This window comes from Kingella denitrificans ATCC 33394, from assembly GCF_000190695.1.
Classification (GTDB): Bacteria; Pseudomonadota; Gammaproteobacteria; order Burkholderiales; family Neisseriaceae; genus Kingella_A; species Kingella_A denitrificans.
Genome location: NZ_GL870929.1, coordinates 76162 through 133142 on the forward strand (window position 1 = coordinate 76162; position 56981 = coordinate 133142).

Annotated in this window: 54 protein-coding genes and 2 tRNA genes (1 of these 56 running past the window's edge); 23 read left to right on the forward strand and 33 right to left on the reverse strand. The window is 54.2% G+C overall.

The window, feature by feature from the left end; all coding sequences use genetic code 11:
- Window positions 1–214: 214 nt before the first annotated feature.
- The 5 genes from HMPREF9098_RS00345 to dapE all read right to left on the reverse strand — a co-directional run bounded on the left by HMPREF9098_RS00345 (window position 215) and on the right by dapE (window position 5292).
- Window positions 215–637: a hypothetical protein gene (locus HMPREF9098_RS00345; RefSeq protein WP_003780857.1), complete on the reverse strand. Its 423-nt coding sequence runs from the start codon at window positions 635–637 to the stop codon at window positions 215–217.
- Window positions 638–1010: 373 nt separating this feature from the next.
- Window positions 1011–2279, reverse strand: a complete 1269-nt coding sequence (locus tag HMPREF9098_RS00350) for a glutamate-5-semialdehyde dehydrogenase (RefSeq protein WP_003780862.1) — start codon at window positions 2277–2279, stop codon at window positions 1011–1013.
- A gap of 97 nt (window positions 2280–2376) precedes the next feature.
- Entirely contained in the window at window positions 2377–3186 is an 810-nt protein-coding gene (proB, locus tag HMPREF9098_RS00355) for a glutamate 5-kinase (RefSeq protein ID WP_040564520.1), read from the reverse strand.
- Between the two features lie 426 nt (window positions 3187–3612).
- Entirely contained in the window at window positions 3613–4110 is a 498-nt protein-coding gene (gene tpx / locus HMPREF9098_RS00360; protein WP_040564117.1) for a thiol peroxidase, read from the reverse strand.
- Window positions 4111–4164: 54 nt separating this feature from the next.
- Window positions 4165–5292: a succinyl-diaminopimelate desuccinylase gene (dapE, locus tag HMPREF9098_RS00365; RefSeq protein ID WP_003780866.1), complete on the reverse strand. Its 1128-nt coding sequence runs from the start codon at window positions 5290–5292 to the stop codon at window positions 4165–4167.
- A gap of 220 nt (window positions 5293–5512) precedes the next feature.
- Between dapE and HMPREF9098_RS00370 the strand changes: the two genes are divergently transcribed.
- Both HMPREF9098_RS00370 and HMPREF9098_RS00375 read left to right on the forward strand, forming a co-directional pair.
- Window positions 5513–5989, forward strand: a complete 477-nt coding sequence (locus HMPREF9098_RS00370) for a four-helix bundle copper-binding protein (RefSeq protein ID WP_003780868.1) — start codon at window positions 5513–5515, stop codon at window positions 5987–5989.
- Between the two features lie 140 nt (window positions 5990–6129).
- A complete protein-coding gene (locus tag HMPREF9098_RS00375) occupies window positions 6130–6666 on the forward strand; it encodes a protein disulfide oxidoreductase (protein ID WP_232618027.1) in 537 nt (178 codons plus the stop codon).
- A gap of 203 nt (window positions 6667–6869) precedes the next feature.
- On the opposite strand, the gene HMPREF9098_RS00380 is transcribed toward HMPREF9098_RS00375, so the two are convergent.
- Together HMPREF9098_RS00380 and HMPREF9098_RS00385 are read right to left on the reverse strand one after the other, a co-directional pair.
- Window positions 6870–7385 carry a hypothetical protein gene (locus tag HMPREF9098_RS00380; RefSeq protein ID WP_003780870.1) on the reverse strand — a complete coding sequence of 172 codons (516 nt, stop codon included), beginning with the start codon at window positions 7383–7385 and terminating at the stop codon, window positions 6870–6872.
- 279 nt (window positions 7386–7664) lie between these two features.
- Window positions 7665–10055, reverse strand: a complete 2391-nt coding sequence (locus HMPREF9098_RS00385) for a penicillin-binding protein 1A (protein WP_003780871.1) — start codon at window positions 10053–10055, stop codon at window positions 7665–7667.
- 143 nt (window positions 10056–10198) lie between these two features.
- On the opposite strand from HMPREF9098_RS00385, the gene pilM reads away from it, so the two are divergent.
- The 14 genes from pilM to HMPREF9098_RS00455 all read left to right on the forward strand — a co-directional run bounded on the left by pilM (window position 10199) and on the right by HMPREF9098_RS00455 (window position 21395).
- On the forward strand, window positions 10199–11308 hold the full coding sequence (pilM, locus tag HMPREF9098_RS00390) for a type IV pilus assembly protein PilM (RefSeq protein ID WP_003780872.1): 1110 nt from the start codon (window positions 10199–10201) through the stop codon (window positions 11306–11308).
- A 1-nt stretch (window position 11309) separates the two neighbouring features.
- Window positions 11310–11945, forward strand: a complete 636-nt coding sequence (locus HMPREF9098_RS00395) for a PilN domain-containing protein (protein WP_003780873.1) — start codon at window positions 11310–11312, stop codon at window positions 11943–11945.
- Window positions 11945–12553 (forward strand): type IV pilus inner membrane component PilO, encoded by a 609-nt coding sequence (locus tag HMPREF9098_RS00400; RefSeq protein ID WP_003780875.1) that lies wholly within the window; start codon window positions 11945–11947, stop codon window positions 12551–12553. The genes HMPREF9098_RS00395 and HMPREF9098_RS00400 overlap by 1 nt, the downstream gene beginning before the upstream one ends.
- A 33-nt stretch (window positions 12554–12586) precedes the next feature.
- Window positions 12587–13135, forward strand: coding sequence for a pilus assembly protein PilP (locus HMPREF9098_RS00405; RefSeq protein ID WP_040564118.1), 549 nt, complete (start codon window positions 12587–12589; stop codon window positions 13133–13135).
- Between the two features lie 36 nt (window positions 13136–13171).
- On the forward strand, window positions 13172–15289 hold the full coding sequence (locus HMPREF9098_RS00410) for a type IV pilus secretin PilQ (RefSeq protein ID WP_003780878.1): 2118 nt from the start codon (window positions 13172–13174) through the stop codon (window positions 15287–15289).
- Window positions 15290–15344: 55 nt separating this feature from the next.
- Window positions 15345–15857 carry a shikimate kinase gene (locus tag HMPREF9098_RS00415; RefSeq protein WP_232618030.1) on the forward strand — a complete coding sequence of 171 codons (513 nt, stop codon included), beginning with the start codon at window positions 15345–15347 and terminating at the stop codon, window positions 15855–15857.
- A complete protein-coding gene (aroB, locus tag HMPREF9098_RS00420) occupies window positions 15854–16936 on the forward strand; it encodes a 3-dehydroquinate synthase (protein ID WP_003780884.1) in 1083 nt (360 codons plus the stop codon). The genes HMPREF9098_RS00415 and aroB overlap by 4 nt, the downstream gene beginning before the upstream one ends.
- A gap of 20 nt (window positions 16937–16956) precedes the next feature.
- A complete protein-coding gene (locus tag HMPREF9098_RS00425) occupies window positions 16957–17382 on the forward strand; it encodes a ProQ/FINO family protein (RefSeq protein ID WP_003780886.1) in 426 nt (141 codons plus the stop codon).
- A 93-nt stretch (window positions 17383–17475) separates the two neighbouring features.
- A complete protein-coding gene (kdsA, locus tag HMPREF9098_RS00430) occupies window positions 17476–18321 on the forward strand; it encodes a 3-deoxy-8-phosphooctulonate synthase (protein ID WP_040564527.1) in 846 nt (281 codons plus the stop codon).
- Window positions 18322–18498: 177 nt separating this feature from the next.
- Entirely contained in the window at window positions 18499–19491 is a 993-nt protein-coding gene (locus HMPREF9098_RS00435; RefSeq protein ID WP_003780890.1) for a tRNA dihydrouridine synthase, read from the forward strand.
- A gap of 12 nt (window positions 19492–19503) precedes the next feature.
- A complete protein-coding gene (deoD, locus tag HMPREF9098_RS00440) occupies window positions 19504–20217 on the forward strand; it encodes a purine-nucleoside phosphorylase (RefSeq protein ID WP_003780891.1) in 714 nt (237 codons plus the stop codon).
- A gap of 72 nt (window positions 20218–20289) precedes the next feature.
- Window positions 20290–21147 carry a 4-(cytidine 5'-diphospho)-2-C-methyl-D-erythritol kinase gene (ispE, locus tag HMPREF9098_RS00445; RefSeq protein ID WP_003780893.1) on the forward strand — a complete coding sequence of 286 codons (858 nt, stop codon included), beginning with the start codon at window positions 20290–20292 and terminating at the stop codon, window positions 21145–21147.
- An 82-nt stretch (window positions 21148–21229) separates the two neighbouring features.
- Window positions 21230–21306, forward strand: a tRNA-Gln gene (locus HMPREF9098_RS00450).
- A gap of 12 nt (window positions 21307–21318) precedes the next feature.
- Window positions 21319–21395: transfer RNA gene (locus HMPREF9098_RS00455), tRNA-Gln, on the forward strand.
- A gap of 169 nt (window positions 21396–21564) precedes the next feature.
- On the opposite strand, the gene ftsH is transcribed toward HMPREF9098_RS00455, so the two are convergent.
- The 4 genes from ftsH to tsaE all read right to left on the reverse strand — a co-directional run bounded on the left by ftsH (window position 21565) and on the right by tsaE (window position 25935).
- Window positions 21565–23523, reverse strand: coding sequence for an ATP-dependent zinc metalloprotease FtsH (ftsH, locus tag HMPREF9098_RS00460; protein ID WP_040564119.1), 1959 nt, complete (start codon window positions 23521–23523; stop codon window positions 21565–21567).
- A gap of 66 nt (window positions 23524–23589) precedes the next feature.
- Complete coding sequence (gene rlmE / locus HMPREF9098_RS00465; RefSeq protein ID WP_040564120.1) at window positions 23590–24210, reverse strand: 23S rRNA (uridine(2552)-2'-O)-methyltransferase RlmE; 621 nt, start codon at window positions 24208–24210, stop codon at window positions 23590–23592.
- A 49-nt stretch (window positions 24211–24259) separates the two neighbouring features.
- Window positions 24260–25489 carry an N-acetylmuramoyl-L-alanine amidase gene (locus HMPREF9098_RS00470; RefSeq protein ID WP_040564121.1) on the reverse strand — a complete coding sequence of 410 codons (1230 nt, stop codon included), beginning with the start codon at window positions 25487–25489 and terminating at the stop codon, window positions 24260–24262.
- Window positions 25486–25935, reverse strand: coding sequence for a tRNA (adenosine(37)-N6)-threonylcarbamoyltransferase complex ATPase subunit type 1 TsaE (tsaE, locus tag HMPREF9098_RS00475; protein ID WP_003780900.1), 450 nt, complete (start codon window positions 25933–25935; stop codon window positions 25486–25488). The genes HMPREF9098_RS00470 and tsaE overlap by 4 nt, the downstream gene beginning before the upstream one ends.
- Before the next feature lie 193 nt (window positions 25936–26128).
- Between tsaE and rsmG the strand changes: the two genes are divergently transcribed.
- From rsmG to HMPREF9098_RS12015, 3 genes are read left to right on the forward strand one after another with little or no spacing between them, the layout of a single operon-like run.
- On the forward strand, window positions 26129–26761 hold the full coding sequence (rsmG, locus tag HMPREF9098_RS00480) for a 16S rRNA (guanine(527)-N(7))-methyltransferase RsmG (RefSeq protein WP_003780902.1): 633 nt from the start codon (window positions 26129–26131) through the stop codon (window positions 26759–26761).
- Between the two features lies 1 nt (window position 26762).
- On the forward strand, window positions 26763–27545 hold the full coding sequence (locus HMPREF9098_RS00485) for a ParA family protein (RefSeq protein ID WP_003780903.1): 783 nt from the start codon (window positions 26763–26765) through the stop codon (window positions 27543–27545).
- Window positions 27546–27583: 38 nt separating this feature from the next.
- Window positions 27584–28033, forward strand: a complete 450-nt coding sequence (locus HMPREF9098_RS12015; protein ID WP_003780904.1) for a hypothetical protein — start codon at window positions 27584–27586, stop codon at window positions 28031–28033.
- A 76-nt stretch (window positions 28034–28109) separates the two neighbouring features.
- On the opposite strand, the gene mtnN is transcribed toward HMPREF9098_RS12015, so the two are convergent.
- Both mtnN and HMPREF9098_RS00500 read right to left on the reverse strand, forming a co-directional pair.
- On the reverse strand, window positions 28110–28829 hold the full coding sequence (gene mtnN, locus HMPREF9098_RS00495; RefSeq protein ID WP_003780905.1) for a 5'-methylthioadenosine/S-adenosylhomocysteine nucleosidase: 720 nt from the start codon (window positions 28827–28829) through the stop codon (window positions 28110–28112).
- Window positions 28826–29302 (reverse strand): S-ribosylhomocysteine lyase, encoded by a 477-nt coding sequence (locus tag HMPREF9098_RS00500; RefSeq protein ID WP_003780906.1) that lies wholly within the window; start codon window positions 29300–29302, stop codon window positions 28826–28828. The genes mtnN and HMPREF9098_RS00500 overlap by 4 nt, the downstream gene beginning before the upstream one ends.
- A 199-nt stretch (window positions 29303–29501) precedes the next feature.
- Between HMPREF9098_RS00500 and HMPREF9098_RS00505 the strand changes: the two genes are divergently transcribed.
- The 4 genes from HMPREF9098_RS00505 (at window position 29502) to HMPREF9098_RS00520 (ending at window position 34424) form a co-directional block, all read left to right on the forward strand.
- Window positions 29502–29918 carry a hypothetical protein gene (locus HMPREF9098_RS00505; protein ID WP_040564122.1) on the forward strand — a complete coding sequence of 139 codons (417 nt, stop codon included), beginning with the start codon at window positions 29502–29504 and terminating at the stop codon, window positions 29916–29918.
- A 105-nt stretch (window positions 29919–30023) separates the two neighbouring features.
- On the forward strand, window positions 30024–31841 hold the full coding sequence (typA, locus tag HMPREF9098_RS00510) for a translational GTPase TypA (protein ID WP_003780910.1): 1818 nt from the start codon (window positions 30024–30026) through the stop codon (window positions 31839–31841).
- Between the two features lie 93 nt (window positions 31842–31934).
- Window positions 31935–33863, forward strand: a complete 1929-nt coding sequence (locus HMPREF9098_RS00515) for an acyltransferase family protein (RefSeq protein WP_003780913.1) — start codon at window positions 31935–31937, stop codon at window positions 33861–33863.
- Window positions 33864–33917: 54 nt separating this feature from the next.
- A complete protein-coding gene (locus tag HMPREF9098_RS00520) occupies window positions 33918–34424 on the forward strand; it encodes a DUF2726 domain-containing protein (RefSeq protein WP_003780916.1) in 507 nt (168 codons plus the stop codon).
- 59 nt (window positions 34425–34483) lie between these two features.
- Here the strand turns inward: HMPREF9098_RS00520 and bioB are convergent, their stop codons facing one another.
- The 20 genes from bioB to plsY all read right to left on the reverse strand — a co-directional run.
- Window positions 34484–35479 (reverse strand): biotin synthase BioB, encoded by a 996-nt coding sequence (bioB, locus tag HMPREF9098_RS00525; RefSeq protein ID WP_003780919.1) that lies wholly within the window; start codon window positions 35477–35479, stop codon window positions 34484–34486.
- Window positions 35480–35497: 18 nt separating this feature from the next.
- On the reverse strand, window positions 35498–36349 hold the full coding sequence (locus HMPREF9098_RS00530) for an EamA family transporter (RefSeq protein WP_003780921.1): 852 nt from the start codon (window positions 36347–36349) through the stop codon (window positions 35498–35500).
- Between the two features lie 130 nt (window positions 36350–36479).
- Window positions 36480–37208 carry a ribonuclease III gene (rnc, locus tag HMPREF9098_RS00535; protein WP_003780922.1) on the reverse strand — a complete coding sequence of 243 codons (729 nt, stop codon included), beginning with the start codon at window positions 37206–37208 and terminating at the stop codon, window positions 36480–36482.
- A gap of 83 nt (window positions 37209–37291) precedes the next feature.
- Complete coding sequence (locus HMPREF9098_RS00540) at window positions 37292–37630, reverse strand: hypothetical protein (RefSeq protein WP_003780925.1); 339 nt, start codon at window positions 37628–37630, stop codon at window positions 37292–37294.
- 30 nt (window positions 37631–37660) lie between these two features.
- Window positions 37661–38764 carry a 23S rRNA pseudouridine(1911/1915/1917) synthase RluD gene (gene rluD / locus HMPREF9098_RS00545; protein WP_003780928.1) on the reverse strand — a complete coding sequence of 368 codons (1104 nt, stop codon included), beginning with the start codon at window positions 38762–38764 and terminating at the stop codon, window positions 37661–37663.
- A 172-nt stretch (window positions 38765–38936) separates the two neighbouring features.
- A complete protein-coding gene (locus tag HMPREF9098_RS00550) occupies window positions 38937–39422 on the reverse strand; it encodes a hypothetical protein (RefSeq protein WP_040564123.1) in 486 nt (161 codons plus the stop codon).
- Between the two features lie 17 nt (window positions 39423–39439).
- Window positions 39440–40405, reverse strand: a complete 966-nt coding sequence (locus HMPREF9098_RS00555) for a DUF58 domain-containing protein (RefSeq protein WP_003780935.1) — start codon at window positions 40403–40405, stop codon at window positions 39440–39442.
- Window positions 40392–41297, reverse strand: coding sequence for an AAA family ATPase (locus HMPREF9098_RS00560; protein ID WP_003780938.1), 906 nt, complete (start codon window positions 41295–41297; stop codon window positions 40392–40394). Before HMPREF9098_RS00560 ends, HMPREF9098_RS00555 begins: the two co-directional genes overlap by 14 nt.
- Window positions 41298–41559: 262 nt before the next feature.
- Window positions 41560–43200, reverse strand: coding sequence for a sigma-54-dependent transcriptional regulator (locus HMPREF9098_RS00565; protein WP_003780940.1), 1641 nt, complete (start codon window positions 43198–43200; stop codon window positions 41560–41562).
- Entirely contained in the window at window positions 43193–44797 is a 1605-nt protein-coding gene (locus HMPREF9098_RS00570) for a sensor histidine kinase (protein ID WP_003780942.1), read from the reverse strand. Before HMPREF9098_RS00570 ends, HMPREF9098_RS00565 begins: the two co-directional genes overlap by 8 nt.
- Before the next feature lie 9 nt (window positions 44798–44806).
- On the reverse strand, window positions 44807–47092 hold the full coding sequence (parC, locus tag HMPREF9098_RS00575) for a DNA topoisomerase IV subunit A (RefSeq protein ID WP_003780943.1): 2286 nt from the start codon (window positions 47090–47092) through the stop codon (window positions 44807–44809).
- 100 nt (window positions 47093–47192) lie between these two features.
- Window positions 47193–47831, reverse strand: a complete 639-nt coding sequence (locus tag HMPREF9098_RS00580; RefSeq protein WP_050781258.1) for a lytic transglycosylase domain-containing protein — start codon at window positions 47829–47831, stop codon at window positions 47193–47195.
- 80 nt (window positions 47832–47911) lie between these two features.
- On the reverse strand, window positions 47912–49018 hold the full coding sequence (gene serC / locus HMPREF9098_RS00585) for a phosphoserine transaminase (RefSeq protein WP_003780947.1): 1107 nt from the start codon (window positions 49016–49018) through the stop codon (window positions 47912–47914).
- A 101-nt stretch (window positions 49019–49119) separates the two neighbouring features.
- A complete protein-coding gene (locus tag HMPREF9098_RS00590; protein WP_003780949.1) occupies window positions 49120–49902 on the reverse strand; it encodes a TatD family hydrolase in 783 nt (260 codons plus the stop codon).
- A gap of 102 nt (window positions 49903–50004) precedes the next feature.
- Window positions 50005–51354 (reverse strand): DEAD/DEAH box helicase, encoded by a 1350-nt coding sequence (locus HMPREF9098_RS00595; protein ID WP_003780952.1) that lies wholly within the window; start codon window positions 51352–51354, stop codon window positions 50005–50007.
- A 319-nt stretch (window positions 51355–51673) separates the two neighbouring features.
- A complete protein-coding gene (gene purF, locus HMPREF9098_RS00600) occupies window positions 51674–53206 on the reverse strand; it encodes an amidophosphoribosyltransferase (RefSeq protein ID WP_003780957.1) in 1533 nt (510 codons plus the stop codon).
- 15 nt (window positions 53207–53221) lie between these two features.
- Complete coding sequence (locus tag HMPREF9098_RS00605) at window positions 53222–53800, reverse strand: CvpA family protein (protein WP_003780959.1); 579 nt, start codon at window positions 53798–53800, stop codon at window positions 53222–53224.
- 2 nt (window positions 53801–53802) lie between these two features.
- Entirely contained in the window at window positions 53803–54969 is a 1167-nt protein-coding gene (locus HMPREF9098_RS00610; RefSeq protein ID WP_003780960.1) for an SPOR domain-containing protein, read from the reverse strand.
- 30 nt (window positions 54970–54999) lie between these two features.
- Window positions 55000–56295 carry a bifunctional tetrahydrofolate synthase/dihydrofolate synthase gene (folC, locus tag HMPREF9098_RS00615; protein ID WP_040564536.1) on the reverse strand — a complete coding sequence of 432 codons (1296 nt, stop codon included), beginning with the start codon at window positions 56293–56295 and terminating at the stop codon, window positions 55000–55002.
- Between the two features lie 90 nt (window positions 56296–56385).
- Window positions 56386–56981 carry the 3' portion of a glycerol-3-phosphate 1-O-acyltransferase PlsY gene (gene plsY, locus HMPREF9098_RS00620; protein ID WP_003780962.1) on the reverse strand. It continues 10 nt past the right edge of the window, so 596 of the gene's 606 nt are visible here — the last part of the coding sequence; its start codon lies beyond the right edge, outside the window — the gene reads right to left on this strand; its stop codon occupies window positions 56386–56388.

Here is a 56981-nt window from a genome sequence, read left to right on the forward strand (position 1 = left end):
CTCAGATTGAATACACGAAAAAACAGCCCGATTGTACGGGCTGTTTATGTATCTGGGGGAAAGTTTGGCAAGAGTAGCTTGGGTTGCCAAACCCAGCAAAACTGTTGAGTTAACCGAAAATGTTGGGTATTGTCTAAGCTGTGTTTGCTACTGCGCCCAATAAAGGCTACCTGAAAAAGTTCAGACAGCTCTTTTCTTTCAAATGGCCGGAATATTATTTAACCGTCTCGCAGCGCAGTTTGTCGGCGGCGTCAAACACCACTTTGATGCTGGTCATGGTATTGGCGGTGAGCGCCACATCGCAGCTTTGAATATAGGGTTTTTCTTTATAGACAACATGCAGATTCAGGCGCACTTTGTCTGAAGACGAGTTTAGGGATAGGGTGTCATGCTGATTGAAGTTTCCGTCCCATTCGCTTTCCAAAGGGAAATTCCCATTGCCTTCAAAGGCTATGGAGGGCATAGGGATTCCATCGGTTGGATTAATTTCAGTAGGTATAAAAGAACCCCGCCGCATATCGGTGTCGGTGTGCGGCACAGACTGCAAAAGAACAACCCGAAACGGATAAACGGCCGGTTTTTCCGCGCAGGCGGATAGCGATAAGGCGGCGAGAGCGAGCAGGGAGATGTATTTCATGTTTTATTCCTTTGTTGAAATGCTGGCGGGAATTGCCCGTTTCAAATGAAAAATCAGACAACATGAACGTGTATTTTAGTTGAAAAAGTGTATCCGTTTATATAGTGGATTAAAATCGCAATGATACGGCGTTGACTCGCCTTGACGTGCTACCTGTACGCCTTGCGGCTCGCCTTGTCTCATTTTTATTTTAATCCACTATATTTCATTGCAGGTTAAAGGCTGCCTGAAAATTGATTGAAATATCCGGCTTTTCCTCTCGAATGGGCGAAACGCAGAAAAAGAAGCCTGCACCTTCATTTTCCGAAGTGCAGGCTGCTTTTGCATTTTCAGACAATCTGAGGCATATTGCGTTTCCTATCCGTTTTATTCGCTATTCGCGGATTTGCCCGTTGCCCGAAACGAAGTATTTCGTGCTGGTTAATGCTTCCAAACCCATGGGGCCGCGCGCGTGCATTTTCTGTGTGGAAATGCCGATTTCTGCACCCAATCCGAATACGAAACCGTCGGTAAAGCGGGTGGATGCGTTTACATAGACAACGGCGGCATCCACCTGCTCTTGAAAACGGCGGGCGCAAGAAATATCCTGAGTAATGACAGCTTCGGAATGGTGGCTGGTATGGGCATTAATCCAATCGATGGCTTCCTGTGCGCCATCTACGGTTTTAACCGACAAAATATAATCCAAAAATTCGGCCGAATAGTCTTCCGGTTTGGCGGGTACGGCATTCTTCAACAAGGGGAGGGCGCGTTCGTCGGCACGGAATTCCACTGTATGCACTTTATCTATGGCCTGTTCCAGCATAGGTAGGAAACGGGAGGCTATTTTGTCGTGCACGACCAAGCTTTCGGCCGCGTTGCATACGCTGGGGCGCTGTGTTTTGGCATTGACCACAATTCGCACAGCCATATCGAGATCGGCTGTTTCATCCACGTAAATATGCACGTTACCCACGCCTGTTTCGATAATCGGTACTTTGGCTTTCTCTTTGACCGTCTGAATCAGTTTTGCCCCGCCGCGCGGTATCAGCACGTCAATCAATCCGGCAGCCTGCATGAGTGCTTCGGCTATGTCGCGGCCGGTGTTTTCCACCAGTTGGACGGCGTTTTCGTCAATTCGGGCCTGTCTCAATACGGTGCGTATGGCTTGCACCAATGCCATGTTGGTATTTAGCGCATCGCGGCCTCCGCGCAGGATGATGGCATTTCCGGTTTTGAAGGCCAGGCTGAACGCGTCTGTCGAAACATTGGGACGACTTTCGAAAATCATCGCCACCACGCCCAGTGGCACGCGTTTTTGGATGATTTCCAAGCCGTCCGGATTGGTGTGGCCGTGTAGCACCTGACCGATGGGGTCGGCCAAATCCGCTACTTGCACCATGCCCTGCGCCATGGAACATATGCGTTTTTCGTCCAGCATCAATCTGTCCGTCATCACGCCGGAGATGCCGTTTTCCTGCGCGTTGGCCAAATCGCGCCGGTTGGCCGCCAAGATGGCGTCTGTTTGCGATACCAAGTGTTCCGCCACTGTTTTCAGGATGTGCCTTTTTTGTGCCGAACCCAGTTGCGGCAGGCTTTTTGCCGCGTGTCTTGCCTTTTCGCCCAATCGGGCGATGTATTGTTGTGGGGTCTGTTCGTTCATAAAAATCTCCTTCGTGGTTGAAACTGCGCCCTTTGAGGCGTAGGAATGCGGTTTATTCGGCTGCGCTTTATTCGTTAAAACCAACCTTATTTCCTTTTTATGTTGTTTTTTCTTTTGAAAACCAAGTGCCTATTTCTTCGCCGGCCAAAACGCGCAGGATATCGCGCGGGTTGCGGCTGTTCATCAGTACCATTTGGCCTGCATTATCGAAGACGATTTGCGCGCTTTTGATTTTGCTGGCCATGCCGCCCGTACCAAAACGGCTACCTGAACCGCCGGCAGCCCGTATGGTTGCGTCATCGATTTGTGTTACGCGGCTGCGGAGTTTCGCATCGGCATGCTCGGCTGGATTTTTATCGAACAGGCCGTCCACATCCGACAACATCAGCAATAAATCGGCATGGACGATACCCGCAACGATGGCCGACAGGCAGTCGTTGTCGCCGAATTTGGTGTTATGCGCCATTTCATCAACGCTGACGGCATCGTTTTCGTTGACGATGGGAATAATTTTCATGGCTAAAAGATTTTCAAAGGCGTTGCTGACGTTGTGCAGGCTTTCCGGAAATTCCACTACGTCCCGTGTCAGTAAAATTTGCGATACTTTGTCTTGGTAATGACCGAATATTTGGGCATACAGGCTCATCATGGCAACCTGCCCCACGCTGGATACGGCTTGTTGGCGGGCAATTTCGGCAGGCCGCTCGGGCAATCCTAATACGTTCAAGCCGAACCCCATGGCACCCGACGAGACTAAAATGACATCCAGACCTCTGTTTGATAAAGATGAAATGACGAAAGCCAGTTGGTCTATCCTTTCCAGATTGATGGTTTTGTCGGGCTGTATCAGCGAACTTGTGCCGACTTTGATGACGATGCGTTTGACAGTTGAAAAGTCCCGTTTCATAAAAAATTCCTTGATCATCGAATTCCGGCAGGTTAGCGCGGCAGTGCGGGTTGTTTGGAATGCCAGCTTCTTGCGGCCGGCAATTTCACTATACATAAGACTGCATTTAATGTGTAGCCTTAGACATTAAAAATTTTTGGATAAGGGCGCGTTTGTCTGAATATGAGCTTTGCGTTTTAGCCAGCCTTGCTTTGTATATGATTGGATGATGTGCCATTTTGTGCCGCGTACATCCCAAAGGGGATGCCTTTACTTTACGCGGAATCGATCCGTTTGATGTGTTGCCTGTACACTTTCCTTGTCCTTTAATGAGACGGTTGCACATACTATTGATTATAAGAGTGTTTTACGGGTAAAGGGTTAAACGGAAAAAGCAGCCTGCACCTTCATTAACCGAAGTGCAGGCTGCTTTTTTATGCGGAAAATTTATGCCAATGCGGCCAATGCGGCATCGTAATCCGGTTCGTTTTTGATTTCGGGAACGAGTTGCGCATAAATCACGCGGTTGTTTTCGTCCAGCACCAGCACAGAGCGTGCGGTCAGGCCGCGCAAGGGGCTGTCGGCAATGGCAACGCCGTAATCTTGGGCAAAGCTGCTGCGGAACGACGACAGCGTGACCACGTTGTCAATGCCTTCCGCGCCGCAGAAGCGCGCCATGGCAAATGGCAAATCGGCGGCAATGCACAGCACCACGGCGTTGTCCAATGCGGCCGCGCGTTGGTTGAATTGGCGCACGGAAGTGGCGCAAACGCCGGTGTCGATGCTGGGGAAAATGTTCAGCACTTTGCGTTTGCCGGCAAAGTCGGTCAGTGTTTTATCGGACAAATCGTTGGCGGCCAGCACGAAATCGGGCGCGGTTTGGCCGACGGCGGGAAAGGTGCCGTCGATGCGGATGGGTTGGCCTTGCAGGGTTACTTGGCTCATGGGGGTCTCCTTCATGTGAGGGTGGGAAAACGGAAAGTGCAGGCTGCTTTTGGGTTATGCGAGCAGCTGCGTCATCATGTGTTCATAGATGGCGGACAATTTGTCGATGTCGGCCAGTTCGATGTGTTCGTCAATCTGGTGGATGGTGGCATTGACGAAGCCCAGCTCAATCAGTTCGCGGGCGACGGCTTTGATAAACCGCCCATCCGATGTGCCGCCGGTGGTGGAAAGTTCGGCGGAAATGCCGCAGATGTCGCGGACGGCGTTTTGCGCGGCTTGGGTCAGCACGCCGGCTTCAGTAAGGAACGGGTTGCCCGACAAATGCCATGCCAAATCGTATTTCACGCCGTGTTTGTCCAGAATTTCGTGCACGCGGGTTTGCAGGCTGCTTTGGGTTTGTTCGGTGGAAAAGCGGAAGTTGAACTGAACCTGCACGCTGCCGGGGATGACGTTGGTGGCACCTGTGCCGCCGCGGATATTGGAAATTTGGAAGCCGGTGGCGGGGAAATAGGCATTGCCTTTGTCCCATTGGACGGCGGTTAATTCGGCCAACACGGGCGCGGCGGCGTGAATGGGGTTCTCCGCCAGATGCGGATAGGCGATATGGCCTTGTTTGCCGTGGATGGTCAGCGTGCCGGACAGACTGCCGCGCCGCCCGTTTTTGAGCGTGTCGCCCAGTCGGGCAACGGCGGTGGGTTCGCCGACAATGCAGTAATCGATATGTTCGCCACGTGCTTTGAGCGCATCGACCACTTTGGTGGTGCCGTCGTGCGCGTCGCCTTCTTCATCGGAGGTGATGAGAAGGGCGAGACTGCCGTTAAATTGCGGATGGGCGGCGGTGAAGCGTTCGCAGGCGGTTACGAAACAGGCGATGGCGGTTTTCATGTCGGCTGCGCCGCGCGCGTACAGTTTGCCGTCGTGTTCGGTGGGGGTGAACGGGTCGAACGTCCATTGCCGCACATCGCCTGCGGGCACGACATCGGTATGGCCGGCAAAGCAGAGCAGAGGGGCGGCGCTGCCCAGCCGTGCATAGAAATTTTTGGTGTTGCCGAAGTGCATTTCTTCGATTTGGAAACCGATGGCGCGTAGGCGATCGGCCAGAATCTGCTGGCAGTTTTTGTCGTCCGGCGTGATGCTGGCTTCGGAGAGTAATTGTTTGGCAAGGGCGAGTGTGCTGTTCATGGTGCAGGCTGCTTTGGAAAGGAAAGCCGTATTCTATCGCCAAATGGCGGCGAAATGTAGGTTTGGGGGAAGATTTGCCGTTGTGCGGCAGCGGTATTTGGCGAAAGGCGGCGGGTAAAATAGTTTAAGGTTTGTGATAAATAGTGTTAAAATCGTGAGTTGTTTTGGCTTCATGCATTGCGCATGTTTTGATATTTTATTGTTTTTAAGGAGTAAAACTATGAACCGTCGTCATTTCATCCAATCTACCCTGGCCGCTTCTTTGGCCACTGCCGCCACTGCCGCCGTTGCACACGGCGACCATTCGCACAGCGGCCATGACCACGCGCACAACCATGCGGGTCACGGCGCGGCTGCTGAAAATGCACGTTTTGCTGCGGTGCACGCTGCGGCCTTGTCTTGCGTGGGCGCGGGCAAAAACTGCCTGGCACACTGCGTGCGTTTGCTGTCTGCCGGCGACCAAAGCATGGCGCAATGCGCGAAAAACGTAAACCAAATGTTGGCATTGTGCACTGCGGTGATGGATTTGGCCGCGCAAAACTCTGATTTGCTGCCGCAAGTGGCGCGTGCATGCGTGAAAGCGTGTGAAGCGTGTGCCGCTGCCTGCAAAGAGCACATCAACCACCACGCAGAATGCCGTGCCTGCTACGAATCTTGCGTGAAATGCGCGCAAGAGTGCGGCAAAATCGCGGCTTAATGTGATGCGATACAGCCCCTGCCCGTTGCCTTTGCCGGCGGCGGCAGGGGTTTTTTGTCGGCATGGCAGCGTGCAGGCTGCTTTTTCGGCCGATTCGCGGCGTGTTATCATGCCGCCGACACAATCAACGGGAAATGAAAATGGACGGAACACGCAAATGGGCGGCTTTTTGGCAGCGGCCAATGGTGAAACGGGGGCTGAAAATCGCCCAGTTGCTGCTGACGGTGGCGGTATTGAGCGTGCTGGTGGATTATTGGCGTGCGCCTGTTGCGTCGGTGCAGGCTGCATTCACGGCTTTCCAAACCGAAAAGCAGCCTGCACCCGTGAGTTTGGCGCAGTTGAGCCGGGAGCGCACGCTGGTATTGTATTTTTGGGGCAGCTGGTGTGGGATTTGCCGGCACACGTCGCCCATCATCCAACGCCTGCACGAAGACGGCGTGCCCGTGTTGGGCGTGGCGTTGCGTTCGGGCAGCCGGCAGGAAGTGCGCGATTACCTGCAACAGCACCATTGGACGTTCGATACGCTGAACGACGAACACGGCGACTGGTCGCAGGCATGGCAGGTGAAGGTAACGCCGACCATCGTGCTGGTGCGGCAGGGCAAAGTGATACACAGCACCACAGGGCTGGCGAGCTATTGGGGCTTAAAACTGCGCGTGGCGTTGGCCGATGCGTAGGCAGTCGGCAGATGGCCGCTATGCACGGAAAACAGAAAATTTTGCATGAGGCTAGCCGGGCGGTTGCGCATGGCGTATCGCCGCCATGCCCACTCTTTCAGGCCGCCGACCTCCGCGCGTGGCCATTAAAAATACCAAAAAGCAGCCTGCACTTTGAAAACGGAAGTGCAGGCTGCTTTTTTGCTTGGTTTACCATTTACCGTTTACGGTTTGGCCGTGCCGATCACGCGGCATTGGTCGGCGGAGTTGCCGTCGTCTTGGCAGCGTTGCAAAGCGGCTTCTTTGGCGGGCGTGCAGCGGGAGAGGAAGCCGCCGGCCGGTCTGTCGGCAACATACAGTTTTTCGGTCTGCTCGGATTTCGCCAAGGCAATGCAGCCGCTGTTCAGCCGCCAAGCCGCCAGTTCGCAGGTTTGCCCCCGGGGGCAGAGGTCGTCCACCACGTTGCGGATATTGCGCTCGCCGATGGTGGGCGATGACGATGCCAGCTCCCATTTGTTGAAAATGCGGTAATAAGGTGGCTTGCTGGTCCACAATATAGCGGCAAAGTTCGCTTTGTTCCTGCGTTCGCTGACTTGCCCGCCGCTGCCGTATCCATCGATATTGTAGCCGTAGGAAGCCAGCATGGGGTCGTGCTGCAACGGGCCGTTGGTGGGGTCGGCCAAAGCAGGCTGCACCGATAGTGCAAATAATACGGCCAGCAGGCTGTGGAAATGTTTCATGGGTTTCCCTTTCAATGAGGTTGGCGGACACGGATTATAGCGGAAGCGTGGATTTCTTCATACCATGCCGGACGATGGCCGCATTGCGGATTGGGCCGTTATAGTGAATTAAAATCGCAATGATACGGCGTTGGCTCGCCTTGACGTACTACTTGTACGCCTTGCGGCTCGCCGCCTTGTCTCATTTTTATTTTAATCCACTATAAAAAAGCAGCCTGCACTTTGATTTTGCAAAGTGCAGGCTGCTTTGGGCTGAGCCGTCAGCCGATGGTGCCGGTTTTATTCAAACAAGGCATCGGTTTCATCATCGGCCGGAGGCGGTGCCTGGCGACGGTTGCGCGGTTCAGGCGGGTTGTTCGGCAGCAGTTCGCGTTCCGGTTCCAGCGGCGTGCCGCCGTCGTTTTTCGGTGCAGGCTGCTCTGAACGGCTGACAGGGCGTTCCGCACTCACGGAATTATCGCCTTCCAGCACCGATTCCACCACAGGCTCGCCACCGCCGACAGAGTCGATGGTTACTGGCAGCGGGCTCATGCCTTTCGGTACTTCGAAGCCTTTTTGCGGCATGCCTTTGAGTGCGAATCTCATGTATTCCACCCAAATCGGCAAGGCCAATGTGCCGCCGAAGCCGCGTCGACCCATGCTGGCTGGTTTGTCGTAACCCACATAAATCGCGGTCACGATTTTCGGGGTGTAGCCCACAAACCAAGCGTCTTTAAAGTCGTTGGTCGTACCGGTTTTGCCCGCCAAATCGGAGCGTCCTAACGCATTGGCACGCGTGGCCGTACCGTTGCGCACCACGTTCATCAGCATGGAGTTCATGGCGTATGCGTTACGCGGGTCGATGATGCGCGGCGCATTTTGTTTGGCCACCAAAGGCTGCATTTGTGCCACCAAATTGCGCTTGCTGTCGTAAATTTTATCTACCACATATGCGGAAATTTTATAGCCGCCGTTGGCAAATGCGGCATAGCCCTCCGCCATTTGCAGCGGTGTGGCCGAACCTGCGCCCAAGGCCAGCGACAAAGTGGTGGGCAACTGGTTGGGTTTGAAGCCGAATTTTTGAATGTAGTCAATCGCGTAACGTACGCCGATGGTTTGCAGGATACGCACGGACACGGTGTTTTTGGAACGGGTCAGTGCGGAACGCAGCGTAATCATGCCGGCGTAATTGCCGTCGGAGTTTTTCGGTTGCCATCCGCCAATGTTCAGCGGCGCGTCTTCTACCATACTTTCGGTGGAGAAGCCTTTGGACAGGGCGGCCGAGTAAACAAACGGTTTGAATGTGGAACCGGGTTGGCGGATACCTTGTGTGGCACGGTTAAAGCTCTTGTAGTGGTAGTCATAGCCGCCCACGACTGCCTGCACGGCGCCGGTTTCAGTGTCCAACGAAATCAGCGCGCCTTGAATGGAAGGCTGCTGCACCACGGTATAGCGGCCGCCGCGCGCCTGTGCCACGCGGATGAGCGAGCCGACTTTGATGGCGTTGTCGCCCAGCGCTTTGCTGTTGATGGCGCGGCCGGCAAAGCCCATGTCTTGGATGGTCAAATCGGCTTTGCGCCCGCCCTGCATATATACGGTAATACCTTTATTGTCGGCGCGCAGCACGATGGCGGGAATCATGCCGGTAACGGTGTAGGTATTGGCAAGGTATTGTTCTACTTCGTATTCGATATCTTCGGGTGCTACCTTGCTCAAATCCAGCTGTTGCTCGGCACCGCGGTATGCACTGCCTTTGTCGAAGTTGCGCAGCGCTTTGCGCATGGCTTGCGTGGCAATCTGCTGATTGGCGATTTTGACTGTGGTGTACACATGCCAGCCTTTGGTATAGACCGCTTCACCGTATCGGTCAAACAGGTATTGGCGTGCCATTTCGGCCACGTAAAGCGCGTCTTGGTTGATTTCGGTGCGGTAGCGTTCGTAAACCAGCGGCGTATTGAGTGCAGCCTGCTTTTCTGCAGCCGTAATCATGCCCAGCTCAACCATGTTGTTCAGAATATATTCCTGACGCAGGCGGGCGCGTTCGGGGTTCACAATCGGATTAAAGGCAGACGGTGCTTTGGGCAGACCGGCCAAAATGGTTGCTTCGGCCAGGTTAAGGTCGCGCACGTTTTTATTGAAATAAATTTTGGCCGCCGCCGCAAAACCGTAAGCACGTTGCCCCAAATAGATTTGGTTAAAATAAAGCTCCAAAATCTGGTCTTTTGTTAACGTCTTTTCAATTTTGTAAGCCAGCAGCGCTTCGTTGAATTTACGGGTAAACGTGCGTTCGTTGGTCAGGTAGAAATTACGTGCCACCTGCTGCGTAATCGTACTCGCGCCCGACTGCACGCCACCGGTCAGGTTGCCCAATGCGGCGCGGGCCACACCGATGACGTCCACGCCCCAGTGTTCGCGGAAACGTTTGTCTTCCGCCGCAATCACCGCGTTTTTCAGCACGTCGGGAAATTGGTCAATGGGCGTGAATTCGCGCCGTTCGTCGCCATAAGTGCCGATGATGACGTTGTCGGCGGAATAAATGGTCAGCGGTTCTTTGGGTTCGTATTTTTTAACCTCGTCCAAGCTGGGGAGTTTCGGATAAGTTATCAAAATTGCAACAGTCAGAAGACCCACTGCAAACAAGAATAATCCGAATAAAAGCCCCAAAAGGGTGGTAAGCAAATTCTTAATCATGAAATTTCCATACAAATTAAATTTAAAGTTGCCATTTGTTTTTTAAAATAAAGTAAAATAACTTATCTTTTTTGTTATTGGAATAAAGCCAAACAGCAGGCTGCATTATAAATGTTTTATGCCTAGAGTAAGGATTTAAAATTATGCGTTCAAGAAAAAATGGAAAAAATACAAGCAATAAAGCGGATTCCAGCATTAGCAGGAATAGCGTTATTGGTGTAGATATCGGGCAGGGCGGTATCCGTATGGTACAGTTGTCCGGCCGCAAATTAAACCAGGTCCAACTGGAAAAGTATGCCGCCGTTACCCTGCCGGGCAATGTGGTTTCAGGCAATGACATCGTTGATTTTGACCAACTTGTCTCTCATTTGCAACAATGTTATACCAAGTTGAAAACAAGTTGCAAGCAAGTCAATATTGCATTGCCAAGCGGTATTGTGACCATTGAGGAAAATTTTTCTTACGATCCTGAAGGCAACGATATTTCTTTACAGGAAATGGTTGAGTCTGAAGTGGTGCGCGTCGGCGCATTGGACGGTGTGAACTATGACTGGAAGGAGTTGTCGGAAGACCCGAGGACAGGTGTTCTGTCTGTCGTTATCGCAGCAGCAAAGACAGATGACGTGAATAGTCGTGTCGATTTGTTGGAAGAAGTGGGTTTGCAGGCTGTGAATGTGGATGTGGATGTGTTTGCGCTGGCCAATGCTTTTATCTACGCGGATGAAATGATGGGCAACCAATTTACCCGCTCCAAGATTTTGGTGGTAAATGTCGGTGATGTGAATATGAACGCGATGGTGCTGCAAAACAACAAAATTCTGTTCCGTCATGAAGCTAACTTGGGTTTTGAGCAATTGGTACAGTTGATTCAACGGACTTACCAATGCACAGATTCCGAAGCGGTTGCGATGGCTTATGGCCGAGGCAGCAGGCCGGGCGATTACCGCGAATTGATTACCGAAAGTTTCAATATGCAGATTGCTCAGGAAGTCCAGCGTGCATTGCAATTCTTCTTGGCTACACAAAATATGGATGAAGGTGTCGATATCAGCCAGATATTCATTAGTGGCATAGGTTGTACAGATGCAGCCGGTTTGGATCATGTGGTATCAACGCATACCAATATCCCGACACAACAATGTGCCCCTGTTTCTTTAGCAGCCAGTAAGTCAAAAATCGATGGTACGCAACTTCAGAAAGATGCAGATTCTTTGACGATGGCATTCGGTTTAGCATTGAGAGGTTTGATTTAATATGAATTTAATTAAAATTAATTTGCTGCCATATCGCGAACTAGAAGAGCAAAGGCTGAAAAAGCAATTTCAGGTGATTATGATTGTTGGTGCTATTGCAGGCGTGCTTGCAGCAGCAGCTGTTTATGCTACGTTGTTGGGGATGGTTGAAAACCAGCTTGGTCGTAATGAGAGCTTGCAAACGGGTATCGCTGGCTTAGATAAAGAGTTGGCGGAAATTAAAACGTTGAATGAGCAAAAACGTAATTTCTTGGAGCGTCGCCAAAAAGTTGCGGAGTTGGATAATAAACGTTTTGAAGGTGCACGCATTATCGATACGTTGAACCAATTGGTTCCGGATGGTGCATATCTTCTGTCTTTGACAGGTGATGCATCGAAAAATATCATTAGTAATCAATATACGATTACCGGTAAAGCAATCAGTGATAATAAAGTTGCGATGTTTATGACTGCATTGCCGAGCACGGGCGTATTTGATCCGCCAGAGTTATTGAAAATCGAAAAAACGAATGATGGGCAGCAGTTCTCATTGAAAGCTTTGTTGTTGGAAAATAAAGTGGTTATTCCAGATTCAGAAGGACCTTCTGCTTCAGCACCTGCGTCTTCTGCAGCATCTAATCCAGAAGGAGGTAAATAATGAGTTTTGATGTAAATAAATTGCATCTGCAACCAAAGCCGGTTCAATTGTTATTAGCCATTGTATTGGCTGCGGCATTGGTTGGGGTGGGTTACGTTGCCTTGTTTCAGTCTCAACTGGAAGAGTTGACAGCAGCGCAGGAAAAAGAAGAGCAGCTTAAGCAAGAATTCACAGAAAAAAGTATTCGAGCAGCTAGCTTGGATAACCTGAAGTCGGAATTGGAGCAAATCCAAGAGTCAACGCGTGTTTTATTGAAACAATTGCCAACAAGCGCTGAAATTCCAACATTGATTCAAGAGTTGCACCAAGCGGCTGCTAAGAATGGATTGACTATGAGTTTGGTAACTCCGGAAGCTAAAGTCATTGAGGGTCCTATTGAGCGGTTGCCTTTCTCTATTTCAGTATCGGGGAACTATGAACAAATCGCTCAATTTACACGAGATGTTGGTCAAATGTCGCGTATTGTCACATTAGCGAACATAACATTAGCGGCTGGCGAGGGTGACAACAAAGGTAAGTTGGTCTTCACTGCAATGGCGAATACATACAAAGCATTGGATGCATCTGAAGTTGCTTCTGCAGCAAGTAGTGCATCAGCGGCTCAGTGAGTTCTCTAAAATATGATCAAACAGGAAACAATAATGAAAGTTAAATTAGTTTTAATGTCGGCGTTGGTGCTGGCAGGCTGTTCTGAAAAGTATGGGGATTTACATGAATGGATGAACCAGACAAGGGCAGATGCGAAGACTAAAGTGCGCCCTGCCGAACCGCCTGCACCACTTGAACCTGTAACGTATTTTGCACCACAGCAATCTGGCCCTAATGCATATAGTATGCAACGGATGAAGGCTGCTTTCCAAAATGGTAGTGCGCCTAACTTGAACCGTACAAAAGAGCTTTTGGAAAATTATAGTTTGGAAAACCTCCGTTATGTGGGTTCCATCGGCTCAAAAAATGCACTGTCTGCTTTGATTGAAGTGGATGTGAATGGTCAGCCACATGTATATACTGTCAGACCAGGTAATTACTTGGGGCAAAACTTTGGGCGTATTACCAAAATTACTGCAGACAGAATTGGAATTGTCGAGACTGTAGAGGATACTTTTGGTAACTGGGTAAATCGTGATGCGGAATTAACGCTGACGATAGATGGCACACCAACATCCACACCGACAGATGCTGGGAAATAATTTTGTATTAGATTAATAATTTAAGAGGTTTATCTTATGAAAACAAATTCACTGAAAAAGTTATCAGTATTTGGTTTGGGTTTGATGATGCAGGCTGCTTTTGCTGGAAATATTACCGATGTGAATGTATCGGTATTACCAGATCAACAGCGTGTGATCAAATTAAAATTTGACAGAGATCCAGTAGAACCAAGCGGTTTTATTACCAGCTCGCCTGCACGCATTGCTTTGGATTTTCGTAATACTGGTGTGAAACTGGCTCAATCAGCATTAACGTTTAATGATGCATTATTGAACCAAGTTGTGGCAGCACAAAATGATGCTAATACACGGGTTCTGTTGGGTTTGACAAAAGATGCACAATATAATGCCCAAGTTCGTGGCAATGAAGTATGGATTTATGTAAGTGAATCTGCATCAACCAATACAGCAGCAACCAATGCGGGTGTTGTGGCAGGGGCTCGTAACACCTATGTGCCCACTGCGAATGCGAGTGGTTTCAACATTGATTTCCGTAAAGCATCACAAAATGCAGGTGTTGTCGAGTTTAGTTCTGCTCATGGTGGCCAACCACAAATCAAGGCGCAGAATGACCGCATTGTAGTTACTTTGAAAAACTATGCTTTGCCTACGCAAGAGCAGCGCAATTTGGATGTAACAGATTTTTCAACGCCAGTAAAAGCGATTACAGTGAAACGCTTGGGTAACGATACGCAGATTGTTATCCGCAACCAAGGCACTTGGCAGCATAAAGTGACTGAAAATAATGGTCGTTATGCTATCCAAGTTTCGCCTAAACGTAATGTTGCGGAAGCTTCAGTACTTTCAGGTCGCCCGAAAGCACAAAATTTTACGGGTAAACGAATTTCTTTGGATTTCCAAAACGTTGATGTACGTACTGTATTGCAAGTATTGGCCAAAGAATCTGGCATGAATATTGTTGCCAGTGATTCTGTGCAAGGTAAAATGACCTTGTCATTGAAAGATGTGCCTTGGGATCAGGCGTTGGATTTAGTTTTGGATGCGCGTAATTTGGCTATGCGCAAACACGGCAATATTATTAACATTGCCCCACGTCAAGAATTGAGAGAAAAAGACCTTGAAGAGGCGAAGGGTCGTCAAGAAATGGAACAGTTGGGACCTCTTTTGTCTCAAAGCTTCCAGTTGAAATATAAAAACGTAGAAGAATTTAAAAATATTTTGCGGTTGTCCGATAATGGTTCAACAAATGGTGATAATAGTAAGACTATTTTGAGTCCTCGCGGTAGTGCATTAATTGACCCTGCAACCAATACATTAATTATTACTGACATACAAACTGTTATTCAAAAATTCCAGCGTTTAATTGAAGAGTTGGATGTGCCAGCCAAACAAGTGATGGTGGAAGCACGTATTGTTGAAGCGGCAGACGGTGTAGCTCGTGATTTGGGTGTGAAATTTGGCGCTAACCGTCAAGGTTCTACTTCATGGGGTAGTAACTGGGGTAATGGTGTTGAAGCAAATCGCCGTTATGTGGGCAATGGTACAGGGTCTGGCTCGAATGGTGGTGTGAACTTTGCACCTAACGTGAATCTGCCAGTAAGCAGCGCCACAAGCTCTATTGCAGTTATCCGTTCTTGGGCTTCAGGCGCGTTGGGCTTGGAATTGTCTGCAATGGAAACAGATAACTTGACGAAAACAATTTCTACGCCACGTGTATTGACACAAGACCGTAAAGAAGCCGAAATTCGCCAAGGTACTCAAATTCCTTATACCACGCGCGGTAGTAATGGTGAGGTAACAACATCATTTAAAGACGCTATTTTGAGCTTGAAAGTAACGCCACGTATTACGCCAGATTCCAAAATTATCTTGGATATTACGATTAACAAAGACGAGCCCGACTATACTCGTGTAAACGTTGAAGGCGAACCTGGTATTACAACGCGCGCCGTGAAAACTCAGGCGATGATTGAAGATGGTGGCACTTTGGTTGTGGGTGGTATCTATCAAGAACAAATGTCTAATAACATTAGTAAAGTACCGTTCTTGGGCGATATTCCTGTTTTGGGTAATTTGTTCAAATCACGCTCACGCAGCCACACGCGTAATGAACTGTTGTTCTTCATCACACCACGTATTATGGGTGGTGAGAGCACTGTGTTGCGCTACTAAAAAGCCTCTGCATATTTTGCAAATTTAGGTTAAAATGCCTGCCATGGAGAAAAACATGGCAGGCAATTTATTTTTAATCGGCTTGATGGGAGCGGGTAAAACAACGCTTGGCCGCCAGCTTGCCGGTCATCTGCAATATCCTTTTTATGATAGCGATAACGTTATCTGCCAGCGTACCGGCGTGAATATTCCCACTATTTTTGAGATAGAAGGGGAGCAGGGGTTTCGGCAACGGGAAAGTATGGTAATTCAAGAATTGACTGCGATGGATAATGTTGTGTTGGCAACGGGCGGTGGTGCAGTGTTGCGTGAAGAAAATCGGCATTGTCTGCGAAACCGTGGCACGGTTATTTATCTGCATGTTTTGCCTGAAATTTTGTTTGAACGCACGAAATATGATAAAAATCGTCCATTGCTTCAAGTAGCCGATCCACTAAGCAAATTCCGCGAATTATATGAAACGCGCCATGAGCTTTACTGCCAAACGGCGCACATGGTTTTGGAAGTGGGCAAATCGGGTTGCCAGACAACGTTAAATAGAATTTTTGAATTGGTTGGGCGCAAATGAAATCTTTGACAGTGCAGGCTGCTTCACATCGTTACCCTATCTATATCGGCGAAGGAATTCTGCAGGATTTTTCTTTGTTTCAGCAGAAGATAGGCAAAAAAGCCGCCATTATTACCAATGACGTGGTGGCGCAATGGTATTTGCAGCCGTTAGAAAGCAGCCTGCACGCCCATGGAATTGAATTTTTTTCCATTGTGCTGCCGGATGGCGAAATCCACAAAAATAATGATTCGTTGCAGAAAATTTATGATGGGCTCTTAACGCATCACGCAGACCGCCAAACCACCATTCTCGCTTTGGGCGGCGGCGTGATTGGCGACATGGCGGGTTTTGCCGCAGCCACATATCAGCGCGGAATCCCGTTTATTCAGATACCTACCACATTGTTGAGCCAGGTCGATTCGTCAGTGGGCGGCAAAACGGCAATTAACCACCCGCTGGGCAAAAATATGATTGGCGCGTTTTATCAGCCGCAGGTGGTACTGGCCGATTTATCCACGCTGAACACATTGCCCGACAAAGAATTTTCGTCCGGCATGGCGGAAGTTATCAAATATGCGTTGTTGGGCGACGCGGTTTTTTTGCAGTGGCTGGAACAGAATATGCCTGCATTGATGCAGCGCCAGCCGGACATATTGGCGGAGGCGGTGGCGCATTGCTGCCAAATGAAAGCCGATATTGTCGCGCAGGACGAAACTGAACAAAACGTCCGCGCATTGTTGAATTTGGGGCATACGTTCGGTCATGCGATTGAAACCGAAATGGGCTACGGCACATGGTTGCATGGCGAAGCGGTTGCCGCCGGCATGGTATTGGCCTGCCGATTGTCGGAGCGGCTGTATCAACTGCCCGCCGGCGATACCGAACGGGTGAAGGCTTTGCTGCGGCAGGCTGCTTTGCCCGATGTGCCGCCCGCATTTTCGTTTGACCGTTGGCTGACCCATATGCGCCACGATAAGAAAGTGCATAGCGGAAAAATGCGTTTCGTAACGCTGCCGCAACTGGGGCGGGCAAAGGTCGAAACGATTGACGACATGGATATGTTGCGCGAGGTATTGCGCGAATATACGGATTTTTGATTAGTTATTAGGAAAACAGAATGGGACGAGAAACCGCATTGGGCATGGCGCTGAAAAGTGCCGTGGAAACCATGAGCAAGAAAAAGCAAACCGAGATGATTGCGGAATATATTTACGGCAAATACGATGTGTTCAAGCGCTTCAAGCCGCTGTCGGTGGGCATTGAGAACGATTTGATTCAGGCGCTCGGCCAGTTCAGTCCGGAGCTGATTAAACGCGTGTTGGCCAACCACTGCCGCCGCCCGAAATACATCAAATCAGTGGCGCGCGGCGGCAAACGCTTCAATTTGGACAACCGTTTCCAAGGTGAAGTGAGCGAGGAAGAACGCCTGCACGCTTTGGAGCAGCCGGGTATCCGCGAAGCGATTGAGAAGCAGGATGCACGCCGTGCGGAGGCTCAAGCCAAAAAGCAGGCGCAGGCAGATGCCGAATCGGCCGAACAATAACCATGGAACAGTGCAGGCTGCTTTGTAGCGACATGACAAAGCAGCCTGCACTTTATAATGAGCAAATATTTGGGCAATGCAAAAGGAATCATGATGCAAACGGTTCAGATTAAAGATATTTTGGTGGCGAATAACCGCCCGTTCACCTTGTTTGGTGGCATTAACGTGCTGGAAGACTTGGACAGCACCCTGCGTGCGGCGCAGCATTATGTGCGCGTTACGGAAAAACTGGGTATCCCTTTGGTGTTCAAAGCCTCGTTCGATAAAGCCAACCGCTCTTCCATCCATTCGTACCGCGGCGTGGGCTTGGACGAAGGCATGAAGATTTTTGCCGCCGTGAAACGCGAATTCGGCTGCCCCGTGATTACCGATGTGCACGAGCCATACCAATGCGCACCTGTGGCCGAAGTGTGCGACGTGCTGCAACTGCCCGCGTTTCTGGCGCGGCAAACCGATTTGGTGGCGGCAATGGCGGCCACCGGTGCCGTCATCAACATTAAAAAACCGCAGTTTTTGAGCCCCGCGCAAATGAACAATATCGTGGAAAAATTCCACGAGGCGGGCAATCGGCAGATTATTTTGTGCGAACGCGGCACGCAGTTCGGCTACGACAATTTGGTGGTGGATATGCTGGGCTTCGGCGTGATGAAGAAAACCTGCGGCCAAGCGCCCATTATTTTCGACGTGACCCATTCGTTGCAGCAGCGCGAAAGCGGCGCGGCGGCATCGGGCGGACGGCGGGCGCAGGTGCTGGATTTGGCTTTGGCCGGCATGGCAACGGGGTTGGCCGGCCTGTTTTTGGAAAGCCACGAAAATCCAAATCAGGCACGCTGCGATGGTCCGAGCGCGTTGCCGCTGGCACAACTGGAAGCCTTTTTGCAGCGCGTGAAGGCGGTGGACGAAACCGTTAAATCATTTGCGCCACTGGTCATCGAATAAACGCGCATGCCGAGGGGCAGGGGCTGCGGCCGCATCAAAGCAGCCTGCACATTGCCGCAGAAGCGCCCGAAAGCAGCCTGCATTTCAGTTTTTGACGTGTGCAGGCTGCTTTTGCATTGCCGGTAATCTTGTTAAAATCCCGCCATTCAAACAGCCGTCTCCAAAGTGCTCCGTTTTATGAACCACGCTCCCGAAAAACCCCGTTCCGGCAGGCTCGTGCTGGCGCCCATGCAAGGCCTGTGCGATTTTGTCATGCGTGATTTGCTGACCCGAATCGGCGGTTATGACGAATGCGTCAGCGAATTTGTGCGGATTACCCACACGGTGCATTCGCGGGCAACGTGGTTGCGCCATGTGCCGGAAATTGCAACGGCCAACAAAACCCATGCCGGCATTCCCTGCGTGGTACAGATGTTGGGCAGCGATGCGGAAATGATGGTGAAAAACGCGCTGGTGGCGGTCGGATTGGGCGCGCATCAGATTGATTTGAATTTTGGCTGCCCCGCGCCCACGGTGAATAAACATCAGGGCGGCGCGGTGCTGCTGCAAACGCCCGAGCGCATTTACCATATCGTTTCCGCCATACGGCAAGGCGTGCCCGAACATATCCCGATTAGCGCAAAAATGCGTTTAGGTTTTGAAAACAAAGATTTGGCATTGGAAAATGCCGATGCCATCGCCCAAGCCGGCGCATCGGTGCTGACGGTGCACGCGCGCACCAAAATCGAAGGCTACCGTCCGCCGGCGCATTGGGGCTGGGTCGATAAAATCCGCCGGCATGTTGCCATTCCGGTGATTGCCAATGGCGATGTGTTCTGCCTGCAAGACTATATCGACATCCGCGCGCAAAGCGGCTGCGACGATGTGATGCTGGGGCGCGGCGCGGTGATGCGGCCCGATTTGGCGCGACAGATTCGGCAATATCTGCGCGGCGAAGAAGTGCAGGCTGCTTTGTTTGATGATGAAATTATCGTGTGGATAGCACAGTTTATCGAGCTTTGCCTGCAACACGAGCCGCAGGGGAAATACGCCGTGGCGCGCCTGAAGCAGTGGCTGGGCATGATGCGCGACGTGTATCCCGAAGCAGAATCGCTGTTCCAGGCCATCCGCACCCTGCGCGAAATCGAGCCGATTCGTGCGCATATCCGCACGCTGATTACCCGTTCCTAGAAAGGAAACATCATGGCGACACCCCATATTTCCGCCGAAAAAGACGCGTTTGCCGACACGGTGCTGATGCCCGGCGACCCTTTGCGCGCCCGTTATATTGCCGAACATTTTTTGCAGGACGCGCAGCAAATCACCGCCGTGCGCAATATGTACGGCTATACTGGATTTTATGAAAATCAACGGGTTTCCGTGATGGCACACGGCATGGGCATCCCCTCCTGTTCGATTTACGCCACAGAGCTGATTACCGAATACGGCGTGAAAAACCTGATTCGCGTCGGCTCGTGCGGCGCGGTGCGGGACGATGTGAAGGTGCGCGATGTGCTGATTGCCCTGGGTGCCAGCACCGACAGCCGCGTCAACCGCCTGCGCTTCAACGGCAGCGATTTTGCCGCCATTGCCGATTTCGGCATTGTGCAAACACTGGTGCAGGCTGCTTCTGCCAACGAAATTCCCGTGCGCGTGGGCGCATTTTATACCAGCGATTTGTTTTATCATCCGGACGGAGAACTGACCGAACGCCTGCGCCGATACGGCGTGCTGGGCGTGGAAATGGAAACGGCGGGGCTTTACGGCGTTGCCGCCGAATATGGCGCAAAAGCCGCAACCGTCTGCACCGTGTCCGACCACATGGTGAGCGGCGAATCGTTGGATTCGGACGAGCGGCAAACGTCGTTCAACCAAATGATCCGCATTGCACTCGATGCCGCCGTCCGCCTGAACTAAATCGACCAAAAGCAGCCTGCACCCTCTGCTGAACCAAGTGCAGGCTGCTTTTGAAACTTCCGGAAAACCATTATGCTGCCCGAACATCATCCCCGCTATCCATCGCCCGCCAAGCTCAATCTCGACCTGCGCATTATCGGCAGGCTGCCAAACGGCTATCACGCGCTGGAAAGCATTTTCACGCTGATTGACCTGCAAGACACGCTGTGCATCGTCCCCAGAAGCGACGGGCAAATCGTCCTGCACACGCCCACGCCCAACGTGCCCGACGAACAAAACCTGGTGGTGCGCGCCGCCCAATCACTGCGCGACAACGCCGCGACACCCGGACACGGCGCTGATATCTGGCTGGAAAAACGCATTCCGATGGGCGGCGGTTTGGGCGGCGGCAGCTCCAATGCGGCCACCGTGCTGATGGTGCTGAACGATTTGTGGCAATGCGGCCTCGACACGGCGCAATTATTGGAACTGGCCCTGCCGTTGGGGGCGGATGTGCCCTTTTTCATTTTCGGGCGGACGGCATTTGCGCGCGGCGTGGGGGAGCAGTTGCAACCCATTGATGTGCCGCAACAATATTATGTGCTGGTGCGGCCGGATGTTCATGTGTCCACGCCCGCCGTTTTCGCCCATCCCGATTTGCCGCGCAACAGCATCGGCCATCCGCATCCGACCTACCAAAACCTTCAACCGTTGCGCAACGATATGCAAGCCGTTGTTTTGCAAAACTATCCTGAAGTGCAGGCTGCTTTTGCCGAATTGCAGCAATACGGAACGCCGCGCATGACGGGTTCGGGTTCGTGCCTGTTTTTAACATGCGAACAACCGCAGCAGGCGCAGCACATCCGACAACAGTTGTCCGACCGCTGGCAAAGCTGGTGCGTCCACAGTTTGCTAACGCATCCTTTATTCGGCATGATTTCAAATAGATAAAAAATATTTACAAAATATAATTGACAATGCAGCCTGCGGACTGCATAATACCAGCTTTCCAATCGCTGCAAAGCGATAAAGTTGGGGATTCGCCAAGTTGGTTAAGGCATCGGATTTTGATTCCGACATGCGTAGGTTCGAATCCTACATCCCCAGCCAGAAAACCTTTTTTGGGGATTCGCCAAGTTGGTTAAGGCATCGGATTTTGATTCCGACATGCGTAGGTTCGAATCCTACATCCCCAGCCAAATTAAGCGTATATGTTTTTTTGCATATGCGCTTAATCTTTTATGGCGGCATCATATTGACACCATCATTTCAAAAGCAGCCTGCACCCGAATGGCGATGACCGAAAGTGCAGGCTGCTTTTCGCATTAAAAAACCCTATCCACAGTGAACCACAGATAGGGTTTTCTTTTACACGTTGCCGTGTTGATTGGGCGAATCAGCTGGTGCAGGCTGCTCTGTTACGGGTGCTTCGGCTTCGGGAAGCTGCGTAAATTCAGGTTCTGCACCGCCGTTTTCGGGGCGGATGTTGTGGCTGTAATCTTTTGGCGGGCTCGGTTGCTTGCCGCCCATAATTTCCAGCACTTGGTCGCGGTCGATGGTTTCCCAATCCATCAGCGCTTTGCACATCACTTCCATTTTGTCGCGGTTTTCGCTCAAAATTTTGTAGGCGACGGCATATTGCTCATCCAGAATGCGGCGCACTTCCGCGTCCACTTCCTGCTGCGTTTTCTCGGAAATGTGCTGCGAACGGGTCACGCTGCGCCCCAAGAACACTTCGCCTTCGTTTTCGGCATACACCATCACGCCCATTTTTTCGCTCATGCCGTAACGCGTTACCATTTCGCGGGCAATCTGCGTGGCGCGCTCAAAGTCGTTGGACGCGCCGGTGGAAATGCGTCCGACAAAAATATCTTCCGCAATGCGCCCGCCGAACAGAATCGCCAACTGACTCAACATTTGGTCTTTATACAGCGAAATGCGGTCTCGTTCCGGCAGTTGCCATGTCAGGCCCAGCGCTCGCCCGCGCGGCATAATGGTAACTTTGTGGACGGGGTCGGTGAAGTCCAGGCTTTCGGCAACGATGGCGTGTCCGGATTCGTGGTAGGCGGTGGCGCGTTTTTCTTCATCGGTCATCACCATGCTGCGGCGTTCCGGACCCATGTAAATTTTGTCTTTCGCATCTTCAAAGTCGCTCATATCGACTTTGATTTTGTTGCGGCGACCGGCAAACAAGGCGGCTTCATTGACCAAGTTGGCCAAGTCAGCACCTGAAAAGCCCGGTGTGCCGCGTGCCAAAGAAACCAAATCCACGCTGGAATCCAACGGTACTTTTTTGGCATGCACCTGCAAAATCTGCTCGCGGCCGCGGATATCGGGCAGCGGCACAACCACTTGGCGGTCGAAACGGCCGGGGCGTTGCAGGGCGGGGTCAAGCACGTCAGGACGGTTGGTGGCGGCAATCACAATCACGGTTTGGTTGCTCTCGAAGCCGTCCATTTCCACCAAAAGCTGGTTCAAGGTTTGTTCGCGTTCATCGTTGCCGCCGCCTAAACCGGCACCGCGTTGGCGGCCGACGGCGTCGATTTCGTCAATAAAGATGATGCAGGGTGCATTTCTTTTGGCTTGCTCAAACATATCGCGTACACGGCTTGCACCCACGCCAACAAACATTTCCACAAAATCGGAACCGGAAATGCTGAAGAACGGCACGCCTGCTTCGCCGGCAATGGCTTTGGCCAACAGGGTTTTACCCGTGCCCGGAGAGCCGGCCAGCAAAATACCGCGCGGCACACGGCCGCCCAGCGATTGGTAGCGGCTCGGGTCTCGCAAATATTCAACGATTTCCTGCACTTCTTCTTTGGCTTCGTCACAGCCTGCCACATCGGCAAAGGTCACGGCGTTGGCATCTTTGTCCAGCAGGCGCGCACGGCTTTTACCGAACGAGAACGCACCGCCTTTGCCGCCGCCGGATTGGGCGCGCATAAAGTAAATCCACACGCCGATCAGCAGCAATACGGGCAGCAGGTTGGTCAGCAGGCCGCGCAAGAAGCCGGGTTGTTCTTCGGGTGTGACTTTAATGCGGACTTTGTTTTCTTCCAGTGTCGTAATCAGGCGGTCGTCCAGCGGTGCGTTGGTGGTGAAGGCAGATCTTTCGCTGTCGTTGCGTTCGCCTCTAATCCGATAGCCTGCGGGCGAGCCTTCCAAATTGACATTGTTGATTTCGCCGGATTTAACCTGTTGGATAAACTGGGAATATTCAATTTGCTTGCCATCGGTTTTGCGCTCCTGCATGGCATTGACGCCTGCGCCGATGGCTAAAAATAGCGCGCCCCAGATGATAATGTTTTTGATAATGCTGTTTCCCACAGAAACGGACTCCTGTTTGGTCAAAATTGAAAAGTGGATGGATTGTAAAGCAGCCTGCAAGGCTTGTCAGCGTTTATTTTTGCCCAATAAGTAAATTTCACTGGAGCGATTGCGCGAGGCATCGGGCTTGCGTGTCTGCACGGTTTGAAACAGGCTGCGCATCTCGGCCAGGTATTCTTGGTAGCCTGCGCCTTGGAAGACTTTGATCAAAAACGACCCGCCTGGTTTCAGGTGGTTTCGGGCAAAATCCAGCGCCAGTTCGCATAAATAATAGCTGCGTGCCTGGTCGGTGACGGCATTGCCTGACATATTGGGTGCCATGTCGCAAATTACAAGGTCTAAGGGACGGTTGCCGAGTAAATTTTCAAATTGGCGCAATACTTCGTCTTCGCGGAAGTCGCCTTGGATGAAGTCCACGCCGTCAATGCGCTCCATGGGCAGGATGTCGAGGGCGAACACTTGACCCGACGGGCCGACGAGTTTGGCGGCGACTTGCGACCAGCTGCCGGGTGCGCTGCCCAAATCGGCCAGCAGGGTGCCGGATTTAATCAGTTTGTCTTTTTCGTTGATTTCCAATAATTTGTAGGCGGCGCGGGCGCGGTAGCCGTCTTTTTGGGCGCGTTGGACGTAGGGGTCGTTCACATGTTCGTGCATCCACGCGGGGGAGGATTTGGAGCGTTGTACCATAAATACTGTGTGTGCTTTCAAAAGCAGCCTGCACTTTTGGGGCGCGGCATTAGTTGAGTGTAACGTGCTTCATGTATTGTTCGACGGCCTGGGCGATGCCGGCGGCAATGCTGCGCTGGTAATTGGCGGAGGACAGCAGTTTTTCGTCCTGCGGATTGGAGATGAACCCCATTTCCAGCAGCACGGAGGGGATGTCCAGGGAGCGCAGTACGAGAAAATTGGCGGTGTCCACTTGGCTGCGGTGCAGCTTCACTTTGCCGGAAATGTTGCGCAGGATGAGGTTGCCCAGGCGCGTGGAATCGGCGGTGGTCTGGCTTTGCATCATATCGGACAAAATGGTGTCCACGTCTTTGTTGCCCACGCTGGGGAGGCCGTCCACCAAATCCGCGTCGTTTTCCGATTTGGCCAGCCGGCGGACGCGTTCGCTGTTGGCGTGCCCCCAAATATATACGTCGGCACCGCGTGCGGTGGGTGCACCTTCTGCGGAGTTGGCGTGAATGGAGATGAACAGGTCGGCATTGACTTGGCGCGCTTTTTGGCGGCGGGCCAGCAGGGGGATTTTCACATCGGTGGTGCGCGTCATGTGGACGATGTAGCCCTTGGCTTTCAGTTGGGATTGTGCGGCCAGCGCCACGGCAAAGGCCACGTCTTTCTCCTTCACGCCACCGGGGCCGATGGCGCCGGGGTCAACGCCACCATGCCCCGGGTCGAGCATAATCACGGGTTTGCGCGTGCGGCGGTTGGCCTGGGGTGCAGGCTGCTTTTGCTGGGCGGACGGGGTTTGCTGCTGAATCAATGAGCCGATGGCATCTTCGTGCGGCGGATTGTCGTTTTGCGCGCCGCTTTCCGTGTTGCTGCCGCTGCCCGCCAGTTCGATATAAATACGCTGCTTATTGCCTTGGTCGAGCGGTGTTGCCGTTACCACAACTTTTGCAGGCTGCTTTAAATCGATGACCAAGCGCAGGGTTTTCGCGTTTTGCTGGCCGATGCGGATGTTTTTAATCAGCGGGTGCTGTTTGTCGATTTGCTGCGCTAGGCGTGTCAGCGGCAGGTTTTGGTGGATGCCGTCCAAATCGATGACCAACCGGTGCGGGTTGGCCAGCGTGAAATAGCGGTAGGCGATTTTGTGGTTGGTGTCGATAAAAATGCGTGTGCGGCCGCGCTCGTTCTGTACCTGTGCGGCGGTAACCTGTGCGGCAATGTTGGCGGCATAGGCCAGCGGGCCGAGCAGTGAAGCGGAGAGCCATGCCATCATTCTGCGGCGGGTGAGTTTTTTCATTGTGCCAATACGCTTTCTCCGCGTGCTGTCGCGGTGCGGACGGTGCAGCACCGACCGTTGTCCTTTGCGGTAAAATCCAAATAAATATCGGCAGCGGGCACGTTGCCGCCGCCTTTTTCTGCCCATTCGATCAGGCAAATGCAGCCTGCACCCGTTAAATCGTCCAAACCGGCATCGTGCCATTCTTCGGGTTCGGCGAAGCGGTATAAATCGAAATGGTGGACGGTGCATTGCGGCAAACCGTAGCTTTCGACAATGGCGTAGGTCGGGCTTTTCACCGTGCCCGTATAGCCCAACCCTTTCAGCAGGCCGCGCGCGAACGTGGTTTTGCCCGCGCCCAAAGAGCCGTTCAGGTAAATGACGAGGGGTGCATGCAGGCTGCCTGCTAGCGATGCGCCGAAAGCTAATGTGGCCGCCTCATCCGGCAGCCAAACGGAGTGTTGCATAATCTTATTTTCGGGTGTTTTTGTAAGGTGGAATTATAAAGGATTTATTTTTTGGCTGCAAAAACATCGGAATCGGCAAAACGTTGTGTGCGAAAGGGCGGGGCGGGGCAAAAATAAAATAGTGCAATCATGTGCAGCCTGCTACAATAACCTACATTTCACTTTAAAAATCGCCCGAAACAGGTAAAAATCGATGACTGAATTAAAAGAACAGCTGAAACTCGGCCTGCAAGCCATGCATTTGGATTTGCCCACCGCACAGCAGTTGCTGTTGCTGGAATATGTGGCGCTACTTAAAAAATGGAACCATACCTACAACCTCACCGCCCTGCGCGATGAAAACCAGATGATCAGCCACCACATTTTGGACAGCCTGACCCTGTTGCCGTACATCAAAAACGCGACCAGTATGATGGACGTGGGCTCAGGCGGCGGCATGCCTGGCATTCCTGCGGCCATTTGCCGTCCCGATTTGAACATTACCCTGCTGGATTCGAACACCAAAAAAACATCGTTCCTGCAACAGGCGGTGATTGAACTGGGCTTGCAAAACGTTACCGTCGCCAGTGGCCGCGTGGAGGCGATGCACGATAAGAAAGTGGACGTGGTGACCAGCCGCGCGTTTGCCGAATTGCACGATTTTATTGCACTGACCAAGCACCTGCTGAACGAAAACGGCTATTGGGCGGCCATGAAAGGCGTGTATCCGTATGAAGAACTGGAAAACGTGCCGGCTTCCGTCGAGGTTTACCAAATCGACAAGCTGGAAGTGCCCACGCTCAATGCCGAACGCCACATGGTGCTGATGCGTCCGAAGAAGGCATGATATGAGCGCGAAAATTTTAGCGGTGGCCAACCAAAAAGGCGGTGTGGGCAAAACCACAACGGCGGTGAATCTGGCGGCATCTTTGGCGCATTTCGGCAAACGCGTCCTGCTGGTGGATTTGGATCCGCAGGGCAATGCCACCACCGGCAGCGGCATCGACAAAAGCGATATTCAATACGGCGTATATTCCGTTTTGACCGGTGATGCCGATATTGCCGACGCGCGAATCCGCAGTGAGGCGGGCGGCTATGATGTGCTGGCGGCCAACCGGAATCTGGCCGGCGCGGAAATCGAGCTGGTGCAGGAAATCGCCCGCGAAATGCGGCTGAAAAACGCGCTTTCCGCCGTGCAGGACGATTACGATTTTGTGCTGATTGACTGCCCGCCCACACTCACGTTGCTCACGCTCAACGGTTTGGTGGCGGCAGAAGGCGTGCTGGTGCCGATGGTGTGCGAATATTACGCGCTGGAAGGCATTAGTGATTTGGTGGCGACCGTGCGCAAAATACGGCAGGCCATCAACCCGAAACTCAATATTTTTGGTATCATTAGAACTTTATACAGCAACCAAAACCGTTTGGCGCAAGATGTGAGCGAGCAGTTGCAGCAGCATTTTGCTGATGTGTTGCTGCAAACCACCATTCCGCGCAATGTGCGTTTGGCAGAGGCACCCAGCTACGGGCAGCCTGCACTGGTTTATGATGCCAAAGCCAAAGGCACGCTGGCTTATCTGGCTTTGGCAGAAGAGATTCTGGCACGGACCGTGTCTGAAACCCGCGTGTAGTTTCCTACACATCATTTATTTTAATTGGAGCTTTCATTATGTTGAAAAAATTAGCAATCTTGATCGCAGCTGCTTCATTGGCAACCCCCGCTTTGGCAAGAGACAACTGGTTGGGCCAAGCACAGGAAATCAACAAAATACAAATCGGCAAACGCGACCCTGGCGCACGCCGCATGATGATTAAATCCGGCACTACACCTGCCAACCGCACCGTGTCTTACCCTGTGCGTTTGGAAGCCGGCAAATTCTACGGTTTCATGGCAGACTGTGATTACGAATGCAACGAGGCCAAATTGACCCTGACTCAAAACGGCCAAGAAATCGAGAGCTTCTCCCAAGCTGAAAACAGCTCGCCAATGTTCAGCCTGCGTGCTAACCGCACCGGTGAATACAAACTGAACTACACCATTACCGATTGCGAAAAAGACAGATGCGCTTATTCGGTAGAAGTGTATAAAGGCAACCGCGAATACGACATGAATTTCTAATTTGCCGTATTGCCGAGCGCTATAAAAAAGCAGCCTGCACCTTGTTTTTTGGGGTGCAGGCTGCTTTTTGTCATGTTCACAGCGCCCGAATCATCTGCTGAACCATTTGCGCCGAATGTTTCGCCGCCACTTCCAGAAACTCCTCAAAGCTCACGGAAGCCGAATCTTCCGCGCTGTCGGAAATGGCGCGGATGACCACAAACGGCGTATCCAGCTGGTAACACGTCTGCGCGATGGCGGCGGCTTCCATTTCCACCGCCAGCGGTTGCGGCAGCCGAGCGTGAATCTGTTCAATCGCGGCCTTGCTGTTGATAAACGAATCGCCGCTCACAATCAGCCCGTGCATTACGCGCGCGGCTTGGAAGGTGCAGGCTGCTTTTTCCGCTGCCGCCACCAAGGTTTTATCGCAGGTAAACGCGGCGGGCAGTTGCGGCACTTGACCGTGTTGGTAGCCGAACGCGGTCACATCGACATCGTGGTGCATGATGTGCGTGCCCACCACCACGTCGCCCACCTTCAAACCGCCGCCGATGCCGCCCGCGCTGCCTGTGTTAATCACCATGTCGGGCGCGAAATGCTCTTTCAGCAGCGTGGTGGCGATGGCCGCATTCACTTTGCCGATGCCGCTTTGGCACAAGGCAATGTCTTTGCCGGCAAACTGCCCCGTGTACACAACAAAATTTTTGCCGAAGCGGTGGGTTTTCAAGCCGTTCAGGCTGTCGCGCAGCAGGGCGACTTCTGCTTCCATGGCGCCGATGATGCCGATGCGCTGCCCGTGTTTCGCCGTTGGATTCATGCAAAGATTTCCTCCCATTGGCTGCGGTTGTCCAGCAGGTAGCGGGCGATTTTTTGCGCGCCTTCCAAGCTGTGGCTGGCCGCCCAGCCGCATTGCACCACGTTGCAGGCAGGCACTTCTTCGGCCGCCAGCACGTCTTGCAGCGTCAGTTCAATCAGGCGCAGCGCTTCTTGGTAATTGGCAATATTCAGCAGGGTAACATAAAATCCCGTCTGGCAACCCATGGGGCTGATGTCCACGATTTTGTCGGAATGGTTGCGCGACAGTTCCGCCATCAAGTGTTCCAAAGAGTGCAGGGCGGGCATTTCCATGTGGTCTTGGTTGGGCTGGCACACGCGCAAGTCATATTTGTAAATCGTGTCGCCGTGGTCGCCGTCGGTGATGCACGCCAGGCGGACATAGGGCGCTTTGACTTTGGTGTGGTCCAGATTGAAACTTTCCACGTTCATTTTCTTTTCGGCAGTGATGTTCATGTTTGTGTAACTCCGTCGCTGTATATTCAATTGAAATGCGGATTATAAGTGAAGGCCTGTAAAAATACCACGCGCGCAAAAAGCAGCCTGCACCCGAAGAAGTGCAGGCTGCTTTTTGCCGGTTTGTGCTATAATGCGGCGCATATTTCGACTGCTTATCTGCAAATCATCATCCAAAATAATAGAAAAGGAAAATATCATGGCAACATGGAAAGCCGCTGTTTGTTTGGCCGCTCTGCTTGCTTCTACTACTGTTTATGCCAAACCCTCTTCTCCGGCAGGCCGCAACCGGCCGCAGCAAGCCGCCACCAATGCGGAAACCTATTGCAAAGTGTCAGCGCTGGTGTCGCACGATGCCATTTTGGCCCGTTTGAACGATGAAAAACCCGACGACACCAAAACGCACCTGCGTCAAAAATACGCGCCTGCCGCAGTCAGCGAACAAGCCCGCAGCATGCTGGACAGTGCCATCGATATTGCCATCAGCAAAGCCTGGCGTGTCAATCTTCCTGCGGATGCCAAGGCCGTACTTGACGCAGATACCAAAAAACAAATTGCCGAACGTATTGGCGTGGAAGAGTATAACTTCTGCATGAATGCGCTGACTTCGGAATAACGGCTTTCGCCCAATTCAAGTCGGTTTAAGGCAACACTCCGATCCACCGTGCTATAATGCACGGTTTTTTCCGTTTTAACCTAATTATTAAGGCAACCAAATCTCATGAAAAATATCCGCAACATTGCCATCATCGCCCACGTGGACCACGGCAAAACCACGCTGGTGGACCAACTCCTGCGCCAATCCGGCACTTTCCGCGAAAACCAGCAGGTGGACGAGCGCGTGATGGACAGCAACGACCTTGAAAAAGAACGCGGCATCACCATTCTGGCCAAAAACACCGCCATCGAATACAACGGCTACCACATCAACATCGTGGACACCCCGGGGCACGCCGACTTCGGCGGCGAAGTGGAACGCGTGCTGGGCATGGTGGACTGCGTGGTGCTGTTGGTGGACGCGCAGGAAGGCCCGATGCCGCAAACCCGCTTCGTGACCAAAAAAGCCCTTGCGCTCGGTCTGAAACCCATTGTTGTGATTAACAAAATCGACAAACCTTCTGCCCGTGCCAGCTGGGTGATTGACCAAACCTTCGAACTGTTCGACGCATTGGGCGCGACCAACGAGCAGCTGGATTTCCCGATTGTGTACGCTTCCGGTTTGAGCGGCTTTGCGCGTTTGGAAGAAGACGGCACGGAAACCGATATGCGTGTGCTGTTCGAAACCATTTTGAAACACACGCCGCCGCCTAGCGGTGATGCGGACGCGCCGCTGCAACTGCAAATTTCGCAACTGGACTACGACAACTATACCGGCCGTTTGGGTATCGGCCGAATTTTGAACGGCCATATCAAACCGGGCATGCAGGTGGCCGTGATGAACCACGACCAGCAAATCGCCACCGGCCGCATCAACCAGCTTTTGGGTTTCAAAGGCTTGGAGCGTGTGCCGCAGGACGAAGCTGAAGCGGGCGACATCGTGATTATTTCCGGCATTGACGAAATCGGTATCGGCGTCACCATTTGTGATAAAGACAACCCGATGGGCGTACCGATGTTGAGCGTGGACGAACCGACCCTGACCATGGACTTTATGGTGAACACATCGCCGCTGGCCGGCACCGAAGGCAAATTCGTCACCAGCCGCCAAATCCGCGACCGCCTGCAACGCGAACTGCTCACCAACGTGGCCCTGCGCGTGGAAGATACGGAAGATGCGGACGTGTTCCGCGTGTCCGGCCGCGGCGAGCTGCACCTGACGATTTTGCTGGAAAACATGCGCCGCGAAGGCTATGAACTGGCCGTGGGCAAACCGCGCGTGGTGTACCGCGAAATTAACGGCCAAAAATGCGAGCCGTATGAAAACCTGACCGTGGACGTGCCCGACGAAAACCAAGGTGCAGTGATGGAAGAACTTGGCCGCCGCCGTGGCGAGCTCACCAACATGGAAAGCGACGGCAACGGCCGCACCCGCTTGGAATACCACATTCCCGCGCGCGGCCTCATCGGCTTCCAAGGCGAATTTATGACCATGACGCGCGGCACGGGCTTGATGAGCCACGTGTTCGACGACTACGCCCCCGTGAAACCTGATATGCCCGGCCGCCACAACGGCGTGCTGGTGTCGCAAGAGCAGGGCGAGGCCGTGGCGTATGCGCTGTGGAACTTGGAAGACCGCGGCCGCATGTTCGTGTCGCCGAACGATAAAATTTACGAAGGCATGATTATCGGCATCCACAGCCGCGATAACGATTTGGTGGTGAACCCGCTCAAAGGCAAAAAACTCACCAACGTACGCGCCAGCGGCACCGACGAAGCCGTGCGCCTGACCACGCCGATTAAGCTGACGCTGGAAAGCGCGGTAGAGTTTATCGATGACGACGAGCTGGTGGAAATCACGCCGCAGTCCATCCGTCTGCGCAAACGTTTCCTGACCGAGCACGAACGCCGCCGCCAGTTCTCGCAGGCGAAGAAAGACTGATTGCTGTTTGAACCGAGTGCAGGCTGCTTGAAAGTTAGCGAACCTTTCAAGCAGCCTGCACCCCCATCAATCACGGTTTCACATTAATTCAAAATGAACAACCATACCGTCAAACACCCACTTTCCTACCGACCCGACATTGACGGGCTGCGCGCCGTTGCCGTTATTTCCGTCATCCTGTTTCATATCCATGCCAATTTGCTGCCCGGCGGCTTTCTCGGCGTGGATATTTTTTTCGTCATTTCCGGCTATCTGATTACCGGCATCATCCAACGCGAATTGGCCGAGCAACGCTTCTCGCTGCTGAATTTCTACCAGCGCCGCGCCAAACGCATATTGCCCGCCTTCCTGTTCATGCTCGCCGCCTGTACGGCCGCCTGCGTCTGGCTGCTGACACCCGACGATTTCATCGCCTATCTGCGTTCGCTGCGCTCCTCCCTGCTGTTCGGCGCCAATCTGTTTTTTGCCCAAAGCGGCGGCTATTTCGATATTCAGTCGGCCGAAAAACCACTGCTGCACATCTGGTCGCTGTCGGTGGAAGAACAGTTTTACTTCGTGTTCCCGCTATTGATATGGCTGGTGCACAAATACCGCCCCAAATACACCGTGCATGCCGTCATCGCCATGATGGCCGCCAGCCTGCTTTCCGGCCTGATGGAATACAAAGCCGAAGCCTACTACCTGCCGCAAGTGCGCGCCTACGAATTACTGTTCGGTTCGCTGGCCGCCGTTTTCACCGCAGGCAAATCCGCCAATCCAGCCGTACGAACCGGTTTGCAACATGAAATTGCAGCCTGCACTGCCGCCGTTGCCGCGCTCGCCTGCCTGTGCCTGCCCAAAGAAACTTTACCCGGCGGCGGTTACATCGAACGCATCGTTATTTGCGGTGCCACCGCATGGCTGATGGCTTGCGGCAACAGCAAAATCAGCCGTGTGCTGGCATGGAAACCGTTCGTCGCCGTCGGCCTGATTTCCTATCCTTTGTATCTGTGGCATTGGCCGGTATTGGCACTGCTGCGTTATGTTTATATGGACAACGTGCTGCCCGTATCCGTCGTCATTGTGTCGATGGCGGGCGTGGTATTGGCTTCGTGGATATCGTACCGCTGGGTGGAAAACCCGATACGGCACAGCAAGAAACTGTCGGGCAAGGCATTTGCGGGCGTGATGGCGGTGTATTTTGCGCTGGGGTTGGGGGTGAATGCTGGTCGGATAGTTTATGACAAGCAGATACGTTACGCCCCAGATTATAAAAAACTCTATACCACAACAGGTGCTTGTTTTAATGAAAATAATCCTGACGAATGTATTAAAGGGGATCGTGATAAACCTGTAACCGTACTGACAGTAGGTGATTCACATAATATGCATTTACACAAACTCTATGAGTTGGCTGGTCAAAATGAAGGCTGGGCAGCACATGCCGTGTCGGTAAGCACCTGTCCTTTTGTCTATAACACGGATATAGTACATAAGGTATTGCAACGAAAAGAGCATTTGCGTAACAACTGTTTGGCTATGCGTCGCCATGTGGAAAATAATATATATAAATATCAGGTAGTTGTTTTATCTAACCGGTGGTATGAGCGCATGGAAGAAGAAAATTTTGCCCAAAATTTTGAGAAAACACTTCAATATTTGCTGAATAAAAACAAAACTGTCTATGTTTTGAAAGATAGTCCTTATGCAGTTATGAATATTCCCCGAAAAATGCATCTGCAATCTATCGGTTTCTCTTTGCCACTGAATGAACGGCAAAGAAAGATGCAGCAGGACTCAGAAAATGCCAACCAAGCTATTCTTAACATCGTCCAAAAATATCCACAGGTACATTGGGTGGATCCTATGGATTTAGTTCCGCATGACTTTATTATAAACGGCTTACCCATATTTTTTGACAAAGATCATTTTAATGATTACGGTTCAGAAATGATAGCTCGCCGCTTTATTGCCAATGGCCGCCGCCTGCTGGCAACGCCGCCGGAACGGCAACCCAATCCGCAGGACGCAGGCGGCCGATAGCCGTGTGCGCCGCTTCAAAAGCAGCCTGCACCCTAAAAAGCAGGGCAATACAACATGAAACACAGTACGATTTTTATTTTGCTGACGGTTGCAGGCTGCTTTTTGTGGCTGTGGCTGTTTTGGCGGCACAGGCGCAAAAGGCGCAATCCGTTTGACGGGCGCACCAAGCTGCCGTACCAGCGGCGCCATATCATGACGGCCACCGAAATGCAGGTGTACGACACGCTGCTGGAAGCGCTGGACGATTACATGGTATTCCCGCAGGTGCAGGTGTCGCGGATTATCGAAACGCCGCCGAATGCGGAAAATTTCTATTGGTTCAACTTCATCAGCCGCATGAGTTACGACTTCGTGGTCTGCCGCCTGGATGGCACGCCGATTGCCGCGATTGAAATTGACGATGCCACGCATGAGCAGGCCGACCGCCAAGAAGCCGACAACCGCAAAAATCTGGCCACCGAAGCGGCCAAAATCGCCATTATCCGCTGGGAAGTCGGCGCAACGCCCAGCGTGCGGCAAATTGCACGCATCATCGATAAAATCGACCGTAAAGCGCCGTGATAAGTCAAAAAAGCAGCCTGCACTCTGAAAACCAAAGTGCAGGCTGCTTTTTTTCATGTTCACATGGCCGACAAATCCAGTTTTTCCATCAGCAGGCGGTCGGTATCTTCGGCAGGGTTGCCCGATGTGAGCAGCTTGTCGCCGTAGAAAATCGAATTGGCACCGGCCAGGAAACACATGGCCTGCACCGATTCGGGCATATCGCTGCGCCCCGCGCTTAATCGCACCAAGCTGTGCGGCATGGTAATCCGCGCCACCGCAATCGTGCGGACAAATTCCGTCCAGTCCAAATCTTCCGCGTTTTCCAGCGGCGTGCCTTCGGTACGCACCAGTTGGTTAATCGGCACGCTTTCGGGCTGCGGGTCCAGATTCGCCAAACTGGCAATCAGACCGGCGCGCTCGGCACGCGTTTCGTTCATGCCCACAATGCCGCCGCAGCACACTTTCAGCCCCGCTTGGCGGATTTTGCCCAGCGTGTCCATGCGGTCTTCGTGGCGGCGCGTGTGGATGATGTCGTTGTAGCGTTCGGGGTCGGTGTCCAGATTGTGGTTGTAATAATCCAAACCTGCCTGCTTCAAATCTTCCGCCATGCCGTCTTCCAGCAGGCCGAACGTGCCGCAGGTTTCCAGCCCGAGCGATTTTACCGCGCGCACCATTTCGCTGACCAAGGCGACATCGGTCGGCTTCGGCCCGCGCCATGCCGCGCCCATGCAGAAGCGGCTGGCACCGCGCGATTGGGCAATTTTGGCTTTTTCCACCACTTCCGCCACATCCAGCATTTCCGATTTTTCCACGCCCGTGTGGTAATGCGCCGACTGCGGGCAATATTCGCAATCCTCCGAACAGCCGCCGGTTTTAATCGACAACAGGGTGGACAGTTGGATTTTCTGCGCATCGAAATTCTGACGGTGCACGCTGGCGGCTTGGAACACCAAGTCCAGAAACGGCAGGTTGAACAGTTCTTCCACCTGGCATTTGCGCCAATAGGCGGCGGTGGGGTGCGGCTCGGTATTCGGCATGGCCTGCCGCAGGGCAATCGGGGCTATGTGCGCCATTTGGTTATCCTTTGCAGATTAGAAAAAAGATTGGCCGTAATACAGGCAGGCAATGGCGGCTAAGGCCAACACAATGCCTGCCCAGTTGTAAGGATTCACACGTTCGCGGAAAACGAACGCGCCGGCCAGCGTTCCCAAAACAATCACGCCCATGTTCATGCCGGCAAATACCAGCGTCGGGCTTTCTTTAAAGGCTTGGTGTGCTTTGATGTAAAACAGGATATTGAGGAAATTCAGCACGCCCAGCAGCATGCCAGCCAGCACGTTCCAGCGGTGCCATTGGGTTTTGCGTCGCCACAAATAGGCCAACATCAGCACCGCCGCCAGCGAAAACACCATCAGCAGGCTGCCTGCAAACGCGGTTCCCTGTTTGGATAATTGTTTGAACAAAATATCGATAATGCCGTATCCCAGCCAAACGGCCAGCAGCCACCAAGAGCTGCGCGGCTGCGATTTTTCGGGTTTGTACAACACGCCGCACAAGGCCAGCATGGCCAACACCAAGCCCGCCAAGCGGTGGGGGACGATGGCTTCGCCAAACAGCGTGAAGGCGGCCAGCACGGGCAAAAACAGCGACAAACGCTGGGCGGCATCGGATTTGATGATGCCCGCACTGGCCACGGCCCGGCCCATGGCCACAAACACGCTGGGCAGCAGGATGCCGAGCAGCAGCCACAGGGCGGCAGATGAGAATTGGGCGGATTGCGCGGTGAGTGCGATATCCGGCTGCAAAAACAGCAGCGTCAGGGCAATGGCAACCCAGTAATTGCAGGCCACCATCTGTTCAATACTCAGGCTGCGCGCGCGCGCGAATTTCAACAACAGGCTGACCGATACGCTGGCCAAGACGCTGAATATTAAGAATAACATTGGTTTCTCCGTTTGCAGTGAATGTATAGTCGATTAAAATTGCAATGATACGGCGTTGGCTCGCCTTGACGTACTACCTGTACGCCTTGCGGCTCGCCGCCTTATCTCATTTTTATTTTAATCGACTATATTAGCGGCGTTTTTTATGATTTTTGGACAGGGCGGGCTGGTGTTCTTCCAGCCACAGCAATGCCTGACGGGCACATTCTTGTTCGGCCTCGCGGCGGCTGTGGGCGTGGGCGTAGGTGATTTTGCCCAGCTCGCCCAAATCGCATGATACGTCAAATTGCGCGTGTTCGCCTTCGCCGGTCTGCTTTTCGATGCGGTATTTGGGCAAAGGCAGCCTGCACGCCTGCAAAGCCTCCTGCAAGCGGGTTTTGTTGTCTTTTGCGGGCTGGTGTTGGTCGATATGGGCGATGCGTTGGCTGAACAGCTGCTGGATGATGCGCTCCACCGTGGGCAAATCGGCATCCAGGCGGATGGCGGCAAACAGGGCTTCGAGTGCATCGGCCAAAATGGACGGCCGGTCGTGGCCGCCGCTTTTCAGTTCGCCCACGCCCAGCGTCAATGCCGCGCCCACGCCCAATTCGCGCGCCATTTCCGCCAATGCGGCTTCTTTTACCAAATGCGTGCGCAGGACGGACAAACGGCCTTCGGGCAGGTCGGGGAAGGCGTGGTACAGCATTTGCGCCACCACGAAATTGACAATGCCGTCGCCGACAAATTCCAGCCGTTCGTTGTTGTTTTTGCCCGCGCTGCGGTGGGTGAGCGCTTGTTGCAGCAGTTCGGGTTGGCGGAAAGTATAACCCAAACGCTGTTGCAGCTGCTGCCGCGCGGTGTGTTTTTGCGATTTGTTCATAGCGTGTCCGACAGGGTGCAGGCTGCTTTTTGCGGGGCAGCCTGCACTTTTTGTTGGTTGATATTCAATAGGGGTTCGGCGGCTCAATCCAGCGTGGCGATGAGGTGGCCGCACGTCAGCAACAAGAAAAAGCCGGTATAAAATTCAGCGGCCGCCGTCAGCACGAGCAGGCGGATGCGGCGGTATTCGCCCGGCGGCATGGGCAGCGGTTCGGGTTTGGTTTTGTGCCGCCACAGGAACTGCAGCAGCGTCCAGCCGAAATACGGATGCACGAACATGATGTCCGAATCCTGCGGCCGGCCGGCTTCGCGGTAAAGTTCGGGGACTTGTTTGAGTGCATCCATCATATATTCGAATTGGGCGAAGCTGTAAAGATAGAACACGATGGTGACGGCGAAATAGACAAGAAGGGCGGTCAGCATATCGGATAACCTTCAAAAGCAGCCTGCACATCAGTCTTTCACATACACGACTTGAACGTCGTAATCGTCTTCGTTCCAATCGTCTTCTTCATCGGCAAACGTGTCCGCCCATTCCGCTTCTTTGGACAACGACGAATCCAAGCCGCTTTCCAGCCGCAGCACCGACAGCAGGTGGTACATATCGGCAGGGATGGGGGCTTCAAACGACAGCCATTCGCCCGATTTGGGGTGGATGAAGCTCAAACGGTGGGCGTGCAGGGCTTGGCGTGCCAGCTGCTTCACGGTTTCCTTCACGGCGGGCGAGCAGGCGTGGCGCGGGTTGCCGTACACGGGGTCGCCTGCCAGCGGGTGGCGGGCTTCGCGCATGTGCACGCGGATTTGGTGTGTGCGTCCCGTTTCCAAGCGGCATTCGATATAGCTGTGCGCCTGATAGCGTTCCAGCACGGACACATGGGTCACGGCTTCTTTGCCGCCGAATTTGACCACGGCCATTTTCAGGCGGTTGTGCGGGTCGCGGCCGATGAGCGTTTCGATTTTGCCGTCAAACGGGACGATGCCGTCTGCCACGGCGCGATAAATCCGCTTCACGCTGCGGTTTTGCAGCTGCTGCACCAAGTGGTTTTGCGCGGGCAGTGTTTTGGCCACCACCATCAGGCCGCTGGTGTCTTTGTCCAAGCGGTGTACGATGCCGGCGCGCGGCACTTGGCCCAATTCGGGGCAGTGTGCGAGCAGGCCGTTGAGCAGCGTGCCTGTCCAGTTGCCGGCGGCGGGGTGAACCACCAAACCGGCGGGTTTGTTCAGCACAATCACGCTGTCGTCTTCATACACGATGTCCAAATCCATGGCTTCTGGTTCGAAGGCTTGGTTTTCATCGCTGGGCTGAATCTGCACGCGCAGGAGTTCGCCGCCGATAAGTTTGTGTTTGGGGCTGGCGGTTTGGCCGTTGCATTGCACCAGCCCGTCTTTAATCCACGAGGTGATGCGGCTGCGCGAATAATCGGGCAGCAGTTTGGCCAATGCGGCGTCCAGCCGTGTGCCGGCCAGTTCGTTGGGCACGGTCAGGTCGATGCAGGCTGCCTGTTCGCTTTCGCCTTCTGCCCAGTCGGATTCGGTTGTTTCAAAAGTGGTGTTCATGGTGTGCTTTCTGATTCGGTGTGGGTGCAGGCTGCTTTTCGGGTTATACGCGGTGTCTACGGGCTTTAAAAGCAGCCTGCACGTTATAGTGGATTAAAATTGCAATGATACGGCGTTGGCTCGCCTTGACGTACTACCTGTACGCCTTGCGGCTCGCCGCCTTGTCTCATTTTTATTTTAATCCACTATAAAGCGGGGCGTGTTCCGGCCAATGGATTTCGCCGTCCACGGGGTTTTGGTTCAGCCGTTCGTAGCTGCGACGCACGTCGTCTTCCGGCACGCCGTGCAGGTTGGGAAAAAAATAATGCAGGCGGTACACTTCGGTGCAAAAACCGTGCGCCTGTGCCGTTTCCAGTTGCGCCAGACAGGTTTTGGCTTTTTGGTTGGGGTTGGCGTTAATCACCAGCATATCGCGTTCGGGCTGCCGCCACCCTTGGGCAAAGGCTTCGTGCTGCCGCTGCATGTTGCGGCGGTGGGCTTCGGCAAAACGCTCGAAATCGAAGCGGTACACGCCGTCCGGCCCGGTCAATGCGGCATCGTTGTCGATATGGACGATTTCGGCATGCGGGTAATCGCGTAAGAATTCGGCAATTTTCTGACGGGCAAAGGTGGATTTGCCTGCGCCTTCGTGTCCGCGCAACAGGATGAATTTTTGCATGTGCAGGCTGCTTTCGTTTACATCAGTGCCAGCGCGGTCAGGCATTTTTCGCGCATGCCGTTTTGCGGCGGAATCGTGCTGCCGGGCAGCTCCAGCGTGTAGCGGTGTTGGTGCCGTTCGGCCAGCAGCACGCGGTGGGTCATCAGGCCGGCCAGCGTGTCTTTGGGCGTACCGGGCGGATAGTCTTTGTAGGAAATGGTTTCGTCTTGATGCCGGAGCAGCGGCTCGTCAAACACTTTGTCCATCAGTTCGCCGCGTTTGGCATAGGTTTTCCATGCGACGTGTTGCAGGCTGTTGCCGGCTTGGTGCGGGTTCAGATAGGCAATGTCTTCGCCGTGCATTCCGGCGTGCTGCGCAGGTTCGTCCGATACGGCGGCCAAATCCCCGCCCCAATGGCTGTGCTCCAAAGGCGCGGCAAAGGCAATGTTTTCAGACGGCCAAAGCAGCCTGCACTCGGCGCAGAACAGCCCGAACGGCGCGCTGGTGGACACGGTGATGTGCAAAGGCTGCGGGAAATATCCGCGCTGCGCAATGGGGATTTCCCACACGTTTTGCGCCTGCCATTGGTTTTCCTGCGACAGCGTGACTTCGTGCCACTGCGGTTCGGCGGGTGCAGGCTGCTTTGGCAGGTGCGCGCCTTCGTCGTGCCACCACAAAAGGCGGCTTTGGCGCGTGTGGGCGGAAAAGCGGATATGCGCCTTGGCCGTGCCGCCGGCAAACACTTCGCCCGTGCAGGCAGCCTGCACATTCAGCCCCATCAGCTGCCGCTGCGTGAGCAATGCCGACACGCCGATAAAGCCGATGACCCAAAAACACACGGCATAGGCCACGTTCACTTGATAATTGGCCGCGCCAATCCAAACCGCCGCACTCAACGCCAGCATCACCAAACTCAATTTGGTGGGGCGCAGGCGGATATACCGCCGCGTGACGAGCGTTTCGCCCTGCAAAGGCAGGCAGGCCTCCCATTTACGCTGCGACATGTTCCAAGATTTCCGCTAATAATTGGCGGCTGCCCTGCTGCTGCAACGACTGCACGCGGTGGTTGGTGACGGGCAGCCACACGGCTTTCACGTCTTCCGGCACCACAAAATCGCGCCCGTCCAAAAACGCCCACGCCTTGGCCGCATTCACCACCGCCAAACCCGCGCGCGGGCTCAAACCCACGGTGAACAGGCCGGTGCGCCGCGTTGCCGAAACCAGTCGGTACACATAATCGGCAATCGCTTCCGACACGGTAATTTGCCGCACTTTGGTTTGCCATTGCAACACGGTTTCTGGTGAACCGACGGCTTGGATTTGCCGAATCAGCGCGCGGCGGTCGCCTTTGAAATACAGGTTTTTTTCCGATTCCGCGGCAGGATAGCCCATGCTCAAACGCATCATAAAACGGTCGAGCTGGCTTTCGGGCAGCGGGAAGGTGCCCAGTTGCTCGGACGGGTTTTGCGTGGCCGCCACCAAAAACGGTTTGGGCAGGCGATAGGTTTTGCCGTCCACGGATACCTGTCCTTCCTCCATCGCTTCCAGCAAGGCAGACTGCACTTTGGGTGAGGCGCGGTTGATTTCGTCCGCCAGCACGAAGCTGTGGAACACGGGGCCCGGATGGAATTTGAATGAGCCGTCGCCGGGCACGAACACGTTCACGCCGAGCAAATCGGCCGGCAGCATGTCGTTGGTAAACTGGACGCGCTGGTAACGCAGGCCGAGCACCGCCGCCAAAGATGTGGCCAACGTGGTTTTGCCGACGCCGGGCACGTCTTCCAATAAAACGTGCCCGCCCGCCAGAATGCAGGCGACCAGTTGTTTCAAAATCGGCTCTTTGCCCAGGATGACGGTGTTGAGTTGTTGGAATAAGGGGGATAGGGTGGGGTTCATGGTGTGTTTCGGAAAGGGATTGGCGCGAAAAAAGCAGCCTGCACTTTTCGGGGCGGCGGTTTGCTGCGCCTGAATTGTTTTATCTTATTGATATAGTGGATTAAAATAAAAATGAGACAAGGCGGCGAGCCGCAAGGCGTACAAGTAGTACGTCAAGGCGAGCCAACGCCGTATCATTACGATTTTAATTCACTATAAATCAATCTATTGCTTTAATTTCCAAGGTGCAGGCTGCCTGATGTGCCGCCCGATTCGGTGCGGTTTATTCGATATTCAGGCGTTCCAAACGGTAGCGCATGGAACGGAAGCTGATGCCCAGCATTTTGGCCGCCTGCGTGCGGTTGTTCTGCGTAATCTTCAAGGCGGATTGCAAAATCTGCCTTTCGACATCGTCCAAATAATCCTGAATCTGCGTGTGGCCCATTTGGAAATTCGGCAGGCCGTTCACGACCGAGTGTTGGCTGCCATCGTTTTCCATCGGCTCGGGTTTGTTCAGCGGATCGAGGTTGATTTGCAGGTCGTCCACGTCAATCACGCCGTCGGCCGAAAGTGCCACCGCGCGCTCCAAAATGTTTTCCAGTTCGCGGAAGTTGCCCGGGTAATTGTAGTGCAGCAGGGCTTGGCGCGCTTCTTCGGTCATGGAGATATTGCCGACTTGGTGGCGGTTCAGAATGTGTTGAATCAGCCCCCACAAGTCTTCGTGCATGTCGCGCAGGGACGGCATGTTCAGCGTGACCACGTTCAGGCGGTAGAACAAGTCTTGGCGGAACGCGCCGCTTTCCACCAGTGCGGCAAGGTTTTTGTGGGTGGCGGAAATAATCCGCACGTCCACTTTAACTTCCTGCGCATCGCCGATTCGGCGCACAGCTTTCTCTTGAATCGCCCGCAACAGCTTCACCTGCATGGCCAGCGGCAAATCCGCCACTTCGTCCAAAAACAGCGTGCCGCCGTGTGCGTGTTGGAAGAAGCCCAAGCGGTCTTGGTCTGCGCCGGTGAAGCTGCCTTTTTTGTAACCGAAAAATTCGCTTTCCATCAGGTTTTCGGGAATCGCGCCGCAGTTCACGGCGATAAACGGTGCGTCTTTGCGCGGCGAAAGTTCGTGGATGCTGCGTGCAGCCTGCTCTTTACCCGAACCGCTTTCGCCCGAGATATACACGGGCACATTGGCAGAGGCGAGTTTGCGGATGAGCTGGCGCACCTGTTCGATTTGCGGCGAAGAGCCCAAAAGGCGCGGCAAATCGGGCGCTACGGTTAAGCCGCTGCCGCTGGTTTCGTGTACGATTTCTTCGGTTTTGGCGGCGTTCGATTTGGTTTTGCGGTTGGAGACGGGTTTCACGCCGGGTTCGGGAAGCGCATCGGTATCTTTTTCAGTATTGGCAATGGCTTGCGCTGCTTCGTTCAGGCTTTCCAATGCTGCCTGCCATTCGCTGTCGTCGCTCAATTCGGCCATGTTTTCGGCTGCTGCTGCTTTTTTGGGTGCAGGCTGCTTTTTCTCTGCCGCTGCGGGCGGCGCATCGTTTTCTTCCTGCACCTTAATGGCCGATTTTACCAGCGTGCGCAGTTGCGACAGGGTGATGGGTTTTTGCAGATAATCGAATGCGCCGACTTTCAATGCCTGCACCGCTTGGTCAGCATTGCCGAACGCCGTAATCACGGCAACGGGCGTGTCGGTTTGCTGCTTCACGATGTGCTGCACCACTTCCAGGCCCGAGCCGTCCGGCATACGCATATCGGTCAGCACCAGCGAATAACGGTTTTTGTCCAGTTTTTTCTTGGCTGCTGTAACGCCTTCGGCCGTGTCCACCGATAAGCCCATTTTCATGAGCGTCATTTCCATCAAATCGCGGATGTCGGCCTCGTCGTCCACCACCAAAACTGGGCGGTTCAAGCTGTTTTTACTCATCTGTTTTCCTTTTCATGCTTAATTCGAATGTTTTGGTGTCTGGTTGGTACTGCAAATTGCCATGATTGGCGTGCGCCAGTTCGCGCGAAACATACAGCCCCAAACCCGTGCCGGCTTCATGCGTGGTCTGGAAAGGCTCGAACAGGTGCGGCAGGAGTTCGGGCACCACGCCGCCGCCGTCGTCCGCCACCTGTATCACAATATCTTTGCCCGACACGTAAATGCGCACAATCACGCTGTCGCGGATTTTTTTACTGTGCCGCCAAGCATTGTTGCACAAATTCCATAAAATCTGCTGCAAATGCTGCGGGTCGAAACGGCCGACCAGGTTTTGCGGGTGGATTTCCATGTGCAGGCAGCCTGCACTTTGCGGATGGCTTAATTGGAACTCCTGTTGGAAATTTTGCCAGAAGGTTTTCAGTTCGATGTCCTGTATATCGGCCTTATTGCGTTTGTTCAGCGCAGAAATGTCTTCGATCATCTTATCGATGCGCGAAATGTTTTTTTCCACCATATTGGTCAGCTTGGTGATTTGCGGTTGTTGGTATTCGTCGCTTTCGCGCAGCAAATCGCTGGCATGGCGGATGGTGGACAGCGGATTGCGGATTTCGTGCGCCAAATTGGATGTGAGCACGCCCAGTGCCGCCAGTTTCAGTGTTTGTGCTTCGCGTTCCCGTTCGGCTTGATCACGGATAAACAGCATGAGCAGTTCGGTTTCTTCCTGCACCAGCGGAATGGCGCGGACATATACCTGCGTTCCATGCACCGTAATATTATGGCGGCAGGAGGCCGTTGGGCGCAGCGACCATGTATCCACCACGCTTTGTAAATCCTCTACAGGTTCGTTGAGCTTGAGTTCGGGAATGATTTCCTGCGCTTGCTGGTTAAACAGCCAGGCTTTGCATTGCCGGTCCAATACGATCACGCCCTCCTGCACACGGTTGAGCACAATATCGTTCAGGCCGCTGATTCGGTCGAATGCGGTTTTCTGTTTTTTGAGCCTCTGGTTGACGTGTGCCAGATATTCTGCGGAAAACGAAGTAAGCAGCGGCACCAGATAACACACGGCGATGGAGAAAAGCTGGCTGGTAATGAGCGTGAAATTTTTATGGATGCCTTCCGTTGACCATAAATCCATGGCGAAAGCGGCATCAATGACAATCAGCAAGGAGGCATAGCTGCCGTAAATCAGCGGAAAGCGGCCGTAGCTCAGCAGGCAGGAAGTGGCCAGAAAAGGCAGCATCAAAATGCCGAAGCCCGAACGCATGCCGCCGGTCAGGAACATGAGCACGGCAATCATCGTAATATCGACCACCGCACTGATGTTGGGCAGTGTGTTTTTTTTCTGCAACGCCCAATTCGGGTAAAACAGGCTGACCAGAATAATCATGCTGTACATGCCGCACCATACAAACAGCCAGCTTTGGTTTTGAATCAGCGGCGCGAAGGAAAGGTGGGTGATGGGAACGCGCAGGCTGTTGATGGCAATCAAAAATATCAGGAACGAGAACAGGATGGTTACCCGTGCGATATTGATGAGCTTCAGCAGGTATTGTGTCTGCATGTCCCAGTCTAATAATTTTTCGGCTTTCGACATGGCGGATTCCTATGGTGATGCGGCTTCGATGGCGTGCAGGCTGCCTGCAATATCCAAAATCTTGCCTTTGCGGCCGCGTTTTTGCGTGATGTCGGCAATGTGCAGCGTTTCATGGCTGATGCCGCCGCGTTTGCCCACGATGGTGAGGCGGTAATCGGCAGACGAGAGCACATTGAGCCGCTGCACGCGGTCGCCTTCCTGCAAGCTGATCATTTGCAGGCCGCGCCCTTTGGCCATAATTTTCATTTCGCCCAGCGGGAAGGCCAGCAGGCGGTTGTGCGCGGTGGCCAGCATGATTTTGCAGTCGGGGTTGATGAGGGACGACAGGTGCACGCACACAGGCGGCAGCACGGTTTCGCCGTTGTCCAGCGTCATCACGGTTTTGCCTGCTTTCAGGCGCGAATGCAGGTGTTCCAGTTTGCAGATAAAGCCGTAGCCGCCCGAATTGGCAAGCAGGTAGTGGTCTTCGGGTTCGCCGGTGAGCATGGAAACAATTTGCGCGTTGGCCGGCATGTCGATAAGGGAAGCCAGTGGCACGCCGTCGCCGCGCCCTTTGGGGATGTCGGCAGGGTTGATGGTGTAGCTGCGCCCCGAGTCGTCCAGCACGATGACGGGCTGAACGGTGCGTGCGGGCAGGATTTGCTGCAATCCGTCGCCCTCTTTGAACACGGTTTGGGCAATATCGACATCGTGCCCCGACCGTGCGCGAATCCAGCCTTTTTGCGACAGAATCAACGTAACGGGTTCGTCTGCCGTGGTTTGCGTGAGCGTGGCGCGTTCGGCGGCTTCCACCAGCGTGCGCCGTGCGTCGCCGAACTGTTTCGCATCGGCCTGCATTTCTTTGATGATATGTTTTTTCTTGGCGTTTTCATCGCCCAGCAGGGTGTGCAGGCTGCTTTGTTCTTCGCGCAGTTCGTTTAATTCGTTTTCCAGCTTGATGCCTTCCAAACGCGCCAATTGCCGCAAGCGGATTTCCAAAATATCTTCGGCTTGGATTTCGGAAAGGGAAAAATTGGCCATCAGGTCGGCTTTGGGTTCGTCGGCTTCGCGGATAACGCGGATGACTTCGTCGATGTGCAGGAACGCAATCAGGCGGCCGTCCAAAATATGGATGCGCCGTTCCACCGCGTTCAGGCGGTGTTGCAGCCTGCGCGTTACGGTGGCGACGCGGTAGTCCAGCCATTCCTGCAAGATGGTTTTCAGGTTTTTCTGCGCCGGGCGGTTGTCCGCGCCCATCATCACCAGATTCACGGAAACATTGCCTTCCAATCCGGTTTGCGCCATCAGCGTGTTCACGAAATGCTGCGGTTCGATACGGCTGGATTTCGGCTCGAAAATCAGGCGGACGGGGTGTTCGCCGTCGCTGTCATCGCGCACTTTTTCAATCAAATCCAGCATGAGCTTTTTGGTGTTGATTTGGTCTTGGCTCAACTGCTTTTTGCCGGCTTTGGGCTTGGGGTTGGTCTGCTCTTCGATTTCGGCCAGGATTTTGGCGGACGATGTGTTGGGCGGCAGCTCCGATACGATGACGCGCCATTGCCCGCGCGCCATTTTGTCGATTTCGTACCGCGCACGCACGCGCAGGCTGCCTTTGCCGGTTTCGTATATCTGCCGCACGTCTTTGGCCGGCGTGATGATGTGTCCGCCGCCGGCAAAGTCGGGCGCGGGGACGTATGCCATCAAATCGGCCGTGTTCAAATTCGGATTTTTCAGCAGGGCGATGGCGGCTTGGGTGATTTCGGTCAGGTTGTGGGACGGGATTTCGGTGGCCATGCCCACGGCAATGCCGCTGGCGCCGTTGAGCAGCACCATGGGCAGGCGTGCGGGCAGCAGCACGGGTTCTTTTTCCGCGCCGTCGTAATTAGGCACGAAATCGACCGTGCCTTGCTGGATTTCGCTCAATAGCAAATCGGCAATCGGGCTTAAACGTGCTTCGGTATAACGCATGGCGGCCGCACCGTCACCGTCGCGCGAGCCGAAGTTGCCGATGCCGTCAATCAGCGGATAGCGCAGGGTGAAGTTTTGCGCCATGCGTACCATGGCTTCGTAGGCGGAGCTGTCGCCGTGCGGGTGGTATTTGCCGAGGATTTCGCCCACTACGCGCGCGGATTTGACGGGTTTGCCGTTGTGGACCAGGCCCATGTCTTTCATGGCGTATAAAATACGCCGCTGCACGGGTTTTTGCCCGTCTTGCACGGCGGGCAGGGCGCGGCCTTTGACCACGCTCATGGCGTATTCTAAATAGGCGCGTTCGGCATAGGCGGCCAAATCCAGGGTGTCGGGAGCGGAAATCATAAAGAAAATGGGTGTTTATACAAAAGATGTGTGTATTTTAAACGAATCCGGGCGGTGCTGAAAGCAGCCTGCACCTATGGCAGGGCTTTGAATCGGCGGTTTAGGCTGCGGTGGAGGCGGCCGGTGCAGGCTGCTGTGTTTCCAGCGTCCATTGCCAGCGGTTCAGCCATGCGCCGATGACGGCGTTGGGATAGCGGTTGCTGCCGAGGCTGCCGTTGTAGCGTGCCAGGGCGCGGTGCAGGTTGCCGTTTTCCAGATTGCTGTAATGCCGCAGGATGGTGCAGCCGTAGCGCAGGTTGGTGCGGATGTCGAACAGGTTGTGGCTTTCGTTGCCGATATAGCGCTGCCAGAAGGGCATGACCTGCATCAGGCCTTTGGCGCCCACGTTGCTCACGGCGTATTGGCGGAAGGCGCTTTCCACTTCAATCAGCCCCAGCACCATTTGCGGGTTGAGGTCGGCACGGGTGGCTTCGTATTGAATCATGGTGAGCAGGCGGCGGCGGTAGAGTTCGTTGTCGATGAAGCGGGTGAGCCGTGCGGACATTTCGTTGAGCCAGCGTTGCGCGTCTGTGGCGCGGTCGAACACCAAATAGGGCGGGCTGGCGTGTTCTACGGATTGGCGCATGATGCTGGCCACGTCGTCGGCAAGCGTTTCTTCGCGTTGCGCGCCTGCCTGCGCCAGTGCGGACGGGAGCAGCAACAGGCTGCCGGTGCGGAGGAATTGTCGGCGTGTAAACATGGGGTTGGTCAATATAAACAGCTTGCAAAAGCAGCCTGCACTTGGAAATTTGCCGTGCAGGCTGCTTTGGTTGGAAGGAATTAACCGTAACGTTTTTGGAATTCGGTCATGAAGTCAATCAGGGCTTCGACCCCTTGCAGCGGCATGGCGTTGTAGATGCTGGCGCGCATGCCGCCCACCGCTTTGTAGCCGCGCAAAAGTTGCAGGCCGCGCGTGGTGGATTCTTGGGCGAAGAGTTCGTCCAGTTGCGCGTTGCCCGTGGTGAAGACCACGTTCATTTTGGAGCGCGCGCCGGGGTGGACGCGGTTTTGGTAGAAGCCGCCGCTGCCGTCGATGGCGGCATACAGCGTTTTGGCTTTCAGCGTGTTGATGGTTTCCATGTGTTCCACACCGCCTTGCGATTGCAGCCAGCGGAAGACCAGGCCGGCAATGTAAATCGGGTAGGTGGCCGGCGTGTTGTACATGCCTTGGCGCTCGACGTGCGATTTGTAGTTCCACACGTCGGGCACGCGGTCGGAACAGCGGTCCAGCAAATCTTCGCGGATAATCACGATGGTGGCGCCGGAAGGGCCGATGTTTTTCTGCGCGCCGGCATAAATCACACCGAAATCGGACACATTGACTTTGCGCGACAGGATTTCGGACGACATATCGCACACCAAAGGCGGCATGCCGTCGTCCAGTTTCGGCGGGTCGCGGTATTGCAGGCCGTGCACGGTTTCGTTAATCACGAAATGCACGAAGGCGGAATCTTTGTCGATGTCCCAAGAGGAGACGGGCGGCAGGTTGGTGAAGTTGTAGTCGCGTTTGCCGTCGGCCGCCAGATGGATTTCGCAGTCGGACAATTTGCCCATTTGCGAGTGGGCGATTTGCGACCAGTTGCCGGTCACCACGCTGTCCACACGTTTGAAGCCGTTGGCCAGGTTCATCACGACCTGGTTGAACTGCGCCGATGCGCCGCCTTGCAGGAACAGGACTTTGTAATTGGACGGGATGCCCATGAGTTGGCGCAAATCCTGTTCGGCGTGATACAAGATGCTGGCGAACACGTCGGAGCGGTGGCTCATCGTCATCACGGAAAAGCCGGTGCCGTTGTAATCGAACATTTCGCTTTGGGCGGTGCGTAAAACGCTTTCCGGCAATACGGCGGGGCCGGCCGAAAAGTTATAAATGGGGAAATTGCGCATAGTGGTGTGCTTTCTGATGGTGTGCAGGCTGCTTTTTCGGTGCGGCCAATGGGGAAATACGGAGATTGGATTGTATGCCCAACACAACGCTTGGGCAAGGGTTATGGCGGATTAACTCCGCTTTCGCCGCGGTGCAGCAGCCGTTGCAGGTTTTGTTCGCAGGCGAGCGCCAGTTTGGGCAGCGGAATTTGGCGGATTCGGGCGACTTCCTGCGCAATGGGCAACAGGTTGGCCGGCGTGTTGCGCTGCGCTTTCAATCCGAACGGGCTGTCGGTTTCCAGCACGATATGGTTGATGTGCAGGCTGCCTGCAAGGCGGCGCACTTTTTTGGCGGCAGGTTGAAGCAGCAGGTTGCCCAGGCCAATCAAAAAGCCGTGCCGAATCAGCCGTTGCGCTTCTTCCGGGCTACCTGAAAAAGCGTGTGCAATGCCGCCTTGCGAAAAACCGGTGCGGCGCAGGCTCTGCACAATGGCATCGGTGGCTTTGAGCGAATGCAGAATCACGGGGCGGCGGAATTGTTGCGCCAAATCCAGTTGCGTCTCAAAGCATTGGATTTGCTGTTCGCGCTGTGCGGCAAAAGGCGATTTTTCATGGAAATCCAAACCGATTTCGCCCACCCACGCCCGCGGATGTTGCGCCAGCAAATGCGCCAAATCGTCAAAGCAGCCTGCATATTGCGTGTGCAGATACCACGGGTGAATGCCCACGGCTGCCGCGCGAATCATGGGCTGTTTCTGCCCATCCAGCACCGTCTGCCAATCATCGGGCGAAGCGGATGGCACGATAATGCCCGACACGCCGGCATGGCGCGCCGTTTGCAAAATATCGGGCAGGTCGTGGCGGAAGGCCGGGTCGGCAAGGTGGCAGTGGGTGTCGGTGAACATAATGGAATCCTGAAGGTGCAAGCTGCTTTGGCGGCAGGATGGAAAAAGCAGCCTGCACGTTCCAGAATTTGAAGTGCAGGCTGCTTTTTTATTCGCACCGCATCAATCGCGCGGTTTATGGTTTTTCGGTTTGGCTTTGAAACCGTCTTTTTTGAAGCCGCCTTCGCGTTTTGCACCGTCTTTCTTAAAGCCGCCGTGCTTGTCGCCGAAGGATTTTTTATTGCCGCCTTTGCCCCAGCGGCCGTCTTCGCGTTTGCCGCCGAAGCCGCCTTTTCCGCGCGGTTTGCGTTCGGCGTTTTTATTGCGCTTGCGGGTCGGCTCCAAGCCTTCAATCAGCACTTCGGGCAGCTTGCGGCCGATGTAGCGCTCGATTTTGTGCACCGCCATGTATTCGTTCACTTCCGCAAAGGAAATTGCCAAACCCGAACGCCCCGCGCGCCCCGTGCGGCCGATGCGGTGGACATAATCTTCCGCCTGTTTCGGCAAATCGTAGTTAATCACATGGGTGATGGTCGGCACGTCGATACCGCGCGCGGCCACATCGGTGGCCACCAAGATTTTGCAACGGCCTTTGCGCAAATCCATCAGCGTACGGTTACGCCAGCCTTGCGGCATATCGCCGTGCAGGCAGTTGGCGGCAAAGCCTTTTTCGTACAATTCGTCCGCCAGCACTTCGGTCATGGCTTTGGTCGATGTAAAAATCACGCATTGGTCGATGTTCGCATCGCGCAGGATATGGTCGAGCAGGCGGTTTTTGTGGTTTTTGTCGTCGCAATACAATAATTGCTCGTCAATTTTGCCTTGCTTGTCTTCCCGTTCGATTTCAATCACTTCGGGATTTTTGGTCAGCTTGCGCGCCAGTTTGCCGACCGCGCCGTCCCAAGTGGCGGAAAACAGCAGCGTTTGGCGGTCTTCGGGCGTGGCGGCGACAATGGTTTCGATGTCGTCGATAAAGCCCATGTCCAACATGCGGTCGGCCTCGTCCAAAATCAGCACTTCCAGCCGGTCAAAATCCACGCGGCCGCTGCGCATGTGGTCCATCAACCGGCCGGGCGTGGCCACGATAATGTCAATTGGCTTGCTCATCGCTTTGATTTGCTGGCCGAAAGATGAGCCGCCCACCAGTGTTACCGATCGCACCCATTTCATGTTTTTGGCGTATATCTGTGCGTTTTTTTCCACTTGCGCCGCCAATTCGCGCGTGGGGGTCAGCACCAAAACACGCGGGCCTTTGCCCGGTTTTTCGCTGCGTTTCACGATTTTTTGCAGGCTGGGCAGCAGGAATGCGGCGGTTTTGCCGGAACCGGTCTGCGCGCTGGCCATAATGTCTTTGTCGGCCAGTGCGGCGGGAATGGATTGCGCCTGAATCGGCGTGGGGCTGTCGTAGCCCGCCGCTTGCAGCGCGGAAAGGATGTTTTTGTCTAAATTTAAGTCGGCGAATTTAATCGTCATGTTTTTTCCTGTTGGAAAACAACAACATTTTGCCTATGCTTAATGCACAGGCAGCCGTAGAAGCATGGGACGCGGAAAATTTAAATCATCGCGAAATGCGATGGCAGAAGATTTTGCAGCAAAGTTGTCGCCGGTGTTGAATACCGTGGGTTACATCGCGGCAACCTGCAAAAAGAAATTGCCCATTCACTGGGCAGCCGGATAGGTTGGTGACGATGGCTTCGAAAACGGCGGATTATAGTGTTTTCCTGCCGGTTCGTCAATCAAAAAGCAGCCTGCACCGTGATTTTCTAAAGTGCAGGCTGCTTTCGAGCCGTTTTCATTCCGCCGTATCTTCAATGCGGACACTGTATTCCACAACGCCGGGCATGATGAGCGTTGCAGGCTGCTTTTTGTGCGCCGAAAGCGCGTCCAGATAAGTGCTGTCGATGTCGCCGGTCACATAGCAGCCGCTGAAGCACGAATCGTCAAATCCGGCAATGTTCGGGTTGAGCGCGCGGATAGTGGCTTCCAAATCGTGCAAATCTTGGAAAATGCAGGCATCGGCATTGATTTCGCGGGCGATTTGCTCTGCGCTGCGGCCGTTGGCAATCAATTCTTCGCGCGTCGGCATGTCGATGCCGTACACGTTCGGATAACGTACTTCGGGCGCGGCGGAGGCGAAAAATACTTTCTTCGCGCCGGCTTCGCGCACCATGTCCACGATTTCGCGGCTGGTGGTGCCGCGCACGATGGAATCGTCCACCAAAAGCACGTTTTTGCCGACAAATTCGCTGGGAATCGGGTTGAGTTTTTGGCGCACGGATTTTTTGCGCGTTGCCTGGCCGGGCATGATGAAGGTGCGGCCGATATAGCGGTTTTTAATCAGGCCTTCTCGGTATGGTTTGCCCAAATGGCTGGCCAATTCCATCGCGCTGGGGCGGCTGGTGTCGGGAATGGGCATCACTACGTCGATTTCGTCCAAGTTGATGTGCTGCTTCACTTTTTCTGCCAGCGTCACGCCCATGTCCAGCCGTGCCTGATACACCGACACGCCGTCAATCACGGAATCGGGGCGCGCAAAATAAACGTATTCGAACAGGCAGGGTTTCAGGCTGGGTGATTGGGCGCACTGGCGCGCATGGAAATTGCCGGCAAAGTCGATGAAGACGGCCTCGCCGGGGGCGACATCGCGCCAAGTTTCGTAATTCAGGCCGCCGAATACGACGCTTTCGCTGGTGATGGCATAAGCGGTTTTACCGTCCTGTTGCTGCGTGCCGATGATGAGCGGGCGGATGCCGTTGGGGTCGCGGAAGGCCACCATGCCGTAGCCCGCAATCATGGCCACCACGCCGTAAGCGCCGCGCACACGCTGGTGCACTTTGGCCACGGCGTTGAAAATATTGTCGAGATTCAGGCGGGTCGGGTCTTCGTTGGCGGATACTTCGCGGCGGATTTCGTGGGCGAACACATTGAGCAGCACTTCGCTGTCGGATTGCGTGTTGATGTGGCGCAGATATTTGGCATACACCTCTTGCGACAATTCGGCGGTATTGGTCAGATTGCCGTTGTGCGCCAAGACAATGCCGAAGGGCGAGCTGACATAAAACGGTTGCGCCTCGGCGGAGCTGCCCGCATTGCCCGCGGTGGGGTAGCGCACATGGGCAATGCCCGCGTGGCCGTGCAAATCGCGCATATTCCGCGTGCGGAAGACTTCGCGGACCATGCCTTTGCCTTTGTGCATGTGGAAACAGCCATTTTGTGTGGTCACAATCCCGGCGGCGTCTTGTCCGCGGTGCTGCAACATTTGCAGGCCGTCATAGAGTGATTGGTTGACGGGTTCGTGAGCCACAAGGCCTAATACGCCACACATAGGTGCTTACTCCTGTTAAGGTTTCAATGATTGGATTTTGGCGGGTGCCGGTTCGGATGCGCCGGCGGCTTCCAAAGCAGCCTGCATATTGCCCTTGCTGGGTAGTTGGACTTGGTTGGCCAAGAAATCCGGCAGGTAATCTTTTTCCATCAGCGCGATATGTTCGAAAAACGGTGCGGTGGCCGCATTGCGCCATTCGGGGTCTTGCGGCAGGTTGCTGAACGAGCAGGCCAGCACGACCAATCCGACCACCAAAACGCCTTTGATGGTGCCCAATATGCCGCCCAGCATTCGGTTCACGCCCGATAATTTGACTTTTTTCACCACCAAATCCAAAACTTGGTGCAGCAGCACGATACCAATGCGCGCGCCGATATAGACCAGCACGAATGCGCACACCACGGCCATCGGGCGCGGATTCATGCTGGTAAACACGACATCGGAAACGGGCACGGCCAATGCGCGTGCCAAAATCAGCGCAACAATCCAGCCGACAAACGAAACGACTTCGCCCATCAGGCCGCGCATTGCCGAAATGCTCAAGCAGACCAAGACGGTCAGCAGTGCGGCAATATCGAATGTGGTGAATATCATGGTTATTTAGGCTCGATAATCATGCTGCCCAAGCCCTGGCTTCTCATTTTGGCAGCGGCTTGTTCGGCGGTGGCACGGTTGGCGAAACCGGTGGCGCGCACGCGGTACATGGTACCTTTGTCAGTGCGGACGGCCTCGGTTTGCGTGCCGTAGCCCAGGGATTTCAGTTTGTTTTGGGCTTGCTGTGCCGCAGCCTGCGTGCTATACGCGCCGACTTGCACCATCACGCGTCCGCCCGATACGGCAGGTGCAGGCTGCTTTTGTGCGGCTGCCGGTGCGGGTTTGTCGGCAGGGGCTTGGTTTTGCGCCTGTGCTTGGGCGCGTTGCTGCTGCGCCTGCTGTTTGGCCAGCCATGCCGCGCGGTCGGACTGGCGTTTCTGTTCGGCGGCCAACTGTGCTTGGCGTGCGCGTTCGGCGGCGGCTTTTTGGCGGCTGGCCTGTTCGGCGGCCAAGCGGGCATTCACGGCCTGTGCTTCGCGGCGGCTTTGTTCGGCGGCGCGCTCGGCGGCAATGCGGGCTTGTTCGCGCGTTGCTTTCCGTTCGGCACGTTCACGTTGCTGCTGCTCTTGCGCTTGGCGGCGTTGTTCGGCTGTGGAAAGTGCAGGCTGCTCTTCGGTATGTTGCACTTCGGTCGGTGGAGTTTCTGCTTTCGGCGCTTCGGCAACGGGTTTGGCTGTGTCCGACGCGGCAATGCTGGCCATGTTGTCCGAAGGCGCACTGCTTTCCGGCGCGCTCACCATCAAGTTGGGTTCTTCGTTGGCGGCGGTGTCGTGTGCGGCTTCGGAGGCGGCGACAGAAATTTGCGGCGATACCGCGCTGGCTTCGGCGGCGGCTTTGTTTTTGTCGGCGGACTCGTTGCCGGTAACCGCCCAAAGCAGGCTGCACACCAACACGGTTACCGCACCCGCGCCAATCAAACGGCTTCGGTTGCGCCTTTTCAGCTCTTCGTATTCTTCCATCGTGAAATCGTCGGATTCCAAATCGGATTTCACATCGGGCTTGGCTTCAGGTTGGGCATCGGGTGTCAAATCAAAGGTCAAATCAGATTTCGCATCGGCCGGCTTCCGGTTGGTTCTGGCTTCCGGAATCCGCTCGGGACCGCGTTCCGGCTGCACTTCGGGTTTGGGTTCTGCTTGCACTTCGGATTTGGGCTCTAACGGTTCGGTCATTGGATGATTCCTCTTTTTTAAATATTGAAGTTAATGGCAAACGCTCATGGCCTCGCCCACGGTGTGAAACGAGCCGAATACGACAATTCTATCATTTTCGCCTGCCACCGATAAGGCTGATTCGCAGGCAGCCTGCACATTCTCGAAAGTTTTGATTCGGTCGATGCCGTGGGCGGCGCATTTTTGCTGCAATGCGGCCAGCGTCATGCCGCGCGGCACATCCAGCGGCGCGAGATACCATTCGTCGAATTGGTCGCGCACAATCTCCAAAACCCCGTCGATATCCTTGTCGGACAGCATGCTGAACACGGCGATGCGTTTTTCGGCAAAGGGCAGGGCAATCAGGCTTTGGCGCAGCGCGCGTGCAGCGTGCGGATTGTGTCCTACATCCAACACTGTGAGCGGCCGGCCGGGCAGCACTTGGAATCGGCCGATGTTTTCCGCCATCAATAAGCCGCGTTTCACCGCGCCGACATCCACCGGCAAACGTTGGTGCAGGCATTCGATGGCGGCCAGGGCGCAGGCTGCATTGTTGAGCTGGTAGCCGCCGCGCAGGGCAGGCATGGGCAGGGCGTTGCGGTTGCGTGCGGGCAATGCTAAGGCTGCGTTTTGCGGCGTGAAATGGAAATTCCACTGCTGGTTGTCCAATTTGCTGACCGAAAAATCGTGTTTTGCCCACAACAAAGGCGCGCCGATGTCTTCGGCATGGCGTTGCAGGCTGCTTGGCACGGGGTTTTGCCCGCAGACGGCGGGTTTGCCTGTGCGGAAAATGCCTGCTTTTTCAAAGGCCACGGCTTCCACCGTGTCGCCCAAGTAATGTTGGTGGTCCAAATCCACGCTGGTGACCACGGCGCAGTCGGTATCGAAAATATTCACTGCGTCCAAGCGGCCGCCCAAGCCGACTTCCAAAATCATCACGTCCACTTGTTCGCGCAGGAAAATGTCCACCGCGGCCAATGTGTTGAATTCAAAATAGGTGAGCGACGTGTTGCCGCGCGCGGCTTCGATGCGTTCGAAGGCGGCCACGATGGCTTCGTCCGACACGGGCTGCGTATTGACGGCGATGCGTTCGTTAAAGCGCAGCAGGTGCGGGCTGGTGAGCGTGCCGACTTTGTAGCCCGCCTGCGTGTAGATTTGCGATAAAAAGGCGCAGGTGGAGCCTTTGCCGTTGGTGCCGCCCACGGTGATGAGCGGGCAGGCGATGTTCAGCCCCATGGTTTCTTTCACGCGGGCAACACGCTCCAAGCCCATATCGATAACGCCGTTGCTGTGGGCGGTTTCCAGATGTGCGAGCCATTGCGCCAAGGTTTTTTGTGTGTGTGTCATAGTGGTGTGTCCGGCAAAGCGGATAATGTGTTCGGAAAAAGGTGCAGGCTGCTTTTGAAAAGGGAAAAAAGCAGCCTGCACGTTTAAAAATCAATGTTGTACCGATTCACCGATGGAAGATTCATTGCCCGACAGCATGCGGCGGATATTGCTGCGGTGGCGGACAATTACCAAAACGGAAATCAGCGTGAGCGCCCAGCCCCAAGAAGGGTGGTGGATGACGATAAAGGCGATGATGGGGGTAACCGCTGCCGCCACCAAAGCGGCCAGTGAAGATTTTTTAAATTTGAATGCGATAAACGCCCAAACGAGCACGACCCAAAAGGTTGCCCAGAAAGACATGCCCAGCAGCACGCCGAATGCGGTGGCAACGCCCTTGCCGCCTTTGAAACCGAAAAATACGGGGAACATGTGCCCAATCACGACCGCAATGGCGGCACAGGCCACAATGCCGTCGGGCAGCATGAGCCAGCCGGCCAGACAGCGCGCAATCGCCACTGCAACCAAACCCTTGAGTGCATCGCCCAGCAGGGTGAGCGCCGCCGCGTCTTTACGGCCGCTGCGCAATACGTTGGTTGCGCCCGGATTGCCGGAACCATAGCCGCGCGGGTCGGGCATGGCCAGTTTTTTGGACACGATGACCGCGCTGGAAAGCGAACCGAGCAGATAGGCGAAAATGGTCATTA

Coding starts and splice junctions, on each gene's coding strand:
- HMPREF9098_RS00345 (WP_003780857.1), bottom strand. CDS start 637: ATGAAATACATCTCCCTGCTCGCTCTCGCCGCCTTATCGCTATCCGCC.
- HMPREF9098_RS00350 (WP_003780862.1), bottom strand. CDS start 2,279: ATGAACGAACAGACCCCACAACAATACATCGCCCGATTGGGCGAAAAG.
- proB (WP_040564520.1), bottom strand. CDS start 3,186: ATGAAACGGGACTTTTCAACTGTCAAACGCATCGTCATCAAAGTCGGC.
- tpx (WP_040564117.1), bottom strand. CDS start 4,110: ATGAGCCAAGTAACCCTGCAAGGCCAACCCATCCGCATCGACGGCACC.
- dapE (WP_003780866.1), bottom strand. CDS start 5,292: ATGAACAGCACACTCGCCCTTGCCAAACAATTACTCTCCGAAGCCAGC.
- HMPREF9098_RS00370 (WP_003780868.1), top strand. CDS start 5,513: ATGAACCGTCGTCATTTCATCCAATCTACCCTGGCCGCTTCTTTGGCC.
- HMPREF9098_RS00375 (WP_232618027.1), top strand. CDS start 6,130: ATGGACGGAACACGCAAATGGGCGGCTTTTTGGCAGCGGCCAATGGTG.
- HMPREF9098_RS00380 (WP_003780870.1), bottom strand. CDS start 7,385: ATGAAACATTTCCACAGCCTGCTGGCCGTATTATTTGCACTATCGGTG.
- HMPREF9098_RS00385 (WP_003780871.1), bottom strand. CDS start 10,055: ATGATTAAGAATTTGCTTACCACCCTTTTGGGGCTTTTATTCGGATTA.
- pilM (WP_003780872.1), top strand. CDS start 10,199: ATGCGTTCAAGAAAAAATGGAAAAAATACAAGCAATAAAGCGGATTCC.
- HMPREF9098_RS00395 (WP_003780873.1), top strand. CDS start 11,310: ATGAATTTAATTAAAATTAATTTGCTGCCATATCGCGAACTAGAAGAG.
- HMPREF9098_RS00400 (WP_003780875.1), top strand. CDS start 11,945: ATGAGTTTTGATGTAAATAAATTGCATCTGCAACCAAAGCCGGTTCAA.
- HMPREF9098_RS00405 (WP_040564118.1), top strand. CDS start 12,587: ATGAAAGTTAAATTAGTTTTAATGTCGGCGTTGGTGCTGGCAGGCTGT.
- HMPREF9098_RS00410 (WP_003780878.1), top strand. CDS start 13,172: ATGAAAACAAATTCACTGAAAAAGTTATCAGTATTTGGTTTGGGTTTG.
- HMPREF9098_RS00415 (WP_232618030.1), top strand. CDS start 15,345: ATGGCAGGCAATTTATTTTTAATCGGCTTGATGGGAGCGGGTAAAACA.
- aroB (WP_003780884.1), top strand. CDS start 15,854: ATGAAATCTTTGACAGTGCAGGCTGCTTCACATCGTTACCCTATCTAT.
- HMPREF9098_RS00425 (WP_003780886.1), top strand. CDS start 16,957: ATGGGACGAGAAACCGCATTGGGCATGGCGCTGAAAAGTGCCGTGGAA.
- kdsA (WP_040564527.1), top strand. CDS start 17,476: ATGCAAACGGTTCAGATTAAAGATATTTTGGTGGCGAATAACCGCCCG.
- HMPREF9098_RS00435 (WP_003780890.1), top strand. CDS start 18,499: ATGAACCACGCTCCCGAAAAACCCCGTTCCGGCAGGCTCGTGCTGGCG.
- deoD (WP_003780891.1), top strand. CDS start 19,504: ATGGCGACACCCCATATTTCCGCCGAAAAAGACGCGTTTGCCGACACG.
- ispE (WP_003780893.1), top strand. CDS start 20,290: ATGCTGCCCGAACATCATCCCCGCTATCCATCGCCCGCCAAGCTCAAT.
- rlmE (WP_040564120.1), bottom strand. CDS start 24,210: ATGGTACAACGCTCCAAATCCTCCCCCGCGTGGATGCACGAACATGTG.
- HMPREF9098_RS00470 (WP_040564121.1), bottom strand. CDS start 25,489: ATGAAAAAACTCACCCGCCGCAGAATGATGGCATGGCTCTCCGCTTCA.
- tsaE (WP_003780900.1), bottom strand. CDS start 25,935: ATGCAACACTCCGTTTGGCTGCCGGATGAGGCGGCCACATTAGCTTTC.
- rsmG (WP_003780902.1), top strand. CDS start 26,129: ATGACTGAATTAAAAGAACAGCTGAAACTCGGCCTGCAAGCCATGCAT.
- HMPREF9098_RS00485 (WP_003780903.1), top strand. CDS start 26,763: ATGAGCGCGAAAATTTTAGCGGTGGCCAACCAAAAAGGCGGTGTGGGC.
- HMPREF9098_RS12015 (WP_003780904.1), top strand. CDS start 27,584: ATGTTGAAAAAATTAGCAATCTTGATCGCAGCTGCTTCATTGGCAACC.
- mtnN (WP_003780905.1), bottom strand. CDS start 28,829: ATGAATCCAACGGCGAAACACGGGCAGCGCATCGGCATCATCGGCGCC.
- HMPREF9098_RS00500 (WP_003780906.1), bottom strand. CDS start 29,302: ATGAACATCACTGCCGAAAAGAAAATGAACGTGGAAAGTTTCAATCTG.
- HMPREF9098_RS00505 (WP_040564122.1), top strand. CDS start 29,502: ATGGCAACATGGAAAGCCGCTGTTTGTTTGGCCGCTCTGCTTGCTTCT.
- typA (WP_003780910.1), top strand. CDS start 30,024: ATGAAAAATATCCGCAACATTGCCATCATCGCCCACGTGGACCACGGC.
- HMPREF9098_RS00515 (WP_003780913.1), top strand. CDS start 31,935: ATGAACAACCATACCGTCAAACACCCACTTTCCTACCGACCCGACATT.
- HMPREF9098_RS00520 (WP_003780916.1), top strand. CDS start 33,918: ATGAAACACAGTACGATTTTTATTTTGCTGACGGTTGCAGGCTGCTTT.
- bioB (WP_003780919.1), bottom strand. CDS start 35,479: ATGGCGCACATAGCCCCGATTGCCCTGCGGCAGGCCATGCCGAATACC.
- HMPREF9098_RS00530 (WP_003780921.1), bottom strand. CDS start 36,349: ATGTTATTCTTAATATTCAGCGTCTTGGCCAGCGTATCGGTCAGCCTG.
- rnc (WP_003780922.1), bottom strand. CDS start 37,208: ATGAACAAATCGCAAAAACACACCGCGCGGCAGCAGCTGCAACAGCGT.
- HMPREF9098_RS00540 (WP_003780925.1), bottom strand. CDS start 37,630: ATGCTGACCGCCCTTCTTGTCTATTTCGCCGTCACCATCGTGTTCTAT.
- rluD (WP_003780928.1), bottom strand. CDS start 38,764: ATGAACACCACTTTTGAAACAACCGAATCCGACTGGGCAGAAGGCGAA.
- HMPREF9098_RS00550 (WP_040564123.1), bottom strand. CDS start 39,422: ATGCAAAAATTCATCCTGTTGCGCGGACACGAAGGCGCAGGCAAATCC.
- HMPREF9098_RS00555 (WP_003780935.1), bottom strand. CDS start 40,405: ATGTCGCAGCGTAAATGGGAGGCCTGCCTGCCTTTGCAGGGCGAAACG.
- HMPREF9098_RS00560 (WP_003780938.1), bottom strand. CDS start 41,297: ATGAACCCCACCCTATCCCCCTTATTCCAACAACTCAACACCGTCATC.
- HMPREF9098_RS00565 (WP_003780940.1), bottom strand. CDS start 43,200: ATGAGTAAAAACAGCTTGAACCGCCCAGTTTTGGTGGTGGACGACGAG.
- HMPREF9098_RS00570 (WP_003780942.1), bottom strand. CDS start 44,797: ATGTCGAAAGCCGAAAAATTATTAGACTGGGACATGCAGACACAATAC.
- parC (WP_003780943.1), bottom strand. CDS start 47,092: ATGATTTCCGCTCCCGACACCCTGGATTTGGCCGCCTATGCCGAACGC.
- HMPREF9098_RS00580 (WP_050781258.1), bottom strand. CDS start 47,831: ATGTTTACACGCCGACAATTCCTCCGCACCGGCAGCCTGTTGCTGCTC.
- serC (WP_003780947.1), bottom strand. CDS start 49,018: ATGCGCAATTTCCCCATTTATAACTTTTCGGCCGGCCCCGCCGTATTG.
- HMPREF9098_RS00590 (WP_003780949.1), bottom strand. CDS start 49,902: ATGTTCACCGACACCCACTGCCACCTTGCCGACCCGGCCTTCCGCCAC.
- HMPREF9098_RS00595 (WP_003780952.1), bottom strand. CDS start 51,354: ATGACGATTAAATTCGCCGACTTAAATTTAGACAAAAACATCCTTTCC.
- purF (WP_003780957.1), bottom strand. CDS start 53,206: ATGTGTGGCGTATTAGGCCTTGTGGCTCACGAACCCGTCAACCAATCA.
- HMPREF9098_RS00605 (WP_003780959.1), bottom strand. CDS start 53,800: ATGATATTCACCACATTCGATATTGCCGCACTGCTGACCGTCTTGGTC.
- HMPREF9098_RS00610 (WP_003780960.1), bottom strand. CDS start 54,969: ATGACCGAACCGTTAGAGCCCAAATCCGAAGTGCAAGCAGAACCCAAA.
- folC (WP_040564536.1), bottom strand. CDS start 56,295: ATGACACACACACAAAAAACCTTGGCGCAATGGCTCGCACATCTGGAA.